The organism is Mycobacterium barrassiae (genome assembly GCF_025822765.1).
Classification (GTDB): Bacteria; Actinomycetota; Actinomycetes; order Mycobacteriales; family Mycobacteriaceae; genus Mycobacterium; species Mycobacterium barrassiae.
On sequence record NZ_JACKUK010000029.1, the window covers coordinates 341,414 to 399,084 of the forward strand.

Consider the following 57,671-nt stretch of genomic DNA (forward strand, 5'->3'; position numbering starts at 1 on the left):
ACACAGCCCGGCGGCACCCCCAACAGCGCCGACAACTCCGCCGTCCCAGGCGCGACGGACCAGCCCATCCCGCGCCCCAAACCCCAGAAGACCCGGCCACGCCGCCCACCGGAGCGCCTGCGCACCGTGCACGAGACATCGGCCGGGGGCCTGGTCATCGACGGTATCGACGGGCCCAAGGACAACCAGGTGGCGGCGCTGATCGGCCGCACCGACCGCCGCGGCCGGATGCTGTGGTCGCTGCCCAAGGGCCACATCGAGCTCGGCGAGACCGCCGAGCAGACCGCCATCCGCGAGGTCGCCGAGGAAACCGGGATCCAGGGCAGCGTGCTCGCCGCGCTCGGCAGCATCGACTACTGGTTCGTCACCGAGGGGCGCCGCGTGCACAAGACCGTGCACCATTACCTGATGCGATTCCTGGACGGCGAGCTGTCTGACGAGGATCTCGAGGTCAGCGAGGTCGCTTGGGTGCCGCTGAGGGAGCTGCCGTCCCGGTTGGCCTACGCCGACGAACGCCGACTCGCCGAAGTGGCCGGTGAGCTCATCGACAAACTGCACGCGGACGGCCCCGCCGCGTTGCCGCCGCTGCCACGGACCTCGCCACGGCGGCGGGCCCAGACGCACTCGCACACCCGCAACCGTCGTCCCGACGAAAAGACAACTCGGCGGACGAACGGCTGCGGCCAAGGGCCGTGACCACCGCGGAGTCGCGCATGTCGCCTGCGGCAGTCGCGCGCCTGCTTCTCGCGATCGGGATGTTGGCGCTGTTCATGGTTCCGCTCGCGAATCCCCGCGACGCCGCCGGGCAGCCGGGCGTCACCCCGTTTCTGACCGTGCACATCGACCGGGTCACCCCCGAGGTCGTGACCACGACCAGCGACCCGATCGTCACCGTCACCGGCACCGTGGAGAACGTCGGCGACCGGCCCGTCCGCGACGTAATGGTGCGCCTCGAGGACACCGGGGCGGTGACGTCGTCGGCGGGGCTGCGGACCAATCTCACAGGCAACGTCGACCAATTCGAACCCGTCGCCCAATTCATCGCTCTCGCACCGGAATTGGATCGCGGCGACGCGGTCCCGTTCGTGCTGTCCTACCCGCTGCGATCCGCGCAGGACCCGTCGCTGGGCATCGAGGAACCCGGCGTCTACCCGTTGATGGTCAACGTCAACGGCACACCCGACTACGGAGAGCCGGCCCGTCTCGACGCCGCCCGCTTCCTGCTACCGGTGCTCGGCGTCCCGCCCGATCCGGATTCCGACGAAAGCGACGCCGTGACGGCCGTGGTTCCCGCGGACACGTCCAGACCGGTCGGCCTGACCGTGCTGTGGCCGATCGCCGACAAGCCCCGGCTGGCCGCGGGGGCACCGGGCGGCACCACACCCGTCCGGCTCATCGACGACGACCTCGCCACCTCGCTGGCCGCGGGCGGCCGGCTGGACAGCCTGCTGTCGGCCGTCGAGTTCGCGACCGGCCCACAGGTCGATCCCGACGGGCATGTCCGGCAGGCGACGTGTCTGGCCGTCGACCCCGACCTGCTCGTCACCGTCAATGCGATGACGGGCGGCTACGTCGTCAACGACGGTCCCGACGCCGGGCCGGGCACACCGACGCACCCCGGCGCCGGGCAGGACGCCGCCGTGGCCTGGCTCAACCGCCTGCGGGGGCTCGCCAAACAGATGTGTGTCGTGCCGACCACGTACGCGCAGGCCGACCTCGACGCGCTGCACCGGGTCGGGGATCCCGGCCTGTCGGGAATCGCCGTCAAGGGCGCGGGCGACATCGCCGACCAGATCCTCGGCGTCGCGTCGGTGCGCGGCGCCAACCTGATCGGCGACGGGCCCCTGACCGGGTCGGCGGTGCAGCTGCTGTCCCAGCAAGGCCAGACGGTCGCGATCGGCGCCGCCGAGGTGACGGCGGACTCCGAGTCCGACGGATCCAGCCCGACGCAGGGACCCGCGGACCTCAAGCCGGTGCGCTACACACCCGACGTCGCCGCGGCGCCGTTCGACCCCGCGGTGGGGGCAGCGCTGGCCGGAGTGGGCTCCGACCCGGTGTCGCCGTCATACCTCGACCCGTCCCTCAACGTGCCGCTGCAGCACGCGTCGGAGGTGGCGCGTAGGCAGGACGCCCTCGGTGCGCTGATGTGGCGAGCGCTGCGACCCGACATCGAACCCCGGACCGAGATCGTCATGCCGCCGTTGACGTGGAGCGCCCAACCGGCGGATGTGCAGGCGGTCCTGACCGCGACGGCCACCATGATCAACGCCGGGCTGGCACGCCCGCGGCCGCTCACCGAGGTGATCGCGGACGGCAACGCGGTACCGCCGCAACGAATCGCGCCGCTGCCCGAGAACGACCTGGGCGATCCGCGCGGGCGATTCGACGACGCCGTCGTCTCCGGCATCGCCGCCGTCACCGGCCGGCTGTGGGGTCTGACCGCTGCGTTGACCACCGACGAGCGCACCGGCCTCACCGGCTACGGGTACACCGCACCGCTGCGGGAGGACTCGCTGCGCGCCTTGAGCCAGTCGGTGCCGCCGGATGCCCGCAATGGCCTTGCGCAGCAACGGCTTACCACGGTGGGCCGCACAGTCGACGATCTTTTCAAGGCCGTCACCATCGTCAACCCCGGCGGCTCGTACACGCTGGCGACCGAACGCAGCCCGCTGCCGCTCGCGCTGCGCAACAACCTGCCTGTGCCGATCCGGGTACGCCTGGACGTCGACGCTCCCCCGGGCATGTCGGTCACGGACATGGGTGTCATCGAACTGCCGCCCGGCTTCCTGCCGCTGCGGGTGCCGATCGAGGTGCACTTCACCCAGCGCGTCGCCGTCGACGTCGCGCTGCGCACCGAGAACGGCTTGCCTCTGGGCGAAGACGTGCGGTTGTCGGTGCACTCCAACGCCTACGGCAAGGTGCTCTTCTTCATCACCCTGACCGGGGGCGCGATCCTGGCGCTGCTGGTCGGACGTCGGCTGTGGCATCGGTTCCGCGGCCAGCCCGACCGCGCCGACCTCGACCGGCCGGATCCGCTGGAGGTCGCGTTGCGCTTCGACGAGGAAGTCGACAAGGACGTCGACAAGGACGTCGAGAGGGACACCGACGCCGACGCGTCCCTCACCCGGACCCCTGATCCCGGCCCAGGCCGAATCGCCGGTTCCACCGGCCCAGGCGACAAATGAGCACCGCCGGGCGCCGCGCCCGCCCCGGGACCCCCCCTGCGCGCGTCGATCTCGGCGGCCCGTTGCCGCCACCCCGGCAGGCCGCGCCCCCTCCGCGGCTTCCTCGCGGACCCGCGCCGCGACGCCGCGCTGGGCGCCCGGAACTGTCCGACGCCGCCGTGGTGTCCCGCTCGTGGGGCATGGCGATCGCGACCCTGATCAGCCGGCTGACCGGGTTCGCCCGCATCGTGCTGATCGCCACCATCCTGGGCGCCTCGCTGGCTAGCGCGTTCTCGGTGGCCTATCAACTTCCCAACCTGATCGCCGCGCTTGTGTTGGAGGCGACGTTCACGGCGATCTTCGTGCCGGTGCTCGCCCGCGCCGAACGCGACGATCCCGACGGCGGCACGGCATTCGTGCGCCGGCTGGTCACCCTCGCGACCACCCTGCTCCTGGTCACCACCGCGCTGGCGGTGGCGTCGGCGCCACTGCTGGTCGGCCTGATGCTGGGCAACGACCCCCAGGTGAACCGCGACCTCACCACCGCGTTCGCCTATCTCCTGCTGCCGCAGGTGTTGTTCTACGGGCTGTCGTCGGTGTTCATGGCAATCCTGAACACCCGCAATGTGTTCGGACCGCCTGCGTGGGCGCCGGTGTGCAACAACATCGTCGCGATTCTGACGCTCGTCCTGTACCTCGTTGTTCCAGGCGAACTTTCGGTGGATCCGGTGCGGATGGGCAACGCCAAGCTGCTCGTTCTCGGCATCGGAATGACGATGGGCACGGTGACGCAGGTCGTCGTCCTGCTGATCGCGTTACGGCGAGAGCGGGTCAGCCTGCGCCCACTGTGGGGGATCGACAACCGGCTGAAGCAGTTCGGCGCGATGGCGGCCGCGATGGTGCTCTACGTGCTGATCAGCCAGATCGGCCTGATCGTCGGCAACCGAATCGCCAGCGGCGCAGCGGCTTCCGGCCCGGCGATCTACAACTACACCTGGCTTGTGCTGATGCTGCCGTTCGGCATGATCGGCGTGACGGTGTTGACCGTCGTGATGCCTCGGCTGAGCCGCAACGCCGCCGCCGACGACCTTCCCGCGGTGCTGGGGGACCTGTCGCTGGCCACCCGCCTGACGATGGTCACACTCATCCCGATCGTGGCGATGATGACCGTCGGCGGCCCGGCCATCGGCAGCGCGCTGTTCGCCTACGGAAACTTCGGCGATGTCGATGCCGGATATCTCGGCATGGCGATCACGCTGTCGGCGTTCACGCTGATTCCGTATGCCCTTGTGCTGCTGCAACTTCGGGTGTTCTACGCCCGGGAGCAGCCGTGGACGCCGATCGCGCTGATCGTGGTGATCACCACCGTCAAGATCGCGGCATCCATCGCGGCACCGCACCTCACCGACGATCCGGACCTGGTGGCCGGCTATCTCGGCACAGCCAACGGCCTGGGCTTCCTCGCCGGGGCGATCGTCGGCTACTACCTGTTGCGCGCGAACCTCAACCCGCCGAGCGGACGGCTGCTCAACCTGGAGGTGGTGCGCACCATCCTGGTCACCATCTGCGCATCACTGATCGCCGGTCTCGTCGCCCACGTCGTCGACCGGCTGCTCGGCGTGGAGTCGCTGACGACCAACTTCGGCGGCGGCGGATCGTTGCTTCGCCTGCTGGTGCTCGGTCTGATCATGGTGCCGATCATCGCCGGAGTGCTACTCAGCGCCCAGGTACCCGAGGCACAGGCGGCGCTCGCCGTCGTCCGGCGTCGCCTCGGCAAAGGGGAAAGGGTGCCCTCACCACCGACAACGCCGCCCGACCGGCCTCCAACAGGCAAGCCCCTCACGTACGCTCATCAGAGGAATTCGTCCGCGCCAGGGCGGCGGCCGGGCCCGCCGGTCGTGCGGCGCGGACCCACGGCGACGGTCGCCGGGGACCGGATAGGGAAAGGACCAGCGGTGAGCGACGAATCCGCAAGCGGCGCCACGCCGGGTCCGGACCACACCGCCACCGCCAAGATCCCGCTGTCGCAGCGGCCCGAGGCACCGCAGGCCGAGGCGGACAGCTTCCAGCCTGACGTGCAGGATCCCGCCGACCTCACCGAGACGTCGCGGATTTCGACCGAAGGGCCCAACGGCACAGGCCCGTCACCGACGTCCGGGCGACCGCCCTCGGACTACGGCGGCGATCCGACCCGCGAATCGCTGCCATTCGACGTGCCGCGCGAGCCACCCATCGAGGCCGCCACCTCCGACGAGGACGTCCATCTCATTCCGGGCGCCGTCATCAGCGGCGGCCGGTACCGGCTGCTGGTTTTCCACGGTGGCCCGCCGACCCTGCAGTTCTGGCAGGCGCTCGATACGGCGCTCGACCGCCAGGTGGCGCTGACATTCGTCGACCCCGACGCGACGCTGCCCGACGAGAAGGTGCAGGCGATCCTTTCGCGCACGTCCAAGCTGAGCCGGCTCGACATGCCCGGTGTCGCCCGCGTCCTCGACGTCGTCAACACCGGATCGGGTGGGCTGGTGGTGTCCGAATGGATCCGCGGTGGATCCCTGGCCGAGGTCGCCGACACGTCACCGTCACCGGTCGGCGGCGCGCGGGCAATCCAGTCGCTGGCCGCCGCGGCCGAGGCGGCGCACCGCGCCGGTGTCGCGCTGTCGATCGATCACCCCAGCCGTGTCCGGGTGAGCATCGAAGGCGACGTGGCGCTGGCCTTCCCGGCGACGCTGCCGCAGGCCACCCCGGAGGACGACATCCGCGGTATCGGTGCCGCGCTCTACGCGCTGCTCATCAACAGGTGGCCGCTGCCCGAATCCGGCGTGCGCAGCGGTTTGGCTCCTGCCGAGCTCGATCCGGCGGGCAAGCCCGTGGAACCGCGGTCCGTCGACCGCCAGATCCCGTTCCAGATCTCCGCGGCGGCCGCCCGCGCGGTCCAGGAGGGCGGCGGCATCCGCAGTGCCCCGACGCTGCTGAACCTGCTGCAGCAGGCCACCGCGATCGCCGACCGCACCGAGCTCATCTCCCCCGTCGACGAACCCGAGGCGCCGGCTCCGGATCGGGTCCGCGTCCGTCCCGCCGACGATCCCGAAGCGCTGGCCCGTCGCCGCAAGGCGCTCTATATCGGGCTCGGTGTCGGTGCCGCGGTCATCCTCCTCGCGTTGATCCTGCTGGGCACGGTGCTGAGCCGGATCTTCGGCGACGTCGGCGACGGTCTCGGCGGCGACGAGCTCGGACTCAACGCCCCCACCACGTCGGCGGAGTCCAGTGACAATGCCGGCGAAATCGTGAAACCCGTTTCGGCGACGGTCTTCTCGCCCGAGGGTGAGGCCGATGCACCCGACCAGGCGCGGCTGGCGATCGATGGCAATCCGACCACGGTGTGGCCGATCGACACCTACACCGATCCGGTGCCCTTCCCCAACTTCAAGAACGGCGTGGGACTGATCCTGGCGCTGCCGAAGCCGACCAAGATCGGCGAAGTCACCGTGGACCTCAACAGCACAGGCACGGCGGTGGAGATCCGGTCGGCGAAGTCGCAATCACCCGCCTCGCTGGCGGATACCACCGTGTTGAAGTCGGCCACTCCCCTTCGGCCCGGCAAGAACACCATCAAAGTGGACAGCGACGAGCCCACCTCCTACCTGCTGGTGTGGGTGTCCACCCTCGGCACCGTCGACGGCAAGAACCGTTCGGACATCGCCGAGATCACAGTGAAGGCGGCCGGGTAGCCTAAGCTATCCCCAGCCCGGCAAAGATGTGTCGGAGGGTCCCCGCCGCGCCGTTTAGTGTTCGGCTGTGGGGACGTTCGGGGAGATCTCGGCAACCGGTGAAGACGAGAGAACCGATGCGGAGCTGCTCGCCGCACACGTCGCCGGTGAGCGGTACGCGTTCGAGAAACTGTTCCGTCGGCACGACCGGCAGCTGTACCGGCTCGCGCTGCTCACCAGCCGCAACCCCGACGACGCCGCCGACGCGCTGCAGGACGCGATGCTGTCGGCGCACCGCACCGCTCCCGCGTTCCGCCACGACGCCGCCGTCAGCAGCTGGCTGTATCGCATCGTCGTCAACGCCTGCCTGGACCGGCTGCGGCGCAACAAGTCCCGGCCCACCACCGCGCTGCTGGACGACAGCTGCCACACCGGAGATCCGATGCCGCAGGTGGACACCGCCATCGTCATCGAGCGTGCGTTGATGCGCCTGCCCGTGGAGCAACGCGCCGCCGTCGTGGCGGTCGACATGCAGGGGTACTCGGTGCTCGAGACGGCCCGCATGCTCGGTGTCGCCGAGGGGACCGTGAAGAGCCGCTGCTCCCGTGCACGCCGCAAGCTCGCCGAGACGCTGCAGTACTTCGTATTGGCGGACGGTGGAACCGCACAGTCGCCGCCGTCGTCTAATCCTCCGTGATGGAGACTGGCTGACGTCAGGGCAACCGGCGGGAGCGAGAGTGGACAACGACACCGACGGCGTCGAGGACGACCTCGATCCTGCCGTGGTCGAGCGTGTCCGGCGCGACCTCGCCCAGCTGGCCTCGGACCGCGCCTCTGCGCCTGAGGTACCGCCAGACGTCACCGCACGGGTGGTTGCCGCGCTGCGGGCCGAATCGGACCCGGTGGCAGCGGCTCATGCGGTGAAACGGCCCCCGCTGCCGCGGCTGCATCGTCTTGGGCTCGTCGTCGGCGTCGGTGCCGCGCTCACCGGCGTCATCGTCGGCACCTCGATGCTCAACCGCCATCCCGCACCCCGCTATCCGGCCGGCCCGACCGCCGAAAAGATCACCGTGAGCCGGCCCGCCACCACCATCCCCCTCTCTGATCCGGAGATCCTCGGCCTGCTGTCGCAATCCCCGGACTTGGGCCCGCTCACCGACCCCGCGCGCCGCGACTCCTGCCTCGGCGGCCTCGGCTACGCGCCGGGAGCGCAGGTGCTGGGCGCCCGTCCCCTGGACATGCACGGCAGGCCCGCGGTGCTGATGCTGCTGCCACCGGACGTATCCGAGGCCGAGACGGTGGTGGCTGTGGTGGTCGAACCCGAATGCAATGGCGCCCACACCGGCCTGTTGGCCAAGGCGGTCGTCACGCGCACGTAATCTGTCCATCAGGCCTGGCGGGAACACCCCGGCTTAGGCTGGTGTTACACCCGTGCCGACGAAAAATCGGCGGAAAGGCGCAGGGCGCTCATGACCTCCACCCCCACGGTTCATGACCTGATCATCATCGGATCCGGGCCAGCGGGTTACACCGCGGCTATCTACGCGGCCCGCGCCCAGCTGTCGCCGCTGGTGTTCGAAGGTGTTCAATTCGGCGGGGCGTTGATGACCACCACTGAGGTGGAGAACTACCCAGGCTTCCGCGACGGCATCACGGGCCCGGAACTGATGGACCAGATGCGCGAGCAGGCGCTGCGTTTCGGCGCCGACCTGCGCATGGAGGACGTCGACGCCGTCGATCTGACCGGCCCGATCAAGAAGGTCACCGTCGGTGACGAGACCTATCAGAGCCGCGCCGTCATCCTCGCGATGGGCGCGGCCGCCCGGCACCTCGGTGTGCCCGGTGAGGAGGCCCTGATTGGCATGGGTGTCAGCACCTGCGCCACCTGCGACGGCTTCTTCTTCCGTGACGAGGACATCGTCGTGGTCGGCGGCGGCGATTCCGCGATGGAGGAGGCGACGTTCCTGACCCGTTTCGCCCGCAGCGTCACGATCGTCCACCGTCGTGAGGAGTTCCGGGCGTCGCGCATCATGCTGGAACGCGCCCGTGCCAACGAGAAGATCACCTTCCTGCTGAACACGCAGGTCACGGCCATCGAGGGCGACCCGAAAGTCAGCGGAGTGCGGCTGCGCAACACCATCACCGGCGAGGAATCCAAGCTCGACGTGACCGGCGTCTTCGTCGCCATCGGCCACGACCCCCGCTCGGAGCTGGTCCGCGGCCAGGTCGAGCTGGACGAGGACGGCTATGTTCAGGTCGGCCAGCACAGCACCGCCACGTCCGTCGAGGGCGTCTTCGCGGCGGGCGACCTTGTCGACCACATCTACCGACAAGCGATCACCGCAGCGGGCACCGGCTGTTCCGCATCGATCGATGCCGAACGCTGGCTGGCCGAAATCGGTTCTGTCCCAAGCGATGAAGAGACTTCCACCCCTGTTCGATAGGAGTTAGACCCATGACTGGAACCTCAGCGACGATCACCGTCACCGACGACTCGTTCTCCAGCGATGTGCTGTCCAGCAGTACGCCGGTACTGGTGGACTTCTGGGCCACCTGGTGCGGCCCGTGCAAGATGGTTGCGCCCGTTCTCGAAGAGATCGCCGGCGAGAAGGCCGGTCAGCTGACCGTTGCCAAGATCGACGTCGACGAGAACCCGGCCACCGCGCGTGACTTCCAGGTGGTGTCCATTCCCACGATGATCCTGTTCAAGGACGGTGCGGCGGTGAAGCGCATCGTCGGCGCAAAAGGCAAGGCCGCGCTGCTGCGCGAACTCGCTGACGTGGTGTAACGCCGAAATTCGGCGGGTCGGACACCCGCCTGGCGTTTTCTCGAATCCCAGACGCGTCTGAGACAATGCTGTCTAGCTCTGCTACGCCTTGTCGGCGCTCTGCGACCGCCGGCATCCGTGACCGAAAGGCCGCCTATGTCGAGTCTGCGTCGCGGTGACCGCGGGAGCGCGGTCACCGAGATCCGGGCTGCTCTGGCGTCCTTGGGCATGGTCGAAAACCCTGACGACGACCTCACGACCGGTAAGCACGTCGCGCTCGACGTGTTCGACGACGAACTCGACCGCGCGGTGCGCGCATTCCAGCAGCATCGCGGGCTGCTGGTCGACGGAGTCGTGGGTGAAGCCACCTATCGCGCGCTGAAAGAGGCCTCGTACCGCCTCGGCGCGCGCACCCTCCACCATCAGTTCGGCGCACCGATGTTCGGCGACGACGTCGCCACACTGCAGGCTCGACTGCAGGATCTCGGGTTCTACACCGACATGGTCGACGGACACTTCGGCCTGCATACCCATAACGCGCTGATGTCCTACCAGCGTGAGTACGGACTGTATCCGGACGGCATCTGCGGCCCGGAAACGTTGCGCTCCTTGTACTTTCTGGGTTCGCGCGTCACCGGTGGGTCCCCGCACGCGATCCGCGAGGAGGAGCTGGTGCGCAGCTCCGGACCGCGGCTGTCGGGTAAGCGGATCATCATCGACCCGGGCCGCGGCGGTGACGACCACGGCCTGATCATGCAGAGTCCCGACGGGCCGATCAGCGAAGCAGACATCCTGTGGGACTTGGCAAGTCGGCTCGAGGGTCGGATGACTGCCATCGGCATGGAGACGTTCCTCTCGCGGCCGGCGAACCGCTCACCGTCGGATGCCGCGCGCGCCGCAACGGCCAACTCGGTGGGCGCCGACCTGATGATCAGCCTGCGCTGCGCCACGCAGCCCAGCCCCGCCGCCAACGGCGTCGCCTCCTTCCACTTCGGCAACTCGCACGGTTCGGTGTCCACCATCGGGCGCAATCTGGCCGACTTCATCCAACGAGAAGTGGTGGCGCGCACCGGATTACGTGACTGCCGCACACACGGGCGAACCTGGGATCTGCTGCGGCTCACCCGCATGCCGACGGTGCAGGTCGATGTCGGATACATCACGAACCCGCGCGACCGCGGGCTGTTGGTGTCCCACCAGACCAGGGACTCGATCGCCGAGGGCATCCTGGCCGCTGTCAAGCGGTTGTATCTGCTCGGCAAGAACGACCGCCCAACGGGCACTTTCACTTTCGCCGAGCTGCTGGCCCACGAACTCTCCGTCGAACAGGCCGGGCGGGTCAGCCCCAGCTGATTTGGGCGCCCCTAACAGGGGTTGGCGCCCGCACCCACCGGCTGCTGCAGCTGCGCACTTTCCAACAGGCGTTCCAGCGCCGCCTCGACGTCCGCCTTCCAGCCCAGTCCCTGCTCCAACTCCAGCCGCAGTCGCGGGAAATACGGATGCGGTGACACCACCACGAACCCGGCATCCTGCAGCAGGTCGGCGCCGAGCACACACTGGTCCACCGAGCAGTCCCCCAGCACGTCGACGATCGGCCGGAGCACCGGCGAGACCGCCCGCGGGTCCGACAGTTCGGCCACATCCGCGGTGTGACCGAACGCCTCGAGTGCGCGCACGCCGCGGCGCACGAGATCACCCACGACGGCGGCGATCAGGCTGCGCGGTAAGCCGTCGGCATCGTCGCAGGGTTCCACCCCCAAGGTGGTGAGCAGCACCGCGTCGGCGCTGACCGGACCCGACGGGAAGAGCCGGGCGCGCGGGACGGCGCGTGGCGGGGCATAGAACGCGTAGCCCAGGCACGGCTCGTCTCCTGTCAGAGTGTGGTCGTCACCCGCCGACGCGGGACACTGCACCGCCATCTGACCGCAGGCACCCCACTCGAGCATGACCATCGACAGCCAGGCTTCCTTCTCGAATTCGGGGTCCCACAGCTGATTGCCGCCGGATTGTGTGGTCGGCAGGGTCGACGGATCCACCTCCCAGAACACGCACCGGCGGGCGTGCTTGGGCAGCTGCTCGAACGATTCGAGCCGCAGGGGTGTGATTCGTGACGGCACTAGCTTCTCCGGGTTCCGCACGGTGCTTTTGCGCACGGCTGCCACTCCAGGATAGAAGGGCGGCGCGCAGATGGCCCAAAATCGCCGCTGCGATCCTTCCGGAACGCTGTCGACGACGAAAGTCGTTGGTGCACAGGGTGTTTCCGTGCGGAGCCGACCTCCATGAGCCACCTCTCAAGGGTATGTGTCACAGTGACGTAATTACCGCGGGTAGACGGTTAGCGCTAGGACGGACTCATCAGCTCGACGATCCGCTGTAGGTCGTCCACCGACCCGAATTCGACGACGATCTTGCCCTTGCGTTTGCCGAGGGCGACCGTGACGCGGGTGTCGAACGCCGTCGACAGGCGCTCAGCAACATCCTGCAGTCCCGGCATCTGGATCGGCTTGCGCCGCGGCGCCGAGGGCGTCGTCGTCTCGGCGCGGTTTGCCAGGGTGACGGCCTCCTCGGTGGCGCGCACCGAGAGTCCCTCGGCGACGATGCGCGCCGCGAGCTCCTCCTGCTTCTCCGGGCCGCCCTCGAGGGAAAGCAGCGCACGCGCATGCCCGGCGGACAGCACGCCGGCGGCCACCCGGCGCTGGACCGCGATCGGAAGCCGCAGCAAGCGGATCATGTTGGTGATGAGCGGCCGCGACCGTCCGATGCGGGCAGCCAGTTCATCGTGGGTGACCCCGAACTCGTCGAGCAACTGTTGGTAGGCGGCAGCCTCTTCCAACGGGTTCAGCTGGACGCGATGGATGTTCTCGAGCAGGGCGTCGCGCAGCATGCTGTCGTCGCCGGTCTCGCGGACGATCGCCGGGATGGTCGCCAGCCCCGCCTGCTGAGCGGCCCGCCACCGCCGCTCCCCCATCACGAGTTGGTACCTCGGCGTCGACTCGCCGGGGACCGCGCGCACGACGATCGGCTGCATCAGCCCGAACTCCTTGATGGAGTGGACGAGTTCCGCGAGCGCCTCTTCGTCGAAGACCTGTCGGGGCTGCTTCGGGTTAGGGTCGATCGCCGCCGGATCGATTTCTCGGTAGACAGCCCCCGACACATTCACCGGACCGCCGATCACCACATCGGCGGCGGCGTCACCCATCTTTCCGAGCGACGACTGCTCACCGTCGGACGGCCCGGTGGGAATGAGCGATGCCAGGCCACGGCCCAGACCGCTGCGCTTGTTCTTGGGCTGAGTCATTCCGATCTCCTCATCTACAACCTCGGCTCTTCACGCAAGCGCTCATCGCCACCCACTCATTGCCACCCCACTCATCGGCGCTCCGCGATCTCACGGCTCGCATCCAGATAGCTCATCGCACCGCGCGACCCCGGGTCGTAGTCGAGGATCGTCATGCCGTAGCCGGGCGCCTCCGACACCTTGACGCTGCGCGGGATGACGGTGCGCAACACCTTGTTACCGAAGTGGGCCCGCACGTCGTCGGCGACCTGATCGGCGAGCTTCGTCCGCCCGTCGTACATCGTCAGGATCACCGTCGAGACGTTGAGCTCCGGATTGAGATGCGCCTTGACCATCTCGATGTTGCGGAGCAGCTGGCCCACACCTTCCAGGGCGTAGTACTCGCACTGGATCGGGATCAGTACCTCGGGCGCGGCCACGAGCGCGTTGATCGTGAGCAGTCCCAGCGACGGCGGGCAGTCGATGAACACGTAGTCGAAATCGTGATTCTTCAGGCCGGCGAGCGCAGTCCGCAGGCGGCCTTCCCGCGCCACCATGCTGACCAACTCGATCTCGGCGCCGGCAAGGTCGATGGTCGCCGGGACGCAATAGAGGCGCTCGCTGTGCGGGCTGCGCTGCATCGCCGCCTCGAGCGGGATCTCGCCGATCAGCACCTCATAGGAAGAGGGGGTGCCCTCGCGGTGCTCGACCCCGAGCGCGGTGCTGGCGTTGCCCTGCGGATCGAGATCGATCACCAAAACGTGCAGCCCCTGCAGTGCGAGGGCGGCCGCGATGTTGACGGCGGTGGTCGTCTTGCCCACGCCGCCCTTCTGGTTGGCGATGGTGAAGACGCGTTGACGCTCCGGGCGGGGCAGCCCGCTCTTGGCGGCGGCGTGCAACAGGCGCACCGCGCGCTCGGCTTCGGCGCCGATCGGGGTGTCGACGGTCGGCGGATCCGGCCACACCTCGGCAGGCACCTCCGCCGGCGGGACTCCGCCATCCCAGGTTTCACGTGAAACATTCGCCTGAGTTGTTTCACGTGAAACATCGCTACGCGTGGCGCCCGGCGCAGCCGGCTCCGAAGCTCGGCTCATCGTCGCGTCCCGGCCGTCGGCCGGTGCTCGTCCGGACTCCGCCGACGCGCCACGACGACGGTCGCGGGTGGATCCAAGAAATCCGCGCAGCATTTCCTCACCCTCACATCGACAGCCCCGAGCGACGTCATCACACGCCGATGCTCGCGGGCTTCATCTTCAGCACGCTCCCCCTTGATGGCCAACATCTGGCCCCCCGGGCGCAACAGAGGCATGCTCCACTTCGTGATCTTGTCCAGGGACGCGACCGCCCTCGAGACCGCTGCGTCCATCTCCCCCACCTGTTGCCGAACCGTCCGCTCCTCCGCCCTGCCGCGCACCACTGTCACGTCGATCTCGAGCTCGTCGATGACCTCGTGCAGGAAATCGCTGCGTCGCAGCAGGGGTTCAATCAGCGTCACCCGGAGGTCCGGGCGCGCCAACGCCAACGGTATCCCGGGCAGCCCGGCGCCACTACCGATGTCGGCAACACGGGCCTCGGCCGGCAGCAACTCGGCGATCGCAGCGCTATTCAATAGGTGACGATCCCAGAGCCGTTCGACCTCCCGCGGGCCGATGAGCCCGCGCTCGACGCCGGCGCCGGCCAGGATCTCGGCGTAGCGGCGCGCAGTCTCCAACGCGGGTCCGAACAAGGTGTCCGCGGCTTCCGGCGCCGTCGACACCTCGTCATGTTTCACGTGAAACATCCTCCGGAATCTCGCGGGGCCGACGCGTCAGGTTGCACCGAACTACATCGATGTAACTCTGCTCGTGGTCAGTCGATGAGGACGACGACGCGACGCGACGGCTCCACGCCCTCGCTCTCGCTGTGCACACCGTCCACCGCCGCGACCGCGTCGTGCACGATCTTGCGCTCGAAGGGCGTCATCGGGGGCAACTCTTCGCGCTCGCCCGTCGCCAGCACTCGCCGCGCCACCTTGTCCCCCAGCGCCGCCAACTCGTCGCGGCGGCGCCGGCGCCAGCGCGCGATGTCGAGCATCAGCCGGCTGCGCTCGCCGGTCTTCTGGTGCACCGCCAGCCGCGTCAACTCCTGCAGCGCGTCGAGCGTCTCGCCCTTGCGGCCGACCAACTTGTTGAGGTCGCTGCCGCCGTCGATGCTGACCACCGCGCGGTCGCCTTCGACATCCAGATCGATGTCGCCGTCGAAGTCGAGAAGGTCGAGCAACTCCTCCAGGTAGTCGCCGGCGATCTCGCCCTCGGCCACCAACCGCTCCTCCAGGTCGTCCGCGCCTGAATCGCCGGCATCCTGCACGGTGTCTTCTGCGTCTTCTCTGGTGGCCTCGACCAATTCCTCGCTGCGTTCAGTCGTCTCAGCGTCAGTCATTTGTGTGTCTCTCCCTGTCCTCCGGTGTCACACCGGTCGTCTTCGGGTTGTCCTGTTGCCCTTCGGCCGCGGAGGCATCCGCCGCGGCGACTACTGAGGGCCGGTCAACGTTTCCGTTTCTTGGGCCGAGCGCCCGGCCGTGGCGTCGCCCCCGGCCGCGGGCTTCGGTTGCCGGAGCCCGACGCTGTCTTGCCCGGACTCCCGCCGGTCGCCTTCGCGTTGGTCGATCCGTTCTCCGATGAGACGTCGACATCGTCGCCGTCGCTCGTCGTGATCTCGTGCGGCTCCGCGGCGGCCGCCTTCGGTTGCTTCTTCGGCTTGGCCCCGGGCGGCGGCGCGTTCTGTGCGCGCCGTTCCTTCGCCTCGAGCTTCTTCGCCTCTTCCTCTTTCGCGATCATCCCGAACACGTAGTGCTGCTGTCCGAACGTCCACACGTTGTTGGCGAGCCAGTAGATGATGATGGCCAGCGGCAGAAACGGCCCGCCGACGACCACGCCGAGCGGGAACACGTACAGCGCAAGCTTGTTCATCATCGCGGTCTGCGGATTGGCTGCCGCTTCCGGGCTCTGCCTCGCGACCGACGCGCGGCTGTTGAAGTAGGTGGCGATGCCAGCCAGGATCATCAAAGGCACGCCGACGCCGATGACCGCCGCCCGGTTGAACGAGGTGAACGCCTCGAGGCCGTGCTGCTGGATCATCGTCGCGCCAAGCGGTGCGCCGAACAGATTCGCATCAAGGAAGTGGCCGACGTCCGCCGCGCTGAACACGTAGTTGCCCAGCGACCGGTTCTCCTCCACGGACAGACCCAGGCGTCCGATCCCCGTCTGGGTCCGGTTGAACGACATGAGCACGTGATAGAGACCGAGGAAGACGGGCACCTGGGCCAGCATCGGCAGACAGCCGAGGATCGGGTTGAACCCGTGCTCGCGCTGCAGCTTCTGCATCTCCAGCGCCATCCGCTGGCGGTCCTTGCCGTACTTCTTCTGCAGCGCCTTGATCTGGGGCTGCAACTCCTGCATCTGCCGCGTGGTGCGGATCTGCCTGACGAACGGCTTGTAGAGGATGGCGCGCAGGGTGAAGACGAGGAACATCACCGCCAGCGCCCACGCGAAGAAATTCTCCGGGCCGAGCACAAAGCTGAACGCCTTGTACCAGACCCACATGATCGCCGACACCGGGTAGTAAATGATGTCCAGGCTGAACCAATTAAACACGCGTCTCGCTCTCTGCTCGCGATGTCCGGGTACCCGTCACATCGTCGGCTGCATCCGGAACTACCCGGTGCTCGTCTGCGTCACCGCACGATTCATGCGAACCGCCGCGGCGCTCCGGTATCGGATCCCATCCTCCCTTATGCCACGGCCCGCATTTCAGCAACCGCACCATGGCCAGCCACCCGCCCTTCACGACGCCGTACTCGGTCAGCGCGTCGACCGCGTACTGGCTACAGGTCGGCATGAAGCGACACGTCGCCGGCCGGAGCGGAGAGATCATGTGGCGGTAGAGCTGAATGACATAGATCAGCGCACGCGCAGCGGACGACCCGATCGAACGCTTCACGGTGCCGCTCCAGACGGTCCGCTCTTCACCAGCGCGCGGCGCAAGGCCGTCCGCAACTCTTGTTCGAGTCGCGCGGAGATGGCGTACCGACTACCCGGCAACGCCCGGATGACCACTCGGTCCGTGGGCTGCAATTCGTCGATGACTGTGCGCGCCACATGGCGCAGCCGTCGGGCGACGCGGTGCCGTTGTACCGCGCTCCCAACGGATTTCGAGACGACGAGCCCGATTCGAGGGCCTTGGTCGTCGACCGCATTGCGCAAGGTGTGCACGACGAGATCGGGCTGCACCGCGCGCACCCCTTGGCTGACCGTGGCACCGAACTCGGACGACCTCGTCATCCGGTACCGCGCCGGAAGCACTGCTAGACCCTGTGTGGGATCACGCAGTCAGCTTGCGGCGACCCTTGGAACGCCGGCTCGACACGATCGCCCGGCCTGCCCGGGTCCGCATCCGCAGCCGGAATCCGTGCACACGCGCGCGGCGCCGGTTGTTCGGCTGAAAAGTCCGCTTGCCCTTGGCCACGGCTGTCTCTCCTCGTTTCCGTCTGGCGCCCACGGCCCACACCAGTGCACAGTCATGCCGGTGGGACGCGGTTGCCGTTGGTAAGCTCGTCCGTCTTGCTTAACCGGCGCGGTCCCCACAAAATCCGTGGGTCGCAGCCGTGCCGCCACGTTCGGGCGACTGTTCGAGGGTACTGACGAGATTTCCCTAGGTCAAACCGCGGTCGGGGCCGCCGCGGCCGGGCTCAGATCTTCACATTCGCCACAGCTGTCACCGTGTTTTGCGCCGACCAAAGTAACCCTCAAACAATGTTGCAGAACGGTTGGCACCCGCGAAGAAAACTGTTAGCTTCTGCCAGTGTCGTTTCGATAACGAAACGGCGGCAGACAACGAAGCGGAGATGCCCACCCAGTCGCGAGCCCACAGACCCAGCAGTACCCCTGTGACGAGCCCCGGCCAGCGGAATCTCAGCCCGTAGACAACCGAACGACGACGACTGTCCGATCTCCACAACCTGTGGATAACTATGTGGACAGTTCGTCATCGTCACTTTGGCCTTCCCTGAAATGGCCGGCGAGGGGGTACGCGTCATTGACAGCTGACCCCGATCCCCCTTTCGTAGCCATCTGGAACACGGTTGTAGCCGAACTCAACGGTGACATCGAAGCGGTCGGAGTGGCGAACGGTGACGCCGGCCCGGTACTCACGCCGCAGCAAAGAGCATGGCTGAAGCTGGTCAAACCTCTGGTCATCACCGAGGGCTTTGCCCTGTTGTCCGTTCCCACCCCCTTTGTCCAGAACGAGATCGAACGCCACCTGCGTGAGCCGATCATCAGCGCCCTGAGCCGTCAGCTCGGTCAGCGCGTCGAACTCGGGGTCCGCATCGCCGCACCCGAAACCTCCGATCCAGACGACGGGTTGAACGGCTTCGGGCCCACATCGACCGTCGCCGACGCCGAGGACATCGACGACGACATCGACGAGGACCAGGCGGCGCTCGCCAGCGCCGAGGAGAGTTGGCCCACCTACTTCTCCCGCCGCGCGCAGAGCGACGTCGCCGACGACGCGGCCGCGGTCAACCTGAATCGCAGATACACCTTCGACACCTTCGTCATCGGTGCGTCCAACCGGTTCGCACACGCGGCGTCGCTGGCCATCGCCGAGGCGCCGGCCCGGGCGTACAACCCGCTCTTCATTTGGGGTGAGTCCGGCCTGGGCAAGACTCACCTCCTGCACGCGGCAGGCAACTACGCCCAACGCCTCTTCCCCGGGATGCGGGTCAAGTACGTCTCCACCGAAGAATTCACCAACGACTTCATCAACTCACTGCGCGACGATCGCAAGGCGTCGTTCAAGCGCAGTTACCGCGACATCGACGTGCTGCTCGTCGACGACATCCAGTTCATCGAGGGCAAGGAAGGTATCCAGGAGGAGTTCTTCCATACCTTCAACACGCTGCACAACGCGAACAAGCAGATCGTCATCTCCTCGGACCGGCCGCCCAAACAGCTGGCGACCCTCGAGGACCGGCTGCGCACCCGATTCGAGTGGGGTCTGATCACCGACGTTCAGCCGCCCGAACTCGAGACCCGCATCGCGATCCTGCGCAAGAAGGCGCAAATGGACCGCCTCGACGTTCCCGGCGACGTTCTCGAACTCATCGCCAGCAGCATCGAACGCAATATCCGCGAACTCGAGGGCGCGCTGATCCGTGTCACCGCGTTCGCATCTCTGAACAAGACGTCGATCGACAAATCGCTCGCCGAGATCGTGCTGCGGGATCTCATCTCCGACGCGTCCACCATGCAGATCAGCACCGCCGCGATCATGGCCGCCACCGCGGAGTACTTCCAAACCACCGTCGAAGAACTGCGGGGTCCCGGAAAGACACGTGCACTCGCACAATCCCGCCAGATCGCGATGTATCTGTGCCGCGAACTCACCGATCTGTCCCTGCCCAAGATCGGCCAGGCGTTCGGCCGCGACCACACCACGGTCATGTATGCCGAGAAGAAGATCCGCGGCGAGATGGCCGAACGACGCGAGGTCTTCGACCACGTCAAGGAACTCACGACGCGAATCCGCCAGCGCGCCAAGCGCTGAACTCCACCCGTTCTGCTCCCCCAAACGCGCTCGCATGCGCCGAGCGGTCCTGTGCGCCCAAAAAATCTTCAAAAAACTTGCGTCCCGTCGGCATCACTTGTCACACGCCGGCCATGTGCACACCCATGTGGACAACTTGGGATCAACCATCGAATGATTCGCCGCTTGTTTCACAACCGCGGCCGTCTCCACAACAGCTGAACAACAACGCCGCATTCATCCACAGGAACTTCACAGGCCCACACAGCCGACATCCAGCGCAGACACCGATTCATCCCCAGTCTCCACAGGCCCTAATACTGTTGCTCGTATATCTCCCTAGAAAGTTCTTCGAAGAAGCCTGCTGGGGAACACGCGAAAACCTCCTGGCTGTGCCCTCTCGACCCCCCGAATGTCAGCGTGATCGATTAGCTTTCAACTTGGAGCCGAAAGCTCTACGGTGGTTCAGCGACAGCCGTTACGGTCGTCACGACGCATCGGTCGAAGACGTGTTGAGACACCAGGAAACCGCTGCTTAGCGCTTGTTGTGAGTTTGATCGAAGGGACTGTATGGACGTGGCGACCACAACCGTTGGTGTCACAGATTTGAAGTTCCGTCTGGTGCGAGAAGACTTCGCCGATGCCGTGGCCTGGGTGGCGCGCAATCTGCCGAACCGGCCGACCGTTCCGGTCCTGGCGGGTGTGCTTCTCACCGGCTCCGAGGATGGGTTGACGATCTCGGGGTTCGATTACGAAGTGTCGGCCGAGGTGCAGGTTGCCGCCGAAATAGCTTCTCCCGGAAGCGTTTTGGTCTCCGGCCGGTTGCTCTCGGACATCACCAGGGCGTTGCCGGCCAAACCCATCGACGTCAGCGTCGAGGGCACCCGGGTGTCGTTGACCTGCGGTAGCGCCAGGTTCTCGCTTCCGACGATGGCGGTCGAGGATTACCCGACGTTGCCTGCCCTGCCCGACGAGACCGGTGTCGTTCCCGCGGACCTGTTCGCCGAGGCCATCGGTCAGGTCGCGGTGGCGGCCGGCCGTGACGACACCTTGCCGATGCTCACCGGCATCCGCGTCGAGATTTCGGGTGAGAACGTGATTTTGGCGGCGACCGATCGCTTCCGTCTTGCAGTTCGCGAGTTGACGTGGTCGACCGCGGCGGCGGACACGGAGGCCGCGGTGTTGGTTCCGGCCAAGACTCTGGCCGAAGCCGCCAAGGCCGGTATCGACGGATCCGAGGTCCACCTTGCGTTGGGATCCGGTGCCGAAGTCGGTAAGGAAGGGCTGCTGGGTATCCGCAGCAACGGCAAGCGCAGCACCACACGTCTGCTCGACGCCGAGTTCCCGAAGTTTCGTCAGCTGTTGCCCACCGAGCACACGGCGATCGCAACCATGGGTGTCGCCGAACTCACCGAAGCGATCAAGCGTGTCGCGCTGGTCGCCGACCGCGGCGCGCAGGTACGCATGGAGTTCGCCGACGATGTCCTGCGGTTGTCCGCCGGCGCCGATGACGTCGGCCGCGCGGAAGAAGATCTGCCGGTCGCGTTCGCCGGTGAGCCGCTGACCATCGCGTTCAACCCGACGTATCTGACTGACGGGTTGGGGTCGCTGCACTCCGAGCGCGTGACATTCGGTTTCACGACACCCAGCCGACCTGCGGTACTGCGGCCCGCAAGCGACGATGATGGGGATGTCGGCGCGACGGGACCCTTCCCGGCTGCGCAGAGCGATTACGTCTATCTGTTGATGCCGGTGCGGCTTCCTGGCTGACCGGCCTGACGCCACGACGGGGGCGCACATGCAATTGGGTCTGGTCGGCCTGGGCAAGATGGGTTTCAACATGCGCCAGCGGCTCCGCGAGGGCGGGCACGAGGTCATCGGCTATGACCCCAGACCGGAAGTCACCGACGTCCCGACGCTCGCGGCACTCGCGGAGGCTCTCGACGCCCCCCGCGTGGTGTGGGTGATGGTGCCGTCGGGACATATCACCGATGAGACCATCACGTCGCTGGCGGAGGTGCTGAGTCCCGGTGATCTGGTGATCGACGGCGGTAACTCCCGCTATACCGAGGACGGACCGCACGCAAAACTTTTGGGAGACAAGGGGATTGCCTTTATCGATGCCGGCGTATCGGGAGGCATCTGGGGGTTGACCGAGGGTTACGGCCTGATGGTGGGCGGCAGCAAAGAAGATGTGGCCCGAGCCATGCCGATATTCGAGACCCTGCGGCCCCCGGGCGAGCTGGCCGACGGATTCGTCCGCGCCGGACCCGTCGGCGCCGGCCACTACGCGAAGATGGTGCACAACGGCATCGAGTACGGCCTGATGATGGCGTACGCCGAGGGGTACGAACTGCTGGCGGCCGAAGATCTGATCGAGGACACCCAGGCCGTCATCCAGGCGTGGACCAACGGGACCGTGGTGAGGTCCTGGCTGCAGCAGCTGCTGGCCAAGGCGCTCAAGGAAGACCCCCAATTCGACGACATCACCGGATACACCGAAGACTCCGGCGAGGGCAGGTGGACGGTGGAGGAAGCCATCAACCACCGTGTCCCGATGCCGGTGATCGCGGCGTCGCTGTTCGCCAGATTCGCGTCGCGCCAAAAGGACTCCCCCACCATGAAGGCGGTGTCGGCGTTGCGTAACCAGTTCGGCGGGCACGCCGTGACGAGGATCAGTGAGTCCGGATAGTTGTACATCAGGAACCTTGCGCTGACCGACTTCCGGTCCTGGGCACGGGTCGAGATCGATCTCTCGCCGGGCCGCACGGTCTTCGTCGGCCCGAACGGTTTCGGTAAGACGAATATCGTTGAGGCACTGTGGTATTCATCGACGCTCGGCTCACACCGCGTCGGTACCGATGCGCCACTGATCCGGGCCGGCGCCCAGCGCGCCGTCGTCTCGACCATCGTCGTGAACGACGGCCGGGAGCTCGCGGTCGATCTGGAGATCAACGCCGGGCGCGCCAACAAGGCCAGACTGAACCGCTCCCCCGTCCGCAGCGCCCGCGAAATCCTCGGTGCCCTGCGGGCGGTGCTGTTCGCACCGGAGGACCTGGCCCTCGTGCGGGGTGACCCCAGCGAACGGCGCAGGTACCTCGACGAACTGGCCACCACCCGGCGACCCCAGGTGGCCGCCATCCGCGCCGATTACGAGAAGGTTCTCAAACAGCGCACGGCGTTGTTGAAGAGCGCCGCGGGCGCCAGATATCGCGGTGATCGCAGCGTGCTGGACACCCTGGACGTGTGGGACGGTCACCTGGCGGCACACGGTTCGCGGCTCATTGCGGCGCGAGTCGACCTGGTGAACCAGCTGGCCCCCGAAGTGGAAAAGGCCTATCAGCTGTTGGCGCCGGCGTCGCGCCCGGCGGCCATCCGCTACCGCAGCGGCGTCGAGCTGGTCGAGAACGAGGCCGCGGCGGGTACCGGCAGCGCGGAGCTGTTCGAAGCAGCGTTGTTGGACGCGCTGGCGCGCCGCCGCGATGCCGAGCTGGAACGCGGCGTCTGTCTGGTGGGCCCGCACCGCGACGATCTGGAGTTGCGGCTCGGCGATCAGGTCGCGAAAGGCTTTGCAAGCCATGGCGAATCGTGGTCGATGGCACTGGCGTTGCGGTTGGCGGCCTATGAACTGCTGCGCGCTGAGGGCGGCGATCCGGTGTTGCTGCTGGACGACGTGTTCGCCGAACTCGACAGCGCCCGCAGGCAGGCGTTGGCCAACGTCGCGGCATCGGCCGAACAGGTGCTCGTCACCGCCGCGGTACACGAGGACATCCCGCAGGATTGGGATGCGGACAAGATCGAGATCACCATGAGCCACGACGACACCTGCCGGATCTCCCAGGTACAAGCGAGAACTCGAGCGAACGAGGATCGAGAATGAGTGCCGACGGCGTGGAACCTCCGCCACACCTGGCCCATCTAAAGGGTATGGATCTGGTGCGTCGCACCTTGGAAGAGGCGCGTGGCGCGGCCCGCAGCCAGGGTAAGGATGTGGGCCGCGGGCGCAGCTCGAGGCCACGCAAGGTCGCGGGTGCGAGTCGGCGGCGCTGGTCGGGTCCGGGTCCGGATTCGCGAGACCCGCAGCCGTTGGCCTCGGCGGCGCGCGACCTCGCGCGCAGCCGCGGCTGGTCGGACCGGGTGGCGCAGGGGTCGGTGTTCGGGCGGTGGAACGCGGTCGTCGGCGAACAGATCGCAGCCCACGCCACCCCGACCGGATTGCAGGACGGGGTGCTCACGGTTTCGGCGGAGTCGACGGCCTGGGCCACCCAGTTGCGGATGGTGCAGGCACAACTTCTGGCCAAGATCGCCGCCGCCGTCGGCGACGGTGTGGTGAAGTCACTGAAGATCGTCGGCCCGGTGGCCCCGTCGTGGCGCAAAGGCCGCTATCACATCGCCGGCCGAGGTCCCCGCGACACGTATGGTTGACGGGGGGTTTTCGCAGTTGGCTGAGAGCCGCGAGAACGCCACGAGCGCCTTTCTCAAGCGTCATCACGCACCTTCGGCCGAAAAATTCCATTTACGGCGCAAATAGGTGAGTAGAAACGCTGCCTCAGAGTCGGTGCTGACGGTGCGTGACGGTAGACTGGTTTCATGACTTGCCGGCGGTGACAGATGACCGCCTGAGCCCCACCCCCAAAGAGAGTAGGGAAGCCTCCGCGTGGCTGCTGCGAAGAAGAAAGCCCAGGAACAATACGGCGCCGATTCGATCAAGGTGCTCGAAGGCCTCGAAGCCGTCCGCAAGCGTCCCGGTATGTACATCGGGTCCACCGGTGAGCGGGGCCTGCACCACCTGATCTGGGAGGTTGTGGACAACGCGGTCGACGAGGCCATGGCCGGCTTCGCCACCGAAGTCTCGGTCCGGCTCCTCGACGACGGCGGCGTGGAGGTCACCGACAACGGCCGCGGTATCCCGGTGGCCATGCACTCGACCGGCATCCCCACCGTCGACGTGGTGATGACGGTGCTGCACGCAGGCGGCAAGTTCGAAGAAGGGGCCTACAGCGTCTCCGGCGGGCTTCACGGCGTCGGCGTCTCGGTGGTGAACGCGCTGTCCACCAGGCTGGAAGCCGATATCTGCACCGATGGCTACGAGTGGTTCCAGACCTACGACAACTCGGTGCCCGGCACTCTCAAGCAGGGTGAGAAGACCAAGAAGACCGGCACCACCATCAGGTTCTGGGCCGATCCCAACGTCTTCGAGACCACCAACTACGACTTCGAGACGGTCGCGCGCCGCCTGCAGGAGATGGCCTTCCTCAACAAGGGGTTGACCATCACGCTGTCCGACGAGCGTGTCAGCGCAGACGAAGTCACCGACGAGGTCGTCAGCGACACCGCCGAGGCCCCGAAGTCGGCCGAGGAGAAGGCCGCCGAAGCGGCGGCGCCGCACAAGGTGAAGCACCGCACCTTCCACTACCCCGGCGGACTGGTCGACTTCGTCAAGCACATCAACCGGACGAAATCGCCCATCCACCAGAGCATCGTGGACTTTTCGGGCAAGGGCGAAGGTCACGAAGTCGAGATCGCGCTGCAGTGGAACGCCGGCTATTCGGAGTCGGTGCATACCTTCGCCAACACGATCAACACGCATGAGGGCGGTACCCACGAGGAGGGCTTCCGCGCGGCGCTGACGTCCGTGGTCAACAAGTACGCCAAGGACAAGAAGCTGCTAAAGGACAAGGATCCGAACCTCACCGGCGACGACATCCGCGAGGGCTTGGCCGCGGTGATCTCGGTCAAGGTCGCCGAACCGCAGTTCGAGGGCCAGACCAAGACCAAGCTGGGCAACACCGAGGTCAAGTCGTTCGTGCAGAAGATCTGCAACGAGCAGCTGAGCCACTGGTTCGAGGCCAACCCGGCTGAGGCGAAAACCGTAGTGAACAAAGCGGTTTCGTCGGCCCAGGCGCGTATCGCCGCCCGCAAGGCGCGCGAGTTGGTGCGCCGCAAGAGCGCCACGGACATCGGCGGGCTGCCCGGCAAGCTGGCGGACTGCCGCTCCACCGACCCGCGTAAGTCGGAACTGTATGTGGTGGAGGGTGATTCGGCAGGCGGCTCGGCGAAGAGCGGTCGCGACTCGATGTTCCAGGCGATCCTGCCGTTGCGCGGCAAGATCATCAACGTCGAGAAGGCCCGCATCGACCGCGTCCTGAAGAACACCGAGGTCCAGGCCATCATCACCGCGCTGGGCACGGGCATTCACGACGAGTTCGACATCTCCAAACTGCGCTATCACAAGATCGTATTGATGGCCGACGCCGACGTGGACGGGCAGCACATCTCGACGCTGCTGCTGACGCTGTTGTTCCGGTTCATGAAGCCGCTGATCGAGAACGGCCACGTGTTCCTGGCGCAGCCGCCGCTGTACAAGCTGAAGTGGCAGCGCTCCGATCCGGAGTTCGCCTACTCCGACCGTGAACGCGACGGTCTGCTGGAAGCCGGCCGCAAGGCGGGCAAGAAGATCAACGTCGACGACGGCATCCAGCGCTACAAGGGTCTGGGCGAGATGGACGCCAAGGAGCTGTGGGAAACCACCATGGATCCGTCCGTGCGGGTGCTGCGCCAGGTCACGCTGGACGACGCGGCCGCGGCCGACGAACTGTTCTCGATTCTCATGGGCGAGGACGTCGAAGCGCGCCGCAGCTTCATCACGCGTAACGCCAAAGACGTTCGTTTCCTTGATGTTTGATCCGCATCGCATCGACAATATTGACGATTTAAGGCTGAAAACACATGACTGATACCACGTTGCCCCCTGGCGGCGGCGAATCCGATCGCATCGAGCCTGTCGATATTCAGCAGGAGATGCAGCGCAGCTACATCGACTACGCGATGAGCGTCATCGTCGGCCGCGCGTTGCCGGAGGTGCGTGACGGCCTCAAGCCGGTGCACCGCCGCGTGCTGTACGCGATGTTCGACTCGGGCTTCCGGCCCGACCGCGGCCACGCCAAATCGGCACGATCGGTGGCCGAGACGATGGGCAACTACCACCCGCACGGCGACTCGTCGATCTACGACACCCTTGTCCGGATGGCCCAGCCGTGGTCGCTGCGCTACCCGCTGGTCGACGGTCAGGGCAACTTCGGTTCGCCGGGCAACGATCCGCCGGCCGCCATGCGTTACTGCGTGACCGGCGATGCATTGGTGCGGCTGCCGTTTGGGCAGTCGCTACGTATCTCAGACGTCGTACCCGGTGCTCGGCCGAACACAGACCACGTTGTGGACGCAAAGGTTCTGGACCGCCACGGCAATCCGGTTGCAGCGGATCGCCTCTTCCACTCCGGTGAGCATCAGACCTACACCGTCCGCACCGCGGAAGGCTACGAGGTCACCGGCACGGCGAACCATCCGCTGCTGTGCCTGGTGAGCGTCGCGGGCGTGCCCACGCTGCTGTGGAAGTTGATCGAGGAGATTCGTCCTGACGATCGCGTGGTGATTCAGCGGACTCCACCGACGGAATTCGGCGGAGCTGATCGGCACGACACGCTTGAGGCGCTTCTTTTGGGCGCTCTAATCAGCGAGGGGTTCGTTTCGCGGCGGCGGGCTGGCTTCAACAATCTTGACCGCGACTACTTCAATATGGTGGTCGCCGCCTATGACATCGTCGTCGGGGGACCCCGTTACGTTTCGGAGCGGACCATCCTGTCTGGCTCGAGTCTGCTGGAGCTGGACGTCCACAACTTGACCGCACTCCGTAGAACTCGCTTGGCCTGCTTGGTGGGCCAGCGATCTGCCGACAAGGCCGTTCCCGACTGGATGTGGCAGTCTGCGGCGGCAGTGAAGCGAGCCTTCCTTCAATCGTTGTTTGAAGGCGACGGGTCGTGTTCTGCCCTCCCCCGCAACACGATTCAAATCTCCTACTCGACCAGAAGCGGTCGGTTGGCCAAGGATGTCCAACAGATGTTGTTGGAGTTCGGGGTTATCTCACGCCGCTATCTCCATGCGACAGGTGAACACAAAGTCGTCATCACGAACCGTGCGCACGCCGATATGTTTGCGAAACAGGTTGGTTTTGGCGGCGCGAAGCAGTCCAAACTGTCCCGATTGTTGGAGGCGCTGCCTGATAAGGCTTCCGGCCCGGACACGGACCACGTTCCCGGTCTCGCTACTTTCATCCGCGCTCACAGCGGTGGCCGTTGGGTTGATAAGGAGTGGCTGCGAAAGCACAACATCGATCGACTATCTCGGTGGCAGCGTGACGGAGCTGAAATTCTCAGCCATATCGCCGACCGAGATGTTCGTGCCATCGCGTCGGACTTGACCGACGGCAGGTTCTACTTCGCGAAGGTCACCTCGGTGACAGATGCGGGCGTCCAGCCGGTGTACAGCCTGCGAGTGGACACGGACGACCACGCCTTCATCACCAACGGCTTTGTCAGTCACAACACCGAGGCGCGTCTCACGCCGCTGGCGATGGAGATGCTGCGTGAAATCGACGAGGAGACAGTCGATTTCATCCCGAACTACGACGGGCGCGTGCAGGAACCGACGGTCCTGCCGAGCCGGTTCCCGAACCTACTCGCCAACGGCTCCGGTGGCATCGCGGTCGGCATGGCCACCAACATGCCGCCGCACAACCTGCGCGAGCTCGGCGAGGCGGTGTTCTGGTGCCTGGAGAACCACGACGCCGATGAAGAGGCGACGCTGGCCGCGGTCACCGAACGGGTCAAGGGGCCCGACTTCCCGACCGCAGGCCTGATCGTCGGCTCGCAGGGCATCAGCGACACCTACACGACCGGGCGCGGGTCGATCCGGATGCGCGGCGTCTGCGAAATCGAAGAGGACAGCCGCGGCCGCACCGGCATCGTCATCACCGAACTGCCGTATCAGGTCAACCACGACAACTTCATCACCTCTATCGCGGAGCAGGTCCGCGACGGCAAGCTGGCAGGCATCTCGAACATCGAGGACCAGTCCAGTGACCGCGTCGGGTTGCGCATCGTCGTCGAGCTCAAGCGCGACGCTGTGGCCAAGGTGGTTCTGAACAACCTCTACAAGCACACCCAGCTGCAGACCAGCTTCGGCGCCAACATGCTGGCCATCGTCGACGGCGTGCCGCGCACGCTGCGCCTCGACCAGCTGATCCGCCACTACGTCAACCATCAACTCGATGTCATCGTGCGGCGCACGACCTACCGGTTGCGCAAGGCCAACGAACGGGCCCACATTCTGCGCGGTCTGGTCAAGGCGCTCGATGCCCTCGACGAGGTGATCGCCCTGATCCGGGCGTCGGAGACCGTCGACGTCGCCCGCGCCGGCCTGATCGAGTTGCTCGACATCGACGAGATCCAGGCGCAGGCCATCCTCGATATGCAGCTGCGACGGCTCGCCGCCCTGGAGCGTCAGCGCATCATCGACGACCTGGCCAAGATCGAGGCCGAGATCGCCGACCTCGAGGACATCCTGGCCAAGCCGGAGCGCCAGCGCGCCATCGTGCGCGACGAGCTCAAGGAGATCGTCGACAAGTACGGCGACGATCGCCGGACCAGGATCATCGCCGCAGACGGCGACGTCTCCGACGAGGATCTGATCGCGCGCGAAGAGGTGGTCGTCACGATCACCGAGACGGGCTACGCCAAGCGGACCAAGTCCGATCTCTACCGCAGCCAGAAGCGTGGCGGTAAGGGTGTGCAGGGCGCGGGCCTGAAGCAGGACGACATCGTCAACCACTTCTTCGTCTGCTCCACCCATGACTGGATCCTGTTCTTCACGACGCAGGGCCGGGTCTACCGGGCCAAGGCGTACGACCTGCCCGAGGCGTCGCGCACGGCGCGCGGTCAGCACGTCGCCAATCTGCTGGCCTTCCAGCCGGAGGAGCGCATCGCGCAGGTCATCCAGCTCAAGAGCTACGAGGATGCGCCGTATCTGGTGCTGGCCACCCGCAACGGTCTGGTCAAGAAGTCCAAGCTCACCGACTTCGACTCGAACCGCTCCGGCGGCATCGTCGCGGTGAACCTGCGCGACGGCGACGAGCTGGTGGGTGCGGTGCTCTGCTCGGCGGAGGACGACCTGCTGCTGGTGTCCGCCAAGGGCCAGTCGATCCGCTTCTCAGCTACCGATGAGGCGCTGCGTCCGATGGGTCGCGCCACGTCCGGTGTGCAGGGCATGCGGTTCAACGAAGAGGACCGACTGCTGTCGCTCAACGTGGTGCGGGAGAACACGTACCTGCTGGTCGCGACGTCCGGCGGCTACGCCAAGCGCACAGCGATCGACGAGTACCCGGTCCAGGGTCGCGGTGGCAAAGGGGTGTTGACGGTCCAGTTCGACAAGCGGCGTGGCAGTCTTGTCGGAGCGTTGATCGTCGATGACGACACAGAGCTGTACGCCATCACCTCGGGTGGAGGTGTCATCCGGACCGCGGCTCGCCAGGTGCGCAAGGCCGGGCGGCAGACCAAGGGCGTTCGGTTGATGAACCTGGGAGAGGGCGACACACTGGTTGCCATCGCGCGCAACGCCGAGGAAGGCGACAGCACCGACGAGGTCAACACCGACGTCGGCGAGTAGGCCGGCAGGTGTGACCAGTAGTGACCAGTTAGGAGCCGTAGGTGAGCTCACCGAACGAGCCCGGGTATCCGCGCGCGGCCGAGGGAGGCGCGAACGGCTCCGGTTCGGGTCCCGCTGCAGAGGGCGGCTCCGCGGGCCCTGCCCCAGCACGCGGTCCGCAACCGAGCGGGACGGGCCCCGAGCGCATCGCCGACCCCGCCGACGTCCCGCCATGGCAGCGGGGCCGTGGGCCGAAGCCGGCGAACAGGGCACCCGAGGGGGCCGCGCGGCCAGAGGCGCCGCGTCCTGACGCACCACGGCGCGGCAACGGCGGCCCGGCGAGCCCCTCCCCAGGCATGGATGCTCGACTCAACCGGTTCCTGACCGGCGGCGCGCCGTCGCCGTCCGAGCAGGACGCCGGCGGGTGGGCCGATCCGTCCGAGCAGCGGCCGGAAGGACCCGCGCGGCCGGAGGGGCCGCGAGGTGATCAGCCTGCGCGGCCCGAACAACCCGCGCGAGGCGAACAGCCCCCGCGGTCCGAACCGCCCACGCGCGCAGAGCAGCCGTCGCGCCCTGAGCCGCCCACCCGAGCAGAGGCGCGCCCGGATACGCCCGCGCGGCCCGATCAGTACGCCAGCGAGATCCCCGATCTGTCCGGCCCGCCGCGCGCCACGACGCGCAAGCCGGCGACCGAGCGCTCGGGACAGGAACCGGCCGGCCGGCCAGGAGGTCGGCTGCAGGTTGGCACCCGCCACCAGGGCCCCGTTCGGGCGAGCATGCAGATCCGACGGGTCGACCCGTGGAGCGTGCTGAAGGTCTCGGCGGTGTTGTCCGTCGCGCTGTTCTTCGTCTGGATGATCGCCGTCGCGTTCCTGTATCTGGTGCTCGGCGGCATGGGCGTCTGGAGCAAGCTGAACAGCAACGTCGGCGACCTGCTGACCAGCGCCAGCGGTACCTCCGGCGGTGAGCTGGTGTCCAGCGGAACGATATTCGGTGGCGCGGCGCTCATCGGACTGGTCAACATCGTGCTGTTGACGGCGATGGCGACCGTCGGCGCGTTCATCTACAACCTCACGACCGACATCGTCGGCGGCGTCGAGGTCACGCTGGCCGACCGCGACTGATTCGACTCTGCGCTCACGGCGGCGAAAAGCCGTGCGATCGGCGCCCTCAGCGCAGAGTCAACGTGTCCAGGCTCACCCCCGGCCCCGCAGCGCATCCGCGGTTTGGGCGGGAGCTTACGATTGCGGTAGTCTCGTCGCTCGGCCGTACCGGCAGAACGGGGCTATAGCTCAGGCGGTTAGAGCGCTTCGCTGATAACGAAGAGGTCGGAGGTTCGAGTCCTCCTAGCCCCACGGAAAGGTTCACACCATGAGGGTTGTGGTGCTGCTCGCCACAGCGGTCGCGGCGGTTGTCGCCGTGACGCTCTGGCGGTCTCGGCACGGAGTCGAGGTGTGGCACGCGGCGGCCGACGTGCCGGCCTGAATCATCCCGTCGAGGGGCCTTAGCTCAGTTGGTAGAGCGCTGCCTTTGCAAGGCAGAAGTCAGGGGTTCGAATCCCCTAGGCTCCACTCACACCAGTCATTCGTCGCTGGGGGCGATCAACCCGAGACCACCGTCGTAGCGCGGGTACAGCAGCCGGCCCCGCCCGCTCGCGGGCTCTGTGTAGAACAAGAAGTGCAGATTCTGCTCGCGCATCCGATCCTCAGCGGCGGCGTCGGTCAGTGTCGGCACCGGATGCGAGTTGACGACCAGTGGCACCGGAGGGGTGGCGGCTGCAGGCGACCACGACCACCCGGGCGGGTACATCTGGTGCTGACGTGCCAGCCGAAGGCCGGACGGTCCTGCGCGATACACCACCGCGTCCTCCCCGGCCTCGAAATCGGCGAACAGATACACGTCGTAGTCCATCGCATCCATCGCCGCGACCGCCTCCAGCGGTGTAATCCGTTGCAGAACATAACTTTTGCGGCGGACCAGCTGCGCGTCGGAGTGGGCGGCGAGCAGACGGCGTGACAAATCGGGCCACGGCCCGGGACGCCACGGCCCCCACACACGCACGATCTGGCGGTCCAGGCGGGACAGGGCCGTCGGCAGATCGCCCAGCCCTGCCGTGACCACCTGCGCTCGGGTCGGCACGCCGCGCACCGACAGGTTCACCTGGACGAGCTGCTTCGCATCCCCGATGGTGGCCACCCGAACCCGCGCGCCCCCAGTGATTCCACGATGCTGCAGCACCCTGCCGACACCACGCGCAATGTAGTAGGCATCGCTCGCGCGCAGCGAACCGTCCGAAAGCACGGAGACTTCGGGAAACTCGGGCGCGCAGGGGGATTCGACCTCGGGTCCGAGGCGGTCAATCATCGTTCTCTCCATGTTCTCGTCCCCCGAACTGCGCAGACGTAAGAAGGCTTACGCGTCGCCGGGGGCCGGGAAAAGGGCCGAAAGGCCCTACACGGACCACAGAGCCTCGACAAAAGTTGGGCCAGAATCGATGCGGACGCGAGTTAGCTATAGGAGGCTCGATTGAGCGACTACGAAGTGAAGATGATTGTGTTGTCGACCGACGACCTGGATGAGTCGATCCGGTTCTACAGCGAGACCCTCGGGATGCCACTGAAGTTCCGCGACGGCACCCACTTCGCAGCCCTCGACGGTGGACCCGTCACGCTGGCGCTGGCGACCGCAGTGGACCACCCCATCCACGGTCAAGTGGTGGTCGGCGTCAAGACCGCCGACGTCGACGCCGCCGCGAAAGCCATTGAGGCCAGCGGTGGCGGCATCGTCAAAGGTCCGTACGACGACGCACACGAACGCCGCGCCGTGGTCTACGACAACAAGGGCAACGGATTGGTGTTCTACAGCCCGCTGGCGCGGTAAGCGCCGAAGGTCAGGGCTTGGGCGAAACCTCGACGCTGGGCGCCAGCGGCGACGGGTCCGGCTGCGTCGAACGGCGCACGATCGAGAACGCCACCGCTCCCCCGGCCAGCACCACTACGCCCAGCGCAGCGAGCAGCAGCGGCCGCTTGCGCCGTCGCGTGCGCGCCTTCTGCAGCGCCTGCGGGAGGTTTGACACGACCTCCTGCGCGGCAGCCAACTCCTGCGCGATGGTCTCCTGCGCGGCGGCCAGCTCCTCGCTCAGCTGAGCCTTCAGCCGGCTGCGCCGGTACAGGTCACCGATCCAGTCCGCCGAGGACTGCGCCCCGTCCAGGCTCAGGCCCACAGCCCCGCGCGTGACGTCGACCGGACCGACCGCCGAGTATTTGAGGCCGCGCGACAAGCGCTGCCCAGGGGTCAATCGAGTCTCGGTCTTCGAAGGCATAACGCACCTCTTTCGCGGGCTGAAAGGGAATTGCTACCAGACTGCCACCATCGGCAACACAGCGGTGCCCGTTGGGCATCGAACGGGGCGTGGCACACTGGCATGCCGTGACGAGCCCCATTCAGACAGCGACCGCGACGCTGCACACCAACCGCGGCGACATCAAGATCGCCCTCTTCGGAAACCACGCGCCCAAGACCGTCGCCAACTTCGTGGGACTGGCACAGGGCACCAAGGACTACAGCACCGGGAACGCCTCGGGCGGATCGTCGGGCCCGTTCTACGACGGCATGATCTTCCACCGGGTGATCGACGGATTCATGATCCAGGGCGGCGATCCCGAGGGCACCGGCCGCGGCGGCCCCGGCTACGAGTTCGCCGACGAGTTCCACCCCGAGTTGCAGTTCGACAAGCCCTACCTGCTCGCCATGGCGAACCGGGGGCCGGGGACCAACGGCTCGCAGTTCTTCATCACGGTCGGCAAGACGCCGCACCTGAACCGCAAGCACACGATCTTCGGCGAGGTCGTCGACCCCGAGTCGCAGAAGGTGGTCGATGCGATCGCGTCGACGCCCACCGATCAGCGCGACCGGCCGACCGATCCGGTCGTCGTCGAGTCGATCACCATCGCCTGACTCTAGGAGCCAGCGAAACCGGCGGCTGTCAGGTCGTCGAGCACACGCAGCGGGTCGGTGCCCAGGTCCCACCGGGTGAAGACAAGTAGCCGACCGTCAACCGTGTCGATCTCGAGCAGACGCGTCTTGCGGCCGATCCGGCGGAACTCCGTGATCCGGATCAGCTTGATATCGGGCGGCCGCAGTTCGGTTTCACGCCACAGTCCGCGGCTGACGAGGGCGTCATTTTTGATTGCCAGCTTCGGCCGCGCTCGCCAGGACAAGATTGCGAACGCAAGTAAGCCGATTGCGGCAACGCTCACCAAAACGCGCCCCGGAGGGTCTGTGATCAGGGTCACAGCACCTACAGCCAAGATAATTCCACCTATGCCGCATGCCGCGATGCCCACAGGGGACGGGCTCCACTCAGTTTGCTGCATGGGTTGTGCACATCCTTTTACCGTGGCTAATGAACTTATCCACAAGTGCTATCCCCAATGGGGATGAATCACAACGGTGTGATCTGGTGTCCGGGAGGTTGCTAAACGGGTAACGCTCGGCAACCGGGTTGAATCCATACCACTCGTTGTGTCACTCAGCGCCAGCGCATCGTGAGCAACAGACCGCTGATCATGAAAGCGAACGCGATCGCGTAGTTCCACGGCCCGAGATCGGCCATGAACGGAATGGCGGAGGCCGCCAGTTGGAACACCAGCAGCCACGCGAGCCCGATCAGCATCAGGCCGATGAAAAACGCCACGAACCACGTGCTCGACGGCCCGGCCTTGACCTTGACCGGGGTCCGGCTCACCGGGCTGATGGTGAAGTCGTTCTTCTTGCGAACCTTGGACTTGGGCATGGGTACCTTCAGGACAGACGGCGTCACACGGTGCGACGATGTACGTAGCCTATCGCAGGCCTATCGCAGGCCTATCGCACCTCAACCGCACCTCGACCGCAGTCACCGTCCCCCTGGAGACCAGCCAATGGCGCCGACGACCAAGTCCGCATGGCGCTTCGGCGTGCCGGTGGTCTGCCTGTTGGCCGGACTGCTACTGGCGGCGACGCACGGCGTGTCCGGGGGCGGCGAGATCAGGCGTAGCGACGCCCCACGCCTCGTCGACCTCGTCCGTGAGGCCCAGCAATCGGTGGATCGGCTGACCGCCGAGCGCGACGCGCTCGTGACCGCCCTGGACACTCATCACGGCGGGACGCCGGGGGCCGATGCCGCCCTGGTGGCGATCACCGAACGGTCGGCCCGTCTCGCCGTCGAGGCCGGCCTCGAGCCGATGCGCGGACCGGGCCTGGTGGTGACCCTCAACGACGCGCAGCGTGACGCTCAGGGCCGATTTCCCCGCGACGCCTCCCCCGACGACCTTGTCGTGCACCAGCAGGACATCGACGCCGTGCTGAACGCGCTGTGGAGCGCGGGCGCGGAGGGCATCCAGATGCAGGACCAACGCATCATCGGAACCTCAGCGCCGCGCTGCGTCGGCAACACGCTCCTGCTCAACGGCCGCACGTACAGCCCGCCGTACGTCATCACCGCGATCGGTGACGCCCCGGCCATGCAGGCCGCGCTGGCCGCCGCTCCCCTGGTGACGCTCTACCGGCAGTACGTCGTGCGCTTCGGATTGGGCTACAGCGAGGAACCCCGCGCGCAGGTGGAGCTCGTCGGACACTCGGGACCGGTGCGCATGCAGTACGCCAAACCGGCGGGACCGGTCGGCTATTAGGGCGATTTGTGTGCGTTTAGGAGCGGTGAGCGCGCCCGAGTGCACACAAATCGCGGGCGGTAGCCTGGTCCGATGCAGGTTCTGGTCGTCGACAACTACGACAGCTTCGTGTTCAACCTGGTCCAGTACCTGGGCCAACTCGGGGTGCACGCTGAAGTCTGGCGCAACGACGACGACCGCCTGGCCACCGCCGCCGACATCGACACCGTCGCGGCGAGGTTCGACGGCGTGCTCCTCTCCCCCGGCCCCGGCACCCCCGAGCGGGCCGGCGCGTCGATCCCACTCGTCAAAGCCTGCGCGGCCGCGAACACACCGCTGCTCGGCGTATGCCTGGGCCACCAGGCCATCGGTGTGGCGTTCGGCGGCACCGTCGACCGGGCGCCCGAGCTGCTGCACGGCAAGACCAGCACCGTCTACCACACGAATACCGGTGTGCTGCAAGGTCTTCCGGACCCATTCACGGCGACGCGCTACCACTCGCTGACCATCCTCCCCGAGACGATGCCCGCCGAACTCGAGGTGACCGCGCGCACCGAGGGCGGCGTCGTCATGGGAGTGCGCCACGTCGAACTGCCGATCCACGGCGTCCAGTTCCACCCCGAGTCGATCCTGACCGAAGGCGGCCACCGGATGCTGGCGAACTGGCTGGGCTACTGCGGTGCCGCGCCCGACGAGGCGCTGGTGCGTCAGCTGGAGGACGAAGTGGCCGGGGCGGTCGCCGCCGCTACGACGCGAAGCTCAGCGTAATCCGGCTGTCGAAGTTCACCCCGCTGCCCGGAGACGGACTCTGGGTCACCACGGCATTGGTGCGCTGACCGCTGTTCTGCACGTCGGCAGCCCGGTCGAGTACGCCGGTCCAGCCCAGCGCCCGCAGCCGCGGCTCGGCATCGGTCCAGAACATGCCGCGCACGTCGGGCATGACGAACTGGTTGCCCCGCGACACCTGCAGCTGAATCACCGTGTCGACCGGAACCGTCTGCCCCGCAGGTGGATTGGTGCCGACCAACTGGCCGGCCGGACTGGTGTCGTCGACCTCGACCGGGACGGTCTTGGTGAAGCCCGACGCGGTCAGGATCTGCACGGCGCTGTCCTGCGACTGACCCTTCACGTCAGGGACCGGACGGGTCTCCGGGCCCGCCCCGAGCACGATGGTGATTTCGTTGGTGATCGCCGACGTCTGATTGACCGGCGGGTTCGTGCCGAGAACCTTGTCCTTCATCTCAGGCGTCGACGGTGACGATGAGGGCCTGAAATTCACGAAGCCCGCATCGGTGAGCTTCTCGACCGCCTCGTCGTAGCTGAGGCTCCTGACGTCGGGAATCTCGCGCTGCTCGGGGCCGGTGGACACGTTGATGGTGATCTCGTCGCCGGCGTCCACCGACGCGTTGGCGGCCGGATCGGTGCTGATCACATGGTCGGGCGCGACGTTGGAATCCGGCTTCTGCTGGGTGCGGGTCCGGAATCCGCGATTCTGGAGTTCGGCGATCGCGTCCGCCGACGCCTGACCGCTCACATCCGGCACCTGGACGTCGCGGGTGGTGCCGCCGAACATGTTGATCGCCAGCGTCACCACCACCGTCAGCACGGCCAGCACCGCGACCGCGATGAGCCACCGGGTGACCGAGCCGCGGCGTTCCCGTTCGTAGTACTGGGGCTGCGCCCGCACGACGGGATCGATGCGCTCGGTCCGGTGATCGCTCGGCGGCGCCGACAGCAGCGAGCTGCGCTCGGCGTCGGTGAACACCTTCGGCGCATCGGGCTTCTCGCCGCTGTGCACCTTCACCAGATCGGCGCGCATCTCCGCCGCGGTCTGATACCGGTTGTCGGGGTTCTTGGCCAGCGCCTTGAGCACGACGGCGTCCAGCTCGGGGGCGATGCCCTCCTGGCGCCGTGACGGCGGTTCCGGATCTTCGCGGACGTGTTGATACGCCACTGCCACCGGCGAATCGCCGACGAAAGGTGGCTCGCCAGTGAGGATTTCGTATAGCACGCAACCCAGCGAGTACACATCCGACCGCGCGTCGACCTTCTCGCCGCGCGCCTGCTCGGGGGACAGGTACTGCGCGGTGCCGATCACCGCAGCGGTCTGGGTGACGCTGTTTGCGTCGGCCAGCGCCCGCGCGATGCCGAAGTCCATCACCTTCACCGCGCCGGTCTCGCTGATCATGATGTTGGCCGGTTTGACGTCGCGGTGAATGATCCCGTGCTGGTGGCTGAAGTTCAGCGCCTGGCACGCGTCGGCGATGACCTCGATGGCCCGGCGCGGTTCCATCGGCCCCTCGGTGTGCACGATGTCGCGCAGGGTGACGCCGTCGACGTACTCCATCACGATGTAGGGCAGCGGCCCGTTGGGCGTCTCGGCCTCACCGGTGTCGTAGACGGCGACGATCGCGGGGTGGTTCAGGGCCGCGGCGTTCTGGGCTTCCCGGCGGAAGCGCAGGTAGAAACTTGGGTCGCGGGCCAGATCCGCACGCAGCACCTTGACGGCCACGTCGCGGTGCAGCCGCTGATCGCGCGCCAAATGGACCTCGGACATACCGCCGAAGCCCAGGATCTCGCCGAGTTCGTACCGGTCGGACAGGTGTTGCGGGGTGGTCATTGTGATGTCTGTTCTGAAGCTGAGAGGCGCTGGGCCTGCCGCTCCGTGGGCGAGGACGTCACCTGCACCGTTGCCGGGGCCGCCATCGCATGGTGTCGGGTTACCCCGAATTCTGCTCCACCATGACGGATGGCCCCCTGTCCGGTCCAATTCGGCATCGCCGTCGGCGAGAACGGGGTGGTCTCGGTGATCGTGTTGGTGATGGTCGGCGGTGGTGTCTGCTCCTGCTCCTTACGGTCCTGCGCGTTGAGCACGATGAGGATCGCGATGACGATCGCCAGGGCACCGAGCACGCCGGCGGCCCACAGCAGCGCCCGCTGGCCCGACGAGAACGTGCCGCGCGCCGGGGGAGGGGGAGTGCGATGGCTTCCGGTGGCCGGGCGGGGCCGGGCGACCGGCGCCGGCGCGCGCCCGGTCAGATCTGCGGCGGCTCGCGCCTGGGCTGCCGACGGGACCGCCGCGGGTGTGGCGCGGCCGAGCGACGGCGCCTGGTTGGGTCGCGGCGGACGTCGGCCCGAACGCACGGCGGCGACCGCGTCGGCGAACAGACCGCCGGAGCGGTAGCGCATCCCCGGGTTCTTGACGAGGGTGATCTCGATCAGCTCGCGCACGTTGGGCGGCAGATCGGCGGGCAACGGCGGCGGCGTCTCCTTGATGTGCTTCATCGCCACGGTCAGCGCGCCGTCACCGGTGAAGGGCCGCTTGCCGGAAACAGATTCGTAGCCAACAACTCCCAGCGAGTACACGTCGCTGGCGGCCGTCGCGTCATGGCCGAGCGCCTGCTCGGGCGCGATGTATTGGGCGGTGCCCATCACCATGCCGGTCTGGGTCACCGGAGCGGCGTCCACCGCCTTGGCGATGCCGAAGTCGGTCAGCTTCACCTGGCCGGTCGGCGTGATGAGGATGTTGCCCGGTTTGACGTCGCGGTGCACCAGCCCTGCGTCGTGTGCGACCTGGAGGGCGCGGCCCGTCTGCTCGAGCATGTCGAGCGCGTGGCGCAGCGACAGCCGGCCGGTGCGCTTGAGCACCGAGTTCAGCGGTTCGCCGTTGACGAGTTCCATCACCAGGTAGGCGGTGCGGCCCTCACCGTCCATGTCGGTTTCGCCGTAGTCGTACACACCGGCGATGCCCGGGTGGTTCAGCATCGCGACGGTGCGCGCCTCGGCGCGAAAGCGTTCGACGAACTCGGCGTCCTCGGAGTACTCCGCCTTGAGCACCTTGATCGCGACCCGACGCCCGAGGCGGGAGTCGATACCCTCCCAGACCTGGCCCATGCCGCCGGTGGCGATCAGCCGCTGCAGCCGGTAGCGGCCCGACAGCGTCGCCCCGACGCGCGGGCTCATGACTCGCCTCCGGCAAGGTGACTCACGTCTCGCCTCCGGTCCGGGCGCTCATGTGCCCTCCCTCAGCGCAGCGGCGATCGCAGCACGTCCGATGGGGGCGGCCAGGGCCCCTCCGGTCGCGGACAGGCGATTGCCCCCGTTTTCGACCAGCACGGCGACGGCAACCTTCGGTGCCTGCGCAGGGGCGAATGCGATATACCAGGCATGCGGTGGAGTGTTGCGCGGATCGGTGCCGTGCTCCGCTGTGCCGGTCTTCGAAGCGATCTGCACGCCGGCGATGGCTCCCTTCTGCTGCGTCACCTGCTCAGCGGCGACCATCAGGTCCGTCAGTGTATCGGCGACCTCGTGCGACACCGCTCGCCGCTCTTCCTGCGGTGCCGTCGTCCCGATACTGGCAAGGTCTGGTCCCTTAAGGCTATCGACCAGGTAGGGCCGCATCAGCACCCCGTCGTTGGCGATGGTCGCGGCGACCATGGCGTTCTGGAGCGGGGTCACCGCGACGTCCTTCTGGCCGATGCTCGACATGCCCAGCGCCGCGGCGTCCGCGATGGGTCCGATGGTGGACTCGACCACCTGAAGCGGGATCATCGGGGGAGGGGTGTCCAGGCCGAACGACTGCGCCGTCGAGCGAAGGGCCTCCTTGCCGGTATCGAGGCCGAGCTGGACGAACGCGGTGTTGCACGAGCGGGCGAACGCCTCGCGCAGGGTGGTCGACGGACCGTTGCCGCAGGACGAGCCGCCGAAGTTCTCCAGTGTTGCGGTGCTGTCCGGCAACGGGATTCGCGCAGCGGAGGTGAGCTGGGTGTTCACCGTGGCACCGCGCTGCAGGGCCGCCGCGGTGGTGATGACCTTGAACGTGGACCCGGGCGGGTAGGTCTCGGAGATCGCGCGGTTCAACAGCGGCGAATCGGGATTGTCGCGCAACCGCTGCCAGGCGGCCGACTGTTCGTCGACGTTGTGCGTGGCCAGCAGGTTGGGGTCGTACGACGGCGACGACACCATCGCGAGGATCTTGCCGGTCGACGGCTCCAGCGCCACCACCGAGCCCTTGCAGGGGCCGTCGCAGCCGTCCTCCATCGCGTCCCAAGCCGCCTGCTGCACTTGGGGATTGATGGTGGTGTCGACGTTCCCGCCGCGCGGGTCGCGGCCGGTGAAGAAGTCGGCGAGCCGCCGCCCGAACAGGCGCTGGTCGGAGCCGTTGAGGATGCCGTCCTCGGCGCGTTCCAGGCCGGTACTGGAGTAGCGCAGCGAGTAGAAGCCGGTGACAGGCGCGTACGTGTACGGATTCGGATATACGCGCAGGAACCGGAATCGCCCGTTGGTCGAGACGGAGTACGCCAGGAGCTGGCCTCCTGCGGAGATCTGGCCGCGCTGACGCGAGTACTCATCGAGCAGCACCCGCTGGTTGCGGGGGTCGCTGCGCAGCCCGTCGGCCGTGAAGACCTGGGTGAACGTCGCGTTGGCCAGAAGCAACACGACCAGGGCCATGACGGCGACGGCGATGCGGCGAAGCGAGGCGTTCATACCTTCTCGATCACCTCGGTGCTCGCCGCAGCGATGGGCGTCGCCGGCGTTTGGGTCGTGACGAGGGGACGTCGCGCGGCATGGGAGATCCGGACCAGGATCGCCAGCAGCAGGTAGTTCGCCAGCAGCGACGAGCCGCCGTAGGACATCCACGGCGTCGTGAGCCCGGTCAGCGGGATCAGCTTCGTCACGCCGCCCACGACGATGAACAACTGGATCGCCAGCGTGGCGGCCAGCCCGGCGGCCAGCAGCTTGCCGAAGCTGTCGCGCACCGCGATCGCCGTGCGCAGGCCGCGGATGATCACGCTGGCGTACAGCATGAGGACCGCGGCCAGCCCGACGAAACCGAGTTCCTCACCGATGGCGGCGATGATGAAATCGGTGGCCGCCGCAGGCACCGTGCTGGGCTGCCCGTTGCCCAGCCCCGTGCCGAAGATCCCGCCGGTGGCGAAGCTGAACATCGACTGCACCATCTGATACCCGGCGCCCTCAGGGTCGGCGAACGGGTCCAGCCAGGTCTGCACGCGCACCCGCACGTGGCCGAAAAGGTAGTACGCCGCAACGCTTCCCGCCGCGAACAGCGCCAGGCCGATGACCAACCAGCTGAAGCGGTCGGTCGCCACGTAGACCATGACCAGAAAGGATGCGTACAGCAGCAGCGACGTGCCCAGATCCTTCTCGAAGATCATCACGCCGACGGACGCGATCCAGGCCGCCAGCAGCGGCGCGAGGTCGCGCGGGCGGGGCAGGTCCATGCCGAGGAAGTGCTTGCCCGCGCTGGTGAACACGCTGCGCTTGGCCACCAACACCGAGGCGAAGAAGACGAGCAGCAGGATCTTGGAGAACTCGGCGGGCTGAATCGAGAAGCCGGGGAACTGAATCCAGATCTTCGCGCCGTTCTGCTCGGACATCGAGCGGGGAAGCAGCGCGGGAATGGTCAGCAGGATCAGGCCGGTGAGGCCACACACATAGCCGTAGCGGGCCAGCATGCGGTGGTCGCGCAGGAAGATCACGACGAGCGAAAAACCGATGACCCCGACGAGGGTCCACAGCATCTGCTGGTCGGCGGTGCCACCGAGGCCGTGCTCGATGAGGGCGCCCTCGGCGAAGTCGAGTCGGTGAATCATCACCAGGCCCAGCCCGTTCAGCAGCGCGACAACCGGCAGCAGAATTGGGTCGGCGTACGGGGCGAACCGCCGCACCGCGAGATGCGCGCCGGTGAACAGCGCAAGGTAGCCGGCCGTGTACTGCGCCAGATCCCACCGCAGGCCCTGTTCCTGGTTCGCCTCGACGAGCAGCAGCGCCAACGTCGTGATCACCGCGGCGAAGCCGAGCAGGAAGAGTTCAGCGTTGCGCCGGTTCGGCAGCGGGGGAGTGACGGCCACGGGTGATTGCGGCTGGGTCGTCATGACAATTCCCGGCAGTTCGTCCCTGGCTCCGGCGGTGGTGGGGGCAGGGCGGTGACCGTCTGCGACGGGGTGGGTGCAGGCGTCGGCGGGGCGGGCGACGGCGCGGGCGACGTGGCACCGGGGGAGGCGGACGGAGACGGACTGGGCGAGGGGGTGGGTGACGCCGGCTTCGTGACCGTGCGCGGCGTCTCGGGCGCAGGGGTCGCGGGGCTCTCGGTCTGCTCGCCGGTCGTCACATTGTCGGGTGGATTGTTCGGTACCCCAGGCGAATTCGTCGGGGCCGGCGAATGCGGCACCGGGCTGGTGCGCGGCGCAGGGGAAGGCGGTGGGGCGGGCGGCGCGCAGACCGGCAGCACATACTCCTGGGCGAGCTTGGTGATCTGGTCGATGGCCTCGTCCTCGGAGCCCGTCGGCAGGCCCGCTTCCACCTGCTGCCGCTCGCTCTGCTTCAGATCGCCGACCCGAAAAAGTTGACACCCGGGCGTGTCCTGCCCGGGTGCGATGAGCTTGAGTTCGTTACGGGCTGTCAAGCAGCCATGTCTATACGTTTCCTGAAGCGGCAAGCCGAGGATCGACCCCGGCACGCCGCGCATGATCGACACGGTGCCGTCGTGTGCGGTGACGTAGTAATTGCTCCGGATGATCTCGCGGCCGATGGCCAGGCCGGCGAGCACCACCAGAATCAAAACCGCGGCGGCGATGAATATTCGCCGCCGCGATCTCGGTGCACGAACCGGCTCCTCGGGGGGCGGTTCAACACGTTTAGCGACATTGCGTCGCGGATTGAACGCCGACGCGCGCCCTGCGGCGGTATTGGGTGGCGCGGACTGGTCGTCGTCGCCGGACACCGCACCCGCCAGGATCGGCTGGGTCTGGCCGTAGTCGTAGTCGACGACGTCGGCCACGACGACCGTCACGTTGTCGGGTCCGCCGCCGCGCAGCGCCAATTCGATTAGGCGGTCGGCACTTTCGGCCACGTCGGGGATCTGCAGTGCCTCGAGGATGGTCTCCTGGCTGACCGGATCCGACAGCCCGTCCGAGCACAGGAGATAGCGGTCGCCCGCGCGGGCCTCGCGCATGATCAGGGTGGGCTCGACCTCGTGACCGGTGAGCGCGCGCATGATCAGCGACCGCTGCGGGTGGCTGTGCGCCTCCTCGAGCGTGATGCGGCCCTCGTCGACGAGGGTCTGTACGAAGGTGTCGTCCTTGGTGATCTGGGTGAGTTCGCCGTCGCGCAGGAGATAGCCGCGGGAGTCGCCGATGTGCACCAGCCCAAGTCGGTTGCCCGCGAACAGGATCGCGGTCAGCGTGGTGCCCATGCCCTCAAGTTCGGGGTCGGCCTCGACCTGCGCGGCGATCGCGTTGTTGCCCTCCCGCACCGCGGCGTCGAGCTTGCTGAGCAGATCACCGCCCGGCTCGTCGTCGTCGAGGTGGGCGAGCGCGGCGATCACCAGTTGGGAGGCGACCTCACCGGCCGCGTGACCGCCCATGCCGTCGGCAAGTGCGAGCAACCGCGCCCCGGCGTAGACGGAGTCCTCGTTGTTCGCCCGGACGAGGCCGCGGTCGCTGCGCGCGGCGTATCGAAGCACCAGTGTCACGGGCGCAGCTCAATTACTGTCTTGCCGATTCGAACCGGCGTGCCCATCGGAACGCGTACCGCAGTCGTCACCTTGGCCCTGTCGAGGTATGTGCCGTTGGTCGATCCTAGGTCCTCTACGTACCATTCCGAACCTCGAGGGGACAGCCTGGCGTGCCGTGTCGAGGCGTAATCGTCGGTGAGAACCAGTGTCGAGTCGTCCGCGCGGCCGATGAGGACGGGCTGACTTCCCAACGTGATCCGGGTGCCCGCAAGCGCGCCCTCGGTGACGACGAGCTGACGCGCGACATTGCGTCGGCCCCGATTGGGCAGCAGCGAACTGCGCAACGGCAGTCCCCGCCGCACCATGACCGCTCCGGTCGGCGCATAAATATCGTTCCTCAGGATCCGCAGCACCGACCAGATGAACAACCACAGCAGCAACAGGAAGCCGACGCGTGTCAGTTGCAGAACCAACCCCTGCATCTGACGTCCTCTCCGTCCCCATTCGTCTACGTCGCATCGACGACAAACCAAGTCACCTTCGGCAACGTCACGATACTTGGACAGCCAGCGACATGAGGGTGAAGCCACAGCATCCCCCGCCGACCAACCTGCTATAGATCGGCCGAGCCTCAGTGCACGCGGACGACGATCTCCGAATGCCCGAGACGGATCACGTCGCCGTCGGCGAGTTGCCACTCCTGTACCGGCGCATTGTTGACCGTCGTGCCGTTGGTGGAGTTGAGGTCGGAGAGCAGCGCGACCTGTCCGTCCCACCGGATCTCCAGATGGCGACGGGAGACGCCGGTATCGGGCAGCCGGAACTGGGCGTCCTGGCCGCGGCCGATCACGTTCGTACCTTCGCGCAGTTGATAGGTGCGGTTGCTGCCGTCATCGAGGTGCAGCGTGACGGTGGCGCCTGCGGCAGGGTAGTCCCCCTGGCCGTAGCCATAGCCCTGCTGCTGGCCGTAGTCGTATCCGCCCGCGGGTTCGCCGTAACCGGGCTCGGCGTAGCCGGCACCGGCGTCGCCGTAGCGGCCGTAGTCGGGCTGGGCGTAACCCTGGTCCTGGCGGCCGTAGGCAGGTCCGCCGTAGCCGCCCTGATCCGGGTAGCCACCTTGATCCGGGTAGCCGCCCTGGTCGGGGTAGCCACCCTGATCCGGATACGACGGCCGGGGCTCGGGCCTGCCGTAGCCCTCGTCGGGTCGAGCCGGCGGCCGGCCGTAGCCGTACTCACCCGCAGGCGGGCCAGCCGGAGGGCCGTAACCCTGACCGGGCGGGGGTCCGTATCCACCGGGCGCCTGGCGATAACCCTGGTCCGGGTAGCCGCCGCCGGGCGGCGGGCCGTAACCGGCGGGCGGGCGCTGCTCGTACGACGGCGGGTAGCCGCCCTGATCGGGGTAGCCGCCCTGATCGGGATATCCACCCTGATCGGGGTAGCCGCCCTGGCGCGGCGGGTAGCCGCCCTGCTCCTGCGGCGGATAGGGGCCACGCGGTTCGGGCCCGCGTTCCTCGGGTCGGCCGTATCGGTCGTCGTAATATTCGTCGGCGGGCCGCCCCGGTCCCTGGCCGCCATATTGGGTCGGGTTGTCGCTCATCGGTACTCCTGATTCTGCGTTGGACGAGAGTTTTCGTGGTGGTGGGGTGGGATCGCCACCGGTGGAGTCAGGATTGACCGCCCCCCGCGCGCGAAACTGTCCGGTGTGCAGGCTGGATGATTCTTCGAACCTGACGACCACATCACCATACGTTTGCCATCCCTGCTCATGGATGTATCCCTCCAAGTGCTTGGCAAAAGTCGCTGATGTGAGGTCCGGGTCGGCACTCACCTTCTGATAGTCAGGCACACTGAGGGTAATGACGTAGTCGTTTGGTGCCAAAACTCGCCCAGCGGCCAATTCGCGCGCACCGCTGTCGGCTTCCCGGCGAAGCATCGCCTCGACCTCTTGCGGAACGATGGATCCGCCGAACACCCGGGCGAATGCGTCGCCGACGGTCGACTCGAGCTTGCGCTCGAAACGGTCGACCAGACCCATGTCACCGCCCGCCTCACTCGTCGTTGGTCACAGTCCTACCCGCGATGGTCCTCCACCGCGTGTCGCCTGGCCACAGGTGTTGGTTGAATGGTATCGGCCCAGTACGGCGCAGCGGGACCAACGGAACTGTGAGAATCCGATCGCGCCAGGTCAGCACACCGGTGCGCGGGCACCGGCGCCGACCTCAGCGGTTGGGGAGCCAGCCGCCGTGCGTGATAGTCTTCCCCGGTTGTTGGGGCGAGTGGCGGAATGGCAGACGCGCTGGCTTCAGGTGCCAGTGTCCTTCGGGACGTGGGGGTTCAAGTCCCCCTTCGCCCACAATGAGCGGTTCTACGAACTGCGACCGCAAAGGTCACGAACCAGAAATGGTTCGTGACCTTTGTGTTTGGTGAGTAGATCTTGATCTGCATGACCTCCGGCTGGGCGTGGGAAGAGCACCCAAAAATGTCCCTTTCGGTCGTTTCTCTGTCTGAGTCCGAGCGCCCCAGCCACACCGGCGTTCTGATCGCCCAGCACTCGATGACGGAGTATCGATATACAGTTCCGTCCGATGTTCGTCCCCGGCGAGATTCAAGTCGTCCGTTGCCGGCCGGGCTTCGATGCGATCAGCGATGTACTCGACCCGGCGGTGCCAGGAGGATCTGATGGTCAGCGACTACCCACGCGGCTCCGAATGGCGCAAGTGGGATCTTCACCTGCACGCGCCCGGAACAAAACTTAACGACGGATACACACGTAAAAACGGCCGACCCGACCTTGAGCAGTTCTGTCAGATCGTCCACGATTCCGACGTGGCAGTTATTGCCGTCACCGACTACTTCTCCTTGGATGGCTACTTTGATGTCCGAGAGAAGTACTCCGCGCTATACCCGCGCGACAGCCTACTCATACTGCCTAATCTGGAACTGCGGCTTTCTGTCGCGGTGAACCGACAAGACCAGGAAGCCAACGTACACCTAATCTTTCGGCCCTCGCTGACAAGAGCCGATGCCACCAAGTTTCTCAGTCATTTGAAAACTGCGGCGACCGTTGGCGCCAGCAGGGCAGTGACGTGCGCCGACTTGAGCAGCAGAGAGGACTTCGAGAGCGCGAGTGTTTCGATCGACGCCATAGTCGGCGCGATCAAGGCCACTTTCGGGGACCACTCCGCCGTCCCATCGCTCCGGCAGGAGCACCTACTCGTCGTCGCGTCCGCGAAGGGCGACGGAATCCGCCCCGGAGGCAGCGGGATTCAGCGCAAGAAGCTGTTGACTGACGAGATCGACAAGTTCTCGGACGCATTCTTTGCCAATGCAGGTTCACGAGATCACTTCCTACGTACAGACCGCCTAGAAACCAACGAGCTCATCGCTCCCAAGCCGGTCTTCGATGGGTCCGACGCCCACAGCTTCGAAGACCTCAAGATCGGACTCGGCAAGCAGGTCACAGAAGAGGGACGTCAGCGGAACGTCACCTGGATCAAGGCCGACCCGACTTACACGGGCCTGCTCCAGACGCTCATAGAGCCAGCTGATCGCGTTGCGATGCAGGCCACAGAGCCCGACTTCAAAGAGCCATACAAGGTGATCTCGGAGGTGCGGTTCACGGGGGCCGATGATTTCCCCTCCGAGGTGCAGTTCAACGGCAATCTCAACGCAGTTATCGGTAGCCGTTCGTCAGGGAAATCAGCATTGCTGGCCTTCATCGCTCACGCAGTTGACCCGACTGAAACAGTTCGTATTCAGATGGAAGCGGCCGGCGCTACAGACGCGAAGTCCGTTGGCCCGGCCGCAGGGTTTTCCTGGGCGGACGTTTCCGACACATCTTGCGAGGTGGTGTGGGCTTCTGGCGCCAACACAACAGGTAAGGTCATCTATGTTCCGCAGAACTCGCTCTACACATTGAGCGAGCAACCCGACGTGATTACCAGGAAGATCGCACCCGCTCTGTTCAGGGCGTACCCGGCGATCAAGACCGCCTATGACGGCGCCATGGCGACAGTGGCTTCCGTCAACAGTGACATAAAGAGCGCAGTTGACGAGTGGTTTGAGATTGCTGGTCGTATTGAGCTTCGAAATAGAGAGATTTCGGATCTGGGAGACAAGGCGGCGATTGCCGTCGAACGCGATCGGCTGCAAGCGGAGATCGACCGGATCAAGATAACGTCGGAACTCACTGATGACGAGGTGGCGAAGTTTCAAGAAGTCGCCCAAAGTCTCGACGCAGCGGGAGTTCGCCTGACGGAAATCGAGGTTGAATCTAGTCAGTTGGCCCAATACGTCGCCGTGTCGGATGCGACCGTTGCCGGGGTCCACCCGCAAACAGTCGAGGTGAATATCAATGTGCGGCCGTCAGTAGGTGAAGTGCCTGAGGCAATTTCCGCACGTATCGAGGACGTTAAAGCCGTTGCAGCCGAGGAACTTGCCGCAAAGATCGAGGCGCTGCTGGTCAACGCGGCGAATGACTTGAACGTCGAAAGAGCTAGTCTGCGTGCGCTAATTCATTCCACCACCGAGGACAATGCCGACCTCATCGCCAAACACGAAGCCAACGAAGAACTATCAACTGTTGTCGCCGAACATAAGAAGCAAGTAACGAGCCTAGACGAGATCACTAAGCGCGAAAATGCGCGCGAAAGATTGGTGCTCGATCAGTCGGCCGTTGCAGACAAGGTGATCAAGGGAATCGCTGACCGAAGTGAAGCTCTAAGGGCTTTGGAGGAAGCATTCAACGCGGATGATCGAGTCCTCAGTGACTTGAAGTTCGGAATCGAGAGCGCCGTCCCAGCCGATGTTGTCGAGCACGCTTCTCTCGGTTTCAACCAGCGCAGCGTCAACGAGTACATCAAAAACAAGGGTGAGTCGGTGGATTACGAGGGCGCCCAGGCTGACCCGAAGAAGTTTCTCGAAGCTCTGCGTGACGGCAAGGTGAACCTCAATAAACGCTATGAGCCGAGTAGCGTCGCCGCTGATGTCCTCACTCTCACAAAGGAAGTTCGCTTCTCGGCCGAGTTGGACTCCGACCGTATTGGCGGCTTCAGCCGATCGTCGATGACACCAGGGAAACAGGCGCTCTTCGCCTTGACGCTGATTCTGAACGAGTCGCAGGAGCCATGGCCATTGCTAATAGACCAACCCGAGGATGACCTCGATAGCCGTTCAATCTATGACACGATCGTGCCGTACTTGACGAAACGCAAACGCGAGCGGCAGATCATCATGGTCAGCCACAACGCGAACCTTGTCATCGGAGCCGATTCTGAACAGGTAATAGTGGCAAACAGGCACGGCAATGACCGGAGGAATAAGGACGGTCGAACCTTCGAGTACTACACCGGCGCGCTCGAAGATTCTCGTCCGCTTAATGAAGCAAGTGCTACAGCCTTGGGGCGTTTCGGCATCAGAGAACATGCCTGCGAGATTCTCGACGGTGGCGAAGAAGCGTTCCGAAAGCGTCGCGAGAAGTATAAGATTCGACAATCGTGAACACTTCACGCCGCGGGGTCGGAGGGCACCGAGCGTTCGATTACGCTGACGGTTGATGCTGGCATTCGTGAGTGTGTCGGGCTGCGCGGTAGAAGACGACAGGGGCCCGTCGTCTGGGGCATAAGCGCCGACTGGCTGGCTACATCTACGTCTTCGAGATTTCGTCCACGATTCTCATTGTCTCGACCGCTACCGTGGTGACCTTGGCTATGAGACTAAGAATGTATCTGGGGTCGTCGTGCTCGTCGCACCAGTCGTTCGGATCGTTGACAATGCCGGACGCCTTGTCGGTTTTCACCATGTATCGATCGATGATCCAGGCCAACGCCGATCGAGAGCCAATCACGTATCGATCAGCGACCTCGGGGATGCCTGCGATAGTCACCTTCGGGCTGTAGATCAGAGTGGTGACGTCGTCGACGCTCTTGCCGGTCTCGGGATCCTTCTTCTTCGCCCACCTCATCTTGGTGACCCGCCACGTCTCACGGTCCTCGGGATTGGCGCCGGGCTTGAGCTGCACCTCGACCGGGTACGGCTCTGCACTCTCATAGCCGATGTGCAGGTCGCTCAGGACGCGACCTGCCGCTTTGAGTTGCGTAAATCGTTGCTCGGATTTCGGTATTGGGATCCGAGGGAGCATCCTCTTCAGGTCCGCGGCGTAGTTCTCGCGGTAGTCGGGGTCGTGCAGCAGGCCGTAGACGTAGAAGAAAATCTCGTCCTTGGTGACCTGGCCGCCGATCGCCTCACGGTAAGTCACCAGGATTTCGTCAGTGATGTTGTCGAGGCGGCGGTATCCAAATTCGTCGACCTCGCCGCTGCCGGTGTCCAGCGCGAGGGCGCCATCATCGGGGTCGGCCTTATCGTAAGTCCAGCGAGGAAAGTACTGGCCGGGGTTCCCCGCACCTCCCAGTGTCAGGTTCGGGATAGCGGAAGTCATCAGCGCGCTGAATGGTGCTCCTGCACTGCGGTCTGATAGCCAGATGCCAACATTGCGGTGCGATTGTGTTGGAAAGATTGTCGGTAGCTGATAGACGCGCTCGAGAAGCGCTTTGTCGAAGTAGACCGCGTGCTTGCAGAACGGGCGATAGCTTCCGATCCGAACAGCGTTGGCTTTGAACTCATATCGTGCCCGACGGGCGAAGTCTCTCTTGGAGTTCGTTGTCCAGCTGAAAAGTCGCGTTGTTATCGTGGGTTGCGGATCTAACGTCGAATTGGCACCGGCGACCATACTTGCCCGGTCGATCTCATCGTTGTAGTACGAAATTGAGGTGCGCATGTTCTCAAGAACCTTCGCCGACGAAAAGTTGTAAACCCATGCGTCGCGCCCAGAATTGATCCCCTGCGAGTATGTCTTGAACACTCGCAGTGCGGTCACCGGATTTGACTTGTCGCCGATTGCCGGCCACCCCGAGAAGTCATCGCTGCGTTGACTGACCCAGTCACCGTGCTCGTTTGGCGTGACTGGCCTCCAATCCACCGAGTCCAGATCGCTACCCGCAATGATCTCCAATTTCCGCTCTCGGGTTAGGTAGTCACCGATGTCTCGGTAGGAGATCGCGCAAGGCCCGTTGTTGGAAGGATTCTTCACGCCGATGAAGATGGCCACGGTATTCCGGCTGCCGGAGCCAAACACCTTGCCGCCCTCCTTCCGCGAGAGCGCGCCCCCAGTGCGTTGGTTCCCGCGCAAGTTGTAGATGTACATGCGGCTGTACTCGTCCGCTAGGGACAGACGGACACCGTCGGCAGTGTTGCCATCAATCCAGCCGCCGTTGGAAACGAACGCAACCACTCCATGGTCACCGATCCGGTCCGTGGCCCATCGGAATGCTCGAAGATATGAGTCGTAAAGGCTGTTCTTATTGGTCGCGGTAGATCGTTTGGCATAGGTGTCACCGACTCGCGAGTCCAGCGTCGGATACGCGAGGTTCGCATTGTCATCGTCGACGTTTGCCTGCCGGAGAGAGTAGGGCGGATTTCCGATGATTACGTGAATTGGTGCCGCGAGCTGTTTGATGATGCGGGAGTTGTTCTGCGGGAACATCTCCGTGTCCATTGAGTCGTGAGACTCGGTGATCTGGAAGGTATCGGCAAGCACGATGCCCTCGAACGGGCTGTACTCCGCCTTCGTGAGTGCGTGGTAGGTGGTCTCGATGTTTACCGCGGCGATGTAGTAGGCGAGCAGCATGATCTCGTTGGCGTGCAACTCGTTTGCGTATTTCCGGGCCAGGTCTTCTGGGCGGACGAGACCCGACTGCATCAGTCGGGTGATGAAGGTGCCAGTCCCCGTAAACGTTATGCGCTGTATTTGGGCGTGTCTCACTCGGATCCATGCGCCACCCCGTTACAGTGCCCGCAACCCTGACTACAGAAGGGCCGTTGAGGGGGACGCTTCCGGTGGATTTGTACTTCGCTGANCGTTATGCGCTGTATTTGGGCGTGTCTCACTCGGATCCATGCGCCACCCCGTTACAGTGCCCGCAACCCTGACTACAGAAGGGCCGTTGAGGGGGACGCTTCCGGTGGATTTGTACTTCGCTGACTGGTCGCTGGTGTCGCGGCCGGACAGGTTGAAGGCGGTCGGCTCCGACGCCATCTCGACGCCACGAGTGCCCGACGGGACTCCGGTATTGGTGGACAATTCGATGCGCCCGGTGGAACCTTGGTGCACATTCCTGGGGCTGTACTCGCAAAATCTACGTCGGAACTCTGTTGTCTCCTACGCCCGCGACGCGCTCGAATTCGGCCGCTTCCTAGAGACGAGAGGCGTTGGGGTGCTAGATGTCTCGGAGTCCGACCTGGTGGCCTACCGGGCGGACCGATTCGCTTCCGGGGTCTCGCCGCGTTCGTGGGCTCGGCAATTGGTGGTGATTCGAGCTCTCTTCACGTACTTGTACGAAACCGGGCGCAGAGACAGTTTGCCGTGGATTCAGGTCGGTAGCCGGTCGGTGGTGACTCCGCGGATTCCTCGGACTGAGATGGATGTTCGGGCGCTTTCTCACGCGCAGTGGGTCGCGTTGCGCGATGTTGGGTTCGGCGGGGAGTTGCCCACGGGAGAGCTGGATCGCTCCTACCGCGGCAGGTCTACGGTCCGAAACGCGTGCGCCGCCGAGCTGGCACTGACCACGGGGATGAGGCTCACCGAATGGAGCACCCTGCTGGACGTCGAGGTCCGATCGGAGGGGGCTGGCACTTCACTCGTGCTGGAGGCATGCGCGAAGAACGGCCGTCGACGCCGAGTTTATGTTCCGGCATCCACCGTCCAGACAGTTGAGCTGTACCGAAACACGGAACGGAAATCGCTGGTGCGGAAGGCCCAGGCGAGCTTGCGCCGGAAACTGCCGAATATGGCGGTGGTCCACGACGTTGACCTGCCGGCGGGCAAGCTGGTCTACACGCTTAATGGTGACGAGCGGCGCGACGAGTTCGCGACGATTCCGCCAGAGACGCGACGCGTACTGGTGAAGGTGACTCCTGGCGGGATCGAGCCACTGTCGCTGTTCGTCGGTCGAGGCGGCGTGCCGCCATCGCAGCGGCGGTGGCACCAATACTTTGAGGAGGCCAACGACCGGCTGGCGAACTTCGAGGGCCAGGTTCCGATGATGTCGGTGGCGGTCACGCCACATGACTTGCGCCATACGTTTGCCGTGGTGATGTTGCGTAGCTTGCAGGCGCGTGCTGCGCAGCTCGAACGATCGCGTCCCAAGCACGGGTTCGGCACTATCAGCGAGCACATCATTCACAACCCTTTGTTGACTTTGCAGCGTCTGCTCGGGCATGCCAGCCCGTCCACGACGATGGTTTATCTGCGTTATGTCGATGAGTCAGACGAGCTCATTCAACGTGCCTTCGAGTCGTGGAGCGACAACGAACGTGACTACGCCAGTTACGTTCTCGCGCAAATCGAGGCACAACGGCCGTGAACGATTCCGACCGCCAGCCGCGTATTGTGACGTTTCCGCCGGGTGGTCCGCTGAAACAATCTCGAATTGATCCACGCCGGTATGTAGCGACAAGGCTCGTGGCTGAACTGGCTGACGCATGGAAGGAATGCGCCGAGACCGCATCGCTATCACCTGGCACAGTGTCCCGCCAATCCAGCGTGGTTCGTAGTGTCGGGAACTTCCTTACCGCCGACGCGGACAGATTCCTGACATTGTCCGGCGACGGCGCGGACGTGGCCCGGCGGCTACATGATTGGGAATCGGCGATGGTCGCCGAGTTCCCCCCGCCCAGCGTCCGAGCCAAAGACCTGGGCATGGAACTTCGCAATCAGGTCGCCCGCTACCTGCAGTCCAACGGGATCCCCGGAGGTGTGCTGGCGGACTGGGCGAACGGCCAGGTGTTAGACGGACGGCCATGGCAGGAACTCCCTCTCGACGAATTCAGCAACGACGAGCGCCTCCAACTCGAGCAGACCTGCCGGCAGATCGTGCGCGACACAGAGGACCGTCTGACGCGCGGCGACGCCCTACTTCGCGGCGGCCACGATCCGCGGATCCACGGGTGGAACAGCGTGGAGAACGTGCTGTGGGCTTTACGCAACGTGCCCTATAAGGATGAGTTCCACATCCATCTCGCCGGATCACGACGCCAACTGGATCCGCTAGAGATCGACCGCATGTCCGGAGTCTGGCGCGCCGCCGCGCGAATCAAGGCCCCACCACTGCTGACAGCCGTCGGCGCATTCCTGGCTCCCGATGCCGAGTACCTCCTGGCCATCCGGGTGTTACTGCATCTGCAGACCGGATGGTCGCCCGAAGAGAGCGCTCGACTCTGCCGCGAGGACATCGAGTTCGGCGTGGAGTCCGTGCGGGTTCGGGCGACAAAGGCGCGTGCCCAACGGATCCGATGGCACACTCTGGCCTCGCCGCGGGACCAGCCGTGGGGGTGGAAGGCCGGCGACCTTCTGCGGCGAGCTGCCCATGCCATGCGCCACGCCCACGCGCTGACGCCGGATCAACCGCTGTTCTGGGTGACCGGATGCCGGTCTGTCCGTGATCGGCTCGACCACGAGTATCCCCATTACGTGATCCGGGAGCACCACTTCGGAAAACTCAACACGCTGAAGAATCTGATTGAGCGCCACAGCCTCTCGATCAGCCAACCCCACGACATGCGCCGGCTCCGTAAGACGGTCAAGAGCGCACGCGCGGCTCTGCTGGGCACCCTCGCCGGCGCTGCCGGCGACGACCACACCGTCGAGGTCTTCCGCGACCACTACGCGCAAACCACGACCGTTCACACGATCGCCGCCCAGACGGTGCTGCGTGCGCAGCAGAAGGTCCTGCAACGCGCCTCACAGGGACCAACATTCGTGGCCGCGACGGCAGCCGAGGTCGCCGAATCACCGACAGATCCCGAGCTCGCCGAAATTGCCGCCACCGTCGCCGCGGAGACGCCCCCTGAGCAGGAACTGACGATCGCTGCTTGCCGAGATCCCTATGACGCACCGTTCATGGATCAGGGCTCGCTATGCCATGCCTCACCGTCGATGTGCTTGCAATGCCGTAACGCCATCGTGTTCCGCGATCACCTGCCGCGCCTGATCGCCTACCGAGAGGCACTGGACGCCATCGAGAACAACACGCCACCGAGGGTGTTCAGCGAGATCTACGGCCAGCAGAGAGTCAACATCGACGCCATCGTCGCCGAGTTCTTACCCGAGCAGATCGAGGCTGCCCGCCAGGCGGACATCCATCTGCACCGCCCGCTTGGACAAAGGGCCGAACAATGACCAATCCACCCCAGCCGCAGACTTGGCCGGCACTGACAGGCTTCGACCCCGACGAGCCAGTGTTACCTGCTGACCGCCGCGTGACCGACGGGCCTGACCCCCGATTCGGGGACCTCCCGCGCTGGGATCTCACCGCTAGCGGTCTCGCACCGAACCTCAATGCTGCACAGGCACATTTGCGTTTCGATGTGTATCCCGACGGGTGGGTGCCGGTCGCCAAGACCCTCGCGATGGCCATGCTGCAACCGGTCCACCCCGTTGTCAGACAAGCCGGAATCTATCGCTCCAATCGGCCCTACAAATTGAAGTCGATCCGACATGTCCTCACCGAATTGAGATACCTCGCGGAATGGGCCGCCACGGCCGGACTCAGCGAGGAGCTTTCAGCATGGACTCACGCTGACGGTGAGGCCTACCTCGCCTCGCGAAAGGCTCGATCCTTCTCTGCCGGCCGTAGCGCCAACGACCTCCTGCGCCACCTCGGTGATTTCCGGGGACTCCTGCCCAACGGCGGACTCTCCGTCCAGGTCAGCCCGTGGGCTGCGAGATCCAGCGGCGAAGTCAAGACGCCCGTCATCCCGCCGGAGACCTTCTGGCCACTGGTACGCGCCTGCTGGACCTACATCGACACTTTCGCCGCCGACATCACTGCTGCTCGCGATGAAATTACGCTCCTCGATACGCGTGGGCCCAAGTATCGGGAGGTCCGTCCCTCAACACGGGATATCGACGACGCGCTTGACGCCTGGCTGTCATCACCTGAAGCCTTTGTTCCCCTGCACATCTACACCTTGGGACGCGCACGGGCGGGAGACATCAACTGGGACGGCCTGGGTCTCTGCACGACACCTGGATTGAGCGGCACCAACTTCTACGGCAACCGCGGACCTGCTCGGCAACTTCGCGTCCGTCAGGCGATCGGCCAAGGCGTGCCCACTCGATACGGCTACAGCTCGGTCCAACCCGCGGCTGTTGAACGGCCCGACAGCACACACGGACCCTGGATAAGCGGCTTCGACCGCATCATCGTCAGCAAGGAACTCACCCAACTGCGCAACGCCGCATACATTTTCGTCGCGATCATGACGATGATGCGTGACAGCGAAGTTCAAAGCCTCGCCACCGGGGCCATCGGAACACATTACGGCGCCCCCGCCGTCACCAGCACACTGCACAAGATGCAACCACACGGTGGAACACCACAACGCTGGTGGGTAAGCGAACCAGTCGTGACGGCGTTAAAAGTCGCTGAACAAATCACCCTCGACGAGAACCGACTCTTCGGCGCTGTGCGCGAAAGCGTGCACCGCGACTTGACAGGATTCGACCAATACGAACAGATCCGATCGTTCGTCGCGTGGGTCAACGACCATTCACCCCAGAACGGTTTGGAGCGCATTCCCGCGACTCCGCTGGCGCCTCACATGTTTCGCCGCACCATGGCCGTGATCACCGCCAACGAGCCCGACGGCGAAATCGCGTTAGGAATCACGCTCAAACACAATGCCGTTCGCGCACTTGCCAACGCCACAACGAGTGGATACGCGGCGCCCACGCCTGAATGGGCCAAAGAATTCGAACACCACGCCAAGGAAGCGGCCGCCGGGGAACTCGTCGCTGACTGGGCACGTCACGCCCAAGGCGACCACGCTCTGCGCGGCCCCGGCGCAACAACCTTCGCCAACGGCCTCGCCGACATCACCGACCGCGCCAAGACCACCGTCGCCATCGGCAACGAACGCATGCTCCGAGCCCTGCTACGCGACGAATTCGCCACCATCCGACTCGGCACCCTCAACCACTGCCTCGGTGACCCCGCCAAAGCGCTATGCCTGGAAGGCGCATCCGCAGCCGTGAAAGCCGGCGGCCCGATCCCGAGCATGTGTCAACCCGCCACCTGCCGAAACTCGGTCATCACCGACCAACACCTGCCCATCTGGCTGCGCGAGGAATCCGACCTCGTCGACAAGCTCAAGGACAAGAGAATGGCACCCGTCCACCGCCAGCGCCTCGAAACCCAGCTCGCCGACGTCCGCAAAATCACCCACCAGGAGCCGAAGTGACCAGCGTCAGTCCGGCAACCGAGAAGAAGCTCCGCGACGCAATGGAGCGCCTGCTGGCGGGCAAGTCCAATCGGACCGACGGCCGGCTCACGAAAGCCAACTTGCACATCGAAGCCGGCGTCAGCCGCGCAACCATGAACCGTGCCACTGAGGTAATCGCAGACTGGAACGCCAGCGTCGGCAAGGAACCCGCTCCTCGTGACGCCGAGCTCGTTGGACTACAGGCCACGGTCACTGAACTCAAGAAGAGCGTCGCGAGGCTGCGCGAACACAACAGCGACCTCGAACGC

Annotated in this window: 45 protein-coding genes, 3 tRNA genes and 1 pseudogene (2 of these 49 running past the window's edge); 28 read left to right on the forward strand and 21 right to left on the reverse strand. The window is 65.7% G+C overall.

Translation table 11 applies throughout. The features are described 5' to 3' along the window. The 8 genes from H7J93_RS21325 to H7J93_RS21360 form a co-directional block, all read left to right on the forward strand. Positions 1–696, forward strand: partial view of an NUDIX hydrolase gene (locus H7J93_RS21325; protein ID WP_267308293.1) — the 3' portion only. 87 nt of this gene lie to the left of the window's left edge; only the last 696 of its 783 coding nucleotides appear in the window; the start codon falls outside the window, past its left edge; its stop codon occupies positions 694–696. Positions 697–713: 17 nt separating this feature from the next. Next, complete coding sequence (locus tag H7J93_RS21330) at positions 714–3,185, forward strand: hypothetical protein (RefSeq protein ID WP_267308294.1); 2,472 nt, start codon at positions 714–716, stop codon at positions 3,183–3,185. Continuing rightward, a complete protein-coding gene (gene murJ / locus H7J93_RS21335; RefSeq protein ID WP_267308295.1) occupies positions 3,182–6,892 on the forward strand; it encodes a murein biosynthesis integral membrane protein MurJ in 3,711 nt (1,236 codons plus the stop codon). Before H7J93_RS21330 ends, murJ begins: the two co-directional genes overlap by 4 nt. 67 nt (positions 6,893–6,959) lie before the next feature. Further along, positions 6,960–7,568: an RNA polymerase sigma factor SigM gene (gene sigM, locus H7J93_RS21340; RefSeq protein ID WP_267308296.1), complete on the forward strand. Its 609-nt coding sequence runs from the start codon at positions 6,960–6,962 to the stop codon at positions 7,566–7,568. A gap of 40 nt (positions 7,569–7,608) precedes the next feature. After that, positions 7,609–8,250 carry an RsmA family anti-sigma factor gene (locus H7J93_RS21345; protein WP_267308297.1) on the forward strand — a complete coding sequence of 214 codons (642 nt, stop codon included), beginning with the start codon at positions 7,609–7,611 and terminating at the stop codon, positions 8,248–8,250. A 90-nt stretch (positions 8,251–8,340) separates the two neighbouring features. Further along, on the forward strand, positions 8,341–9,315 hold the full coding sequence (gene trxB, locus H7J93_RS21350; protein WP_267308298.1) for a thioredoxin-disulfide reductase: 975 nt from the start codon (positions 8,341–8,343) through the stop codon (positions 9,313–9,315). Positions 9,316–9,326: 11 nt separating this feature from the next. Continuing rightward, positions 9,327–9,659, forward strand: a complete 333-nt coding sequence (trxA, locus tag H7J93_RS21355) for a thioredoxin (RefSeq protein WP_267308299.1) — start codon at positions 9,327–9,329, stop codon at positions 9,657–9,659. Positions 9,660–9,794: 135 nt separating this feature from the next. Further along, the gene (locus tag H7J93_RS21360) at positions 9,795–10,991 is read left to right on the forward strand and encodes an N-acetylmuramoyl-L-alanine amidase (protein ID WP_267308300.1); all 1,197 of its coding nucleotides are present in this window, start codon (positions 9,795–9,797) and stop codon (positions 10,989–10,991) included. A gap of 11 nt (positions 10,992–11,002) precedes the next feature. Here H7J93_RS21360 and H7J93_RS21365 read toward each other — a convergent pair whose 3' ends face one another. The 9 genes from H7J93_RS21365 to rpmH all read right to left on the reverse strand — a co-directional run bounded on the left by H7J93_RS21365 (position 11,003) and on the right by rpmH (position 17,418). Continuing rightward, entirely contained in the window at positions 11,003–11,755 is a 753-nt protein-coding gene (locus H7J93_RS21365; protein ID WP_267308352.1) for an acetyltransferase, read from the reverse strand. Between the two features lie 224 nt (positions 11,756–11,979). Continuing rightward, positions 11,980–12,936, reverse strand: coding sequence for a ParB/RepB/Spo0J family partition protein (locus H7J93_RS21370; protein ID WP_267308301.1), 957 nt, complete (start codon positions 12,934–12,936; stop codon positions 11,980–11,982). Positions 12,937–13,007: 71 nt separating this feature from the next. Then, positions 13,008–14,102: a ParA family protein gene (locus tag H7J93_RS21375; protein WP_372507982.1), complete on the reverse strand. Its 1,095-nt coding sequence runs from the start codon at positions 14,100–14,102 to the stop codon at positions 13,008–13,010. Next, positions 14,006–14,686, reverse strand: a complete 681-nt coding sequence (rsmG, locus tag H7J93_RS21380) for a 16S rRNA (guanine(527)-N(7))-methyltransferase RsmG (protein ID WP_267308303.1) — start codon at positions 14,684–14,686, stop codon at positions 14,006–14,008. Before rsmG ends, H7J93_RS21375 begins: the two co-directional genes overlap by 97 nt. A gap of 77 nt (positions 14,687–14,763) precedes the next feature. Beyond that, entirely contained in the window at positions 14,764–15,333 is a 570-nt protein-coding gene (locus H7J93_RS21385) for a Jag family protein (protein ID WP_267308304.1), read from the reverse strand. A gap of 104 nt (positions 15,334–15,437) precedes the next feature. Beyond that, positions 15,438–16,496, reverse strand: a complete 1,059-nt coding sequence (gene yidC / locus H7J93_RS21390; protein ID WP_372507988.1) for a membrane protein insertase YidC — start codon at positions 16,494–16,496, stop codon at positions 15,438–15,440. A gap of 43 nt (positions 16,497–16,539) precedes the next feature. Further along, a complete protein-coding gene (gene yidD, locus H7J93_RS21395; RefSeq protein WP_372507989.1) occupies positions 16,540–16,827 on the reverse strand; it encodes a membrane protein insertion efficiency factor YidD in 288 nt (95 codons plus the stop codon). Between the two features lie 62 nt (positions 16,828–16,889). Further along, positions 16,890–17,255, reverse strand: a complete 366-nt coding sequence (gene rnpA / locus H7J93_RS21400) for a ribonuclease P protein component (protein ID WP_267308307.1) — start codon at positions 17,253–17,255, stop codon at positions 16,890–16,892. 19 nt (positions 17,256–17,274) lie between these two features. Then, positions 17,275–17,418 (reverse strand): 50S ribosomal protein L34, encoded by a 144-nt coding sequence (gene rpmH, locus H7J93_RS21405; protein WP_083151611.1) that lies wholly within the window; start codon positions 17,416–17,418, stop codon positions 17,275–17,277. 570 nt (positions 17,419–17,988) lie between these two features. Here rpmH and dnaA point away from each other — a divergent pair. The 10 genes from dnaA (at position 17,989) to H7J93_RS21455 (ending at position 31,529) form a co-directional block, all read left to right on the forward strand. After that, positions 17,989–19,500, forward strand: coding sequence for a chromosomal replication initiator protein DnaA (dnaA, locus tag H7J93_RS21410; protein ID WP_267308308.1), 1,512 nt, complete (start codon positions 17,989–17,991; stop codon positions 19,498–19,500). Between the two features lie 549 nt (positions 19,501–20,049). Continuing rightward, on the forward strand, positions 20,050–21,249 hold the full coding sequence (gene dnaN, locus H7J93_RS21415; RefSeq protein ID WP_267308309.1) for a DNA polymerase III subunit beta: 1,200 nt from the start codon (positions 20,050–20,052) through the stop codon (positions 21,247–21,249). 28 nt (positions 21,250–21,277) lie between these two features. Then, positions 21,278–22,171 (forward strand): phosphogluconate dehydrogenase (NAD(+)-dependent, decarboxylating), encoded by an 894-nt coding sequence (gnd, locus tag H7J93_RS21420; RefSeq protein WP_267308310.1) that lies wholly within the window; start codon positions 21,278–21,280, stop codon positions 22,169–22,171. Beyond that, positions 22,172–23,359: a DNA replication/repair protein RecF gene (gene recF / locus H7J93_RS21425; protein ID WP_267308311.1), complete on the forward strand. Its 1,188-nt coding sequence runs from the start codon at positions 22,172–22,174 to the stop codon at positions 23,357–23,359. It abuts the gene before it with no gap. Then, on the forward strand, positions 23,356–23,904 hold the full coding sequence (locus H7J93_RS21430; RefSeq protein ID WP_267308312.1) for a DUF721 family protein: 549 nt from the start codon (positions 23,356–23,358) through the stop codon (positions 23,902–23,904). Before recF ends, H7J93_RS21430 begins: the two co-directional genes overlap by 4 nt. 232 nt (positions 23,905–24,136) lie before the next feature. Then, positions 24,137–26,164, forward strand: a complete 2,028-nt coding sequence (gyrB, locus tag H7J93_RS21435; RefSeq protein ID WP_267308313.1) for a DNA topoisomerase (ATP-hydrolyzing) subunit B — start codon at positions 24,137–24,139, stop codon at positions 26,162–26,164. Between the two features lie 44 nt (positions 26,165–26,208). Further along, positions 26,209–29,979 carry an intein-containing DNA gyrase subunit A gene (gyrA, locus tag H7J93_RS21440; protein ID WP_267308314.1) on the forward strand — a complete coding sequence of 1,257 codons (3,771 nt, stop codon included), beginning with the start codon at positions 26,209–26,211 and terminating at the stop codon, positions 29,977–29,979. Between the two features lie 41 nt (positions 29,980–30,020). Then, on the forward strand, positions 30,021–31,082 hold the full coding sequence (locus H7J93_RS21445; RefSeq protein ID WP_267308315.1) for a DUF3566 domain-containing protein: 1,062 nt from the start codon (positions 30,021–30,023) through the stop codon (positions 31,080–31,082). A 157-nt stretch (positions 31,083–31,239) separates the two neighbouring features. Beyond that, a tRNA-Ile gene (locus H7J93_RS21450) sits at positions 31,240–31,313 on the forward strand. A gap of 143 nt (positions 31,314–31,456) precedes the next feature. Then, positions 31,457–31,529 (forward strand) — tRNA-Ala (locus H7J93_RS21455). A 10-nt stretch (positions 31,530–31,539) separates the two neighbouring features. Here H7J93_RS21455 and H7J93_RS21460 read toward each other — a convergent pair. Then, the gene (locus H7J93_RS21460; protein ID WP_267308316.1) at positions 31,540–32,322 is read right to left on the reverse strand and encodes a sigma 54 modulation/S30EA ribosomal C-terminal domain-containing protein; all 783 of its coding nucleotides are present in this window, start codon (positions 32,320–32,322) and stop codon (positions 31,540–31,542) included. Positions 32,323–32,484: 162 nt separating this feature from the next. Between H7J93_RS21460 and H7J93_RS21465 the strand changes: the two genes are divergently transcribed. Then, the gene (locus H7J93_RS21465; protein ID WP_267308317.1) at positions 32,485–32,838 is read left to right on the forward strand and encodes a VOC family protein; all 354 of its coding nucleotides are present in this window, start codon (positions 32,485–32,487) and stop codon (positions 32,836–32,838) included. A 10-nt stretch (positions 32,839–32,848) separates the two neighbouring features. Here H7J93_RS21465 and cwsA read toward each other — a convergent pair whose 3' ends face one another. Further along, the gene (gene cwsA / locus H7J93_RS21470; protein ID WP_267308318.1) at positions 32,849–33,280 is read right to left on the reverse strand and encodes a cell wall synthesis protein CwsA; all 432 of its coding nucleotides are present in this window, start codon (positions 33,278–33,280) and stop codon (positions 32,849–32,851) included. 107 nt (positions 33,281–33,387) lie between these two features. On the opposite strand from cwsA, the gene H7J93_RS21475 reads away from it, so the two are divergent. Beyond that, complete coding sequence (locus tag H7J93_RS21475) at positions 33,388–33,915, forward strand: peptidylprolyl isomerase (protein WP_083151581.1); 528 nt, start codon at positions 33,388–33,390, stop codon at positions 33,913–33,915. A gap of 2 nt (positions 33,916–33,917) precedes the next feature. Here the strand turns inward: H7J93_RS21475 and H7J93_RS21480 are convergent, their stop codons facing one another. Then, positions 33,918–34,334 (reverse strand): PH domain-containing protein, encoded by a 417-nt coding sequence (locus H7J93_RS21480; RefSeq protein ID WP_267308320.1) that lies wholly within the window; start codon positions 34,332–34,334, stop codon positions 33,918–33,920. A 155-nt stretch (positions 34,335–34,489) separates the two neighbouring features. Continuing rightward, the gene (crgA, locus tag H7J93_RS21485; protein ID WP_083151575.1) at positions 34,490–34,753 is read right to left on the reverse strand and encodes a cell division protein CrgA; all 264 of its coding nucleotides are present in this window, start codon (positions 34,751–34,753) and stop codon (positions 34,490–34,492) included. 127 nt (positions 34,754–34,880) lie between these two features. Between crgA and H7J93_RS21490 the strand changes: the two genes are divergently transcribed. Both H7J93_RS21490 and H7J93_RS21495 read left to right on the forward strand, forming a co-directional pair. Then, positions 34,881–35,630 carry a DUF881 domain-containing protein gene (locus H7J93_RS21490; RefSeq protein ID WP_267308321.1) on the forward strand — a complete coding sequence of 250 codons (750 nt, stop codon included), beginning with the start codon at positions 34,881–34,883 and terminating at the stop codon, positions 35,628–35,630. Between the two features lie 72 nt (positions 35,631–35,702). Further along, positions 35,703–36,377, forward strand: coding sequence for an aminodeoxychorismate/anthranilate synthase component II (locus H7J93_RS21495; protein ID WP_267308322.1), 675 nt, complete (start codon positions 35,703–35,705; stop codon positions 36,375–36,377). Here H7J93_RS21495 and pknB read toward each other — a convergent pair. From pknB to H7J93_RS21530, 7 genes are all read right to left on the reverse strand, one after another. Beyond that, a complete protein-coding gene (pknB, locus tag H7J93_RS21500; protein ID WP_267308323.1) occupies positions 36,355–38,229 on the reverse strand; it encodes a Stk1 family PASTA domain-containing Ser/Thr kinase in 1,875 nt (624 codons plus the stop codon). The two genes, H7J93_RS21495 and pknB, sit on opposite strands and share 23 nt — an antisense overlap. Continuing rightward, positions 38,226–39,572 carry a protein kinase domain-containing protein gene (locus H7J93_RS21505; protein WP_267308324.1) on the reverse strand — a complete coding sequence of 449 codons (1,347 nt, stop codon included), beginning with the start codon at positions 39,570–39,572 and terminating at the stop codon, positions 38,226–38,228. The genes pknB and H7J93_RS21505 overlap by 4 nt, the downstream gene beginning before the upstream one ends. A gap of 48 nt (positions 39,573–39,620) precedes the next feature. Beyond that, positions 39,621–41,096 carry a D,D-transpeptidase PbpA gene (pbpA, locus tag H7J93_RS21510; protein WP_267308325.1) on the reverse strand — a complete coding sequence of 492 codons (1,476 nt, stop codon included), beginning with the start codon at positions 41,094–41,096 and terminating at the stop codon, positions 39,621–39,623. Further along, positions 41,093–42,505 carry an FtsW/RodA/SpoVE family cell cycle protein gene (locus tag H7J93_RS21515; protein ID WP_267308326.1) on the reverse strand — a complete coding sequence of 471 codons (1,413 nt, stop codon included), beginning with the start codon at positions 42,503–42,505 and terminating at the stop codon, positions 41,093–41,095. Before H7J93_RS21515 ends, pbpA begins: the two co-directional genes overlap by 4 nt. Beyond that, entirely contained in the window at positions 42,502–44,103 is a 1,602-nt protein-coding gene (locus H7J93_RS21520) for a PP2C family protein-serine/threonine phosphatase (RefSeq protein WP_267308327.1), read from the reverse strand. The genes H7J93_RS21515 and H7J93_RS21520 overlap by 4 nt, the downstream gene beginning before the upstream one ends. Then, entirely contained in the window at positions 44,100–44,567 is a 468-nt protein-coding gene (locus H7J93_RS21525) for an FHA domain-containing protein FhaB/FipA (protein WP_267308328.1), read from the reverse strand. Before H7J93_RS21525 ends, H7J93_RS21520 begins: the two co-directional genes overlap by 4 nt. A gap of 149 nt (positions 44,568–44,716) precedes the next feature. After that, positions 44,717–46,120 carry an FhaA domain-containing protein gene (locus tag H7J93_RS21530; RefSeq protein ID WP_267308329.1) on the reverse strand — a complete coding sequence of 468 codons (1,404 nt, stop codon included), beginning with the start codon at positions 46,118–46,120 and terminating at the stop codon, positions 44,717–44,719. Positions 46,121–46,355: 235 nt separating this feature from the next. Here H7J93_RS21530 and H7J93_RS21535 point away from each other — a divergent pair. Then, a tRNA-Leu gene (locus H7J93_RS21535) sits at positions 46,356–46,438 on the forward strand. Positions 46,439–46,764: 326 nt separating this feature from the next. Beyond that, entirely contained in the window at positions 46,765–49,584 is a 2,820-nt protein-coding gene (locus H7J93_RS21540; RefSeq protein ID WP_267308330.1) for a TrlF family AAA-like ATPase, read from the forward strand. 145 nt (positions 49,585–49,729) lie between these two features. On the opposite strand, the pseudogene H7J93_RS21545 reads toward H7J93_RS21540, so the two are convergent. Further along, positions 49,730–51,874, reverse strand: a pseudogene (locus H7J93_RS21545) (type ISP restriction/modification enzyme); the annotation flags it as partial. Between the two features lie 229 nt (positions 51,875–52,103). Between H7J93_RS21545 and H7J93_RS21550 the strand changes: the two are divergent. The 4 genes from H7J93_RS21550 to H7J93_RS21565 form a co-directional block, all read left to right on the forward strand. Continuing rightward, a complete protein-coding gene (locus H7J93_RS21550) occupies positions 52,104–53,504 on the forward strand; it encodes a tyrosine-type recombinase/integrase (RefSeq protein WP_236741616.1) in 1,401 nt (466 codons plus the stop codon). 98 nt (positions 53,505–53,602) lie between these two features. Then, positions 53,603–55,318, forward strand: coding sequence for a hypothetical protein (locus tag H7J93_RS21555; RefSeq protein WP_143772576.1), 1,716 nt, complete (start codon positions 53,603–53,605; stop codon positions 55,316–55,318). Next, complete coding sequence (locus H7J93_RS21560; RefSeq protein ID WP_143772577.1) at positions 55,315–57,381, forward strand: hypothetical protein; 2,067 nt, start codon at positions 55,315–55,317, stop codon at positions 57,379–57,381. The genes H7J93_RS21555 and H7J93_RS21560 overlap by 4 nt, the downstream gene beginning before the upstream one ends. Then, positions 57,378–57,671, forward strand: partial view of a hypothetical protein gene (locus H7J93_RS21565; RefSeq protein WP_143772578.1) — the 5' portion only. It continues 123 nt past the right edge of the window; only the first 294 of its 417 coding nucleotides appear in the window; its start codon is at positions 57,378–57,380; its stop codon lies off the right edge, out of view. The genes H7J93_RS21560 and H7J93_RS21565 overlap by 4 nt, the downstream gene beginning before the upstream one ends.

Excerpts from the sequence above, each read along its gene's own strand:
- H7J93_RS21330 (WP_267308294.1), top strand. The coding sequence starts at position 714 with ATGTCGCCTGCGGCAGTCGCGCGCCTGCTTCTCGCGATCGGGATGTTG.
- murJ (WP_267308295.1), top strand. The coding sequence starts at position 3,182 with ATGAGCACCGCCGGGCGCCGCGCCCGCCCCGGGACCCCCCCTGCGCGC.
- trxB (WP_267308298.1), top strand. The coding sequence starts at position 8,341 with ATGACCTCCACCCCCACGGTTCATGACCTGATCATCATCGGATCCGGG.
- trxA (WP_267308299.1), top strand. The coding sequence starts at position 9,327 with ATGACTGGAACCTCAGCGACGATCACCGTCACCGACGACTCGTTCTCC.
- H7J93_RS21360 (WP_267308300.1), top strand. The coding sequence starts at position 9,795 with ATGTCGAGTCTGCGTCGCGGTGACCGCGGGAGCGCGGTCACCGAGATC.
- H7J93_RS21370 (WP_267308301.1), bottom strand. The coding sequence starts at position 12,936 with ATGACTCAGCCCAAGAACAAGCGCAGCGGTCTGGGCCGTGGCCTGGCA.
- H7J93_RS21375 (WP_372507982.1), bottom strand. The coding sequence starts at position 14,102 with ATGCTGCGCGGATTTCTTGGATCCACCCGCGACCGTCGTCGTGGCGCG.
- H7J93_RS21385 (WP_267308304.1), bottom strand. The coding sequence starts at position 15,333 with ATGACTGACGCTGAGACGACTGAACGCAGCGAGGAATTGGTCGAGGCC.
- yidC (WP_372507988.1), bottom strand. The coding sequence starts at position 16,496 with ATGTGGGTCTGGTACAAGGCGTTCAGCTTTGTGCTCGGCCCGGAGAAT.
- yidD (WP_372507989.1), bottom strand. The coding sequence starts at position 16,827 with ATGATCTCTCCGCTCCGGCCGGCGACGTGTCGCTTCATGCCGACCTGT.
- dnaN (WP_267308309.1), top strand. The coding sequence starts at position 20,050 with ATGGACGTGGCGACCACAACCGTTGGTGTCACAGATTTGAAGTTCCGT.
- gnd (WP_267308310.1), top strand. The coding sequence starts at position 21,278 with ATGCAATTGGGTCTGGTCGGCCTGGGCAAGATGGGTTTCAACATGCGC.
- H7J93_RS21430 (WP_267308312.1), top strand. The coding sequence starts at position 23,356 with ATGAGTGCCGACGGCGTGGAACCTCCGCCACACCTGGCCCATCTAAAG.
- gyrA (WP_267308314.1), top strand. The coding sequence starts at position 26,209 with ATGACTGATACCACGTTGCCCCCTGGCGGCGGCGAATCCGATCGCATC.
- H7J93_RS21460 (WP_267308316.1), bottom strand. The coding sequence starts at position 32,322 with ATGATTGACCGCCTCGGACCCGAGGTCGAATCCCCCTGCGCGCCCGAG.
- cwsA (WP_267308318.1), bottom strand. The coding sequence starts at position 33,280 with ATGCCTTCGAAGACCGAGACTCGATTGACCCCTGGGCAGCGCTTGTCG.
- H7J93_RS21480 (WP_267308320.1), bottom strand. The coding sequence starts at position 34,334 with ATGCAGCAAACTGAGTGGAGCCCGTCCCCTGTGGGCATCGCGGCATGC.
- crgA (WP_083151575.1), bottom strand. The coding sequence starts at position 34,753 with ATGCCCAAGTCCAAGGTTCGCAAGAAGAACGACTTCACCATCAGCCCG.
- H7J93_RS21490 (WP_267308321.1), top strand. The coding sequence starts at position 34,881 with ATGGCGCCGACGACCAAGTCCGCATGGCGCTTCGGCGTGCCGGTGGTC.
- H7J93_RS21495 (WP_267308322.1), top strand. The coding sequence starts at position 35,703 with ATGCAGGTTCTGGTCGTCGACAACTACGACAGCTTCGTGTTCAACCTG.
- pknB (WP_267308323.1), bottom strand. The coding sequence starts at position 38,229 with ATGACCACCCCGCAACACCTGTCCGACCGGTACGAACTCGGCGAGATC.
- H7J93_RS21505 (WP_267308324.1), bottom strand. The coding sequence starts at position 39,572 with ATGAGCCCGCGCGTCGGGGCGACGCTGTCGGGCCGCTACCGGCTGCAG.
- pbpA (WP_267308325.1), bottom strand. The coding sequence starts at position 41,096 with ATGAACGCCTCGCTTCGCCGCATCGCCGTCGCCGTCATGGCCCTGGTC.
- H7J93_RS21515 (WP_267308326.1), bottom strand. The coding sequence starts at position 42,505 with ATGACGACCCAGCCGCAATCACCCGTGGCCGTCACTCCCCCGCTGCCG.
- H7J93_RS21525 (WP_267308328.1), bottom strand. The coding sequence starts at position 44,567 with ATGCAGGGGTTGGTTCTGCAACTGACACGCGTCGGCTTCCTGTTGCTG.
- H7J93_RS21530 (WP_267308329.1), bottom strand. The coding sequence starts at position 46,120 with ATGGGTCTGGTCGACCGTTTCGAGCGCAAGCTCGAGTCGACCGTCGGC.
- H7J93_RS21540 (WP_267308330.1), top strand. The coding sequence starts at position 46,765 with ATGGTCAGCGACTACCCACGCGGCTCCGAATGGCGCAAGTGGGATCTT.
- H7J93_RS21560 (WP_143772577.1), top strand. The coding sequence starts at position 55,315 with ATGACCAATCCACCCCAGCCGCAGACTTGGCCGGCACTGACAGGCTTC.